This window comes from Nitratireductor arenosus, assembly GCF_009742725.1.
Lineage (GTDB): Bacteria > Pseudomonadota > Alphaproteobacteria > Rhizobiales > Rhizobiaceae > Mangrovimarina > Mangrovimarina arenosa.
In genome coordinates this window covers 1-42417 of sequence record NZ_WPHG01000011.1, presented here as the reverse complement: position 1 = coordinate 42417, position 42417 = coordinate 1, and the positions used below count along the sequence as shown (strand labels likewise).

Here is a 42417-nt window from a genome sequence, read left to right as displayed (position 1 = left end):
ATCTGCCACGGAATCTCCACCGGCTCTGAAAAAGTCCTGATATCGCTATGAAAAATGCTCGGAATCTGGTATTAACACCACTCCTCCCAAACCAGATGCGCTACCAGGCTGCGCTACGCTCCGCGACCCGACGGAGGCCGTGGGATACACAGGTCGCGCGCCGACCGCAACCGCTTTTGCAGCGGCGCGGCCTTGGGCTTGCCGGGCTCACAGGTCGAGCCCGCCCTGCCCGGCGTCCATGGCACCGATCACCTGGGCCGCCAGCGCCCGCGAAATCCGACATTTCTGCTCCATCGCAGCGCGGTCGAGCCGCTCGACGACCCGGTTCGCCGTCGACAGCGAACGCTCGATGCGGGCGATCAGATAATGCACGACATGACGCTCGATTTCGACCTGACGGTCGGCGAACAGTTTGGTGATCACCCCGGCGAGCAAAATATCGTCCGGTTCGCCGATTTCGACCAGGGTGGCCGCCTTCAGCCGCGAATTGAGATCGGCGAGCCCAATGCCCCAGGCCGCTGGGAAATGGCGCGAGGTCAACAGGAGGCTCGAACCGGCCGCGCGCACGGCGTTGATCAGGTGAAACAGCACCGTCTCGTCGAAGGCACCGGGCGCGATGCCGTCGACCAGGATAGGGCGTTCGGCGAGCACGGCCGGGTCGACCGCGGCGATGTCACCGACCGCGGGCGCGAGAGCGGCCGCCCGCGCCGTCCAGATATTGGCCAGATGCGTCTTGCCCGACCCGGTCGGCCCGGCCAGCACGACCACGGGCGACGACCAGTCCGGCCAACGGTCGATCATGGCGACAGCGGCCTCGTTGGCAGCCGAGACGATCAGGTGGTCGCGCGAGTATTCAGCGCGGTGGCCGAGATCGAGCGGCAATTGCCGGGGTGGAGGCGCATCGGACATCGTCAAAGCCGGCCGGTCACTCGCCGGTCGTTCCATGGCCCCGGTACATAGGCGAGGCGAGGTAGCGGGCGAGCGCGAAGCGAACCAGCACCGCCACGGCGGCTGCAGCCGGCACGGCGATCAGGAGACCGACGAAGCCAAACAGCGTGCCGAAGGCGAACAGGGCGAACATCAGCCAGACCGGATGCAGGCCGACGCTCTTGCCAACCAGCTTGGGCTGCAGGATGTTGCCTTCGATGAACTGGCCGCCGAAGAAGATCGCGGCGACGGCGGCCACCATCATCCAGTCCGGCCAGAACTGGACAAAGGCGACACCGACCGACAGCGTCAGCCCGACCAGCGACCCGATATAGGGGATGAAGCTGATCAGCCCGGCGACCAGGCCGATCAGAAGCCCGAAATTGAGCCCCACCACCGTCAGCCCGACGGCGTACATGACGCCGAGGATGAGACACAGCGTGCCCTGCCCGCGCAGGAAGCCGGCGGTGGCGGTGTTGATGTCGGTGGCGAGCCGGCGCACGGTCCCGACATGTTCGCGCGGCACCCAGCCGTCGATGGTCTCGACCATACGGTCCCAGTCGAGCAGCATGTAGAAGGCGACCACCGGAGTGACGACCAGAAGGCCGGCGATGTTGATGATCGCCAGTCCCGACGACCACAGCGACTGGAACAGTCCGGTCAAAAACCCGGCGCCGGAACTGATCAGCGAGCTCAGCGCCTCGCGCAGGCTGTCGGAGTTGACGCCGATCGTGCGTTCCAGCCAGGCCGGATCCATGTTCATCACCAGCGCCTGGAGACGCGAAAAATAGTCCGGCAGCTTGGCCCCGAAATCGGCGAGCTGGGTCGCCAGGATGGGGACGATCACCATCAGCGCCAGTACGAAGGCAAGCAGGAACCCGATCAGGATGACGATGGTGGCGGCGAGCCTCGACAGCCCGTAGCCTTCCAGCTTGTCGGCGACGGGATCGAGGAAATAGGCCAGCACCATGCCGGCCACGAAGGGCAGCAGGATGGAGCTGAAGATAAGCAGGAAAAGGATCAGCAGCGCCGCCGCGATCAGCCAGAATAGCACCTGACGACGCAGCGACGCGGCCGCGATGCGGTACGCCTCGTTCTGATTCTCACTCGCCTGGATTCGCGCTTTCGCCATAATCGTTCATGTGCCGGAGCCAAGCCACGAGATAGGCCGCGGCGGAAGCCAGGGTCAAGAGGCCCGAGACAATGACCAGTCCGCCGCGCAACCCGCCGGTATGATAGTCGAAGGCGAGTTCCGACAGAACCAGCGCCGCCAGCACGATCTGCACGGCGGTATTGGCCTTGGACACGAAAAGCGGTTTCACCTCGACCGGATTGCCCATGATCGTCGACAACAGCACCGCCGCGACGATCAGCGCGTCGCGCGAAACGGCCGCGATCACCAGCCATAGGGGCAGTTCCGCCATATAACCGAGCACGACGAAGACCGATACCAAAAGCAGCTTGTCGGCCATCGGGTCGAGATAGGCGCCGAGTTCGGAGCGCTGGTCGAATTGCCGGGCGATGAAACCGTCGACGCCGTCAGAAATGCCGGCGATCAGGAAGCAGGCCAGCGCCCAACCCATATTTTCCGTCAACAGCGCGAACACCACGGCCGGCACCAAAAAAAAGCGCAGGATGGTAATCACATTTGGTATGGTCACGATGGCTCTCCGAACCGGCCGCGATATCTCACGCGGATAGATGGACGGTTTCGGTCCGGCCTTCAAGCCGACAGGGCCAACGCAACCCGGCCGGGACAAAACGCCGGCTGGGACAAAACGGTTGACGGCGGTGTGCGCGGCCGTCGTGGCCTTGCAGCCCGGTCGTCTTCATGCGAAGAGCCGCCTGACTGGGTGCGCCAGGCAGCGACATGCTGGCGGCCGAACCGACGGGAAGCGCCATGAGCCAGGGCAAGAATGGTCTCACCTACGCCGAAGCGGGCGTGGACATCGACGCCGGCAACGCCCTGGTCGACAAGATCAAGCCGCTGGTCAGATCGACGCGGCGCCCTGGTGCCGACGGCGAGATCGGTGGTTTCGGCGGCCTGTTCGACCTCAAGGCGGCCGGTTTCAGCGATCCGGTCCTGGTGGCGGCCAATGACGGCGTCGGCACCAAGCTGAAAGTCGCGATCGAGGCCGGCATCCATGACACGGTCGGCATCGACCTGGTGGCCATGTGCGTCAACGACCTCGTGGTGCAGGGCGCCGAACCATTGTTTTTCCTCGACTATTTCGCCACTGGCCGGCTCGACCCGGACCAGGGCGCAGCAATCGTGTCGGGCATCGCGGCCGGCTGCCGCGAGGCCGGCTGCGCGCTGATCGGCGGCGAAAGCGCGGAAATGCCGGGCCTCTACCGCGACGACGACTACGATCTGGCCGGCTTCGCGGTCGGGGCGGCCGAACGCGGCCAGCTCCTGCCGACCGACGACATCGCCGAGGGCGACGTGATTTTGGGCCTGTCGTCGTCGGGGGTGCACTCCAACGGGTTTTCGCTGGTGCGCCGGATCGTCGAGAAGACCGGCCTCGCCTGGGACGCGCCGGCCCCGTTCGCGGCGGAGCGCACGCTAGCCGAAGCGCTGCTCGAACCGACCCGGATCTACGTCAAGCCCTTGCTGAACGCGGTGCGCGGCACACACGGCATCAAGGCGCTAGCCCACATCACCGGCGGCGGCTTTCCCGAAAACATACCGCGCGTGCTCACCGACGACTGGTCGGCCGAGATCGACCTGGAAGCAATCGACGCGCCGCCGGTCTTCGGTTGGCTGCAGCGCGAAGGCGGCGTGGCCGAGCGCGAAATGCTGCGTACCTTCAATTGCGGGATCGGCATGATCGCCGTGGTCGCGGCCGGTCAGGCCGCGCAGGTCGCCGCCGTGCTCAACCAGGCCGGCGAAACAGTGACCTCGATCGGGCGCATCGTGCCGCGACGCGACGCCGGCGTGATCTATCGCGGGACGATCGAGCTATGAGGGCGCGCCGGCGTATCGCCATCCTGATCTCCGGGCGCGGTTCCAACATGGAAGCGCTGATCACCGCAGCGGCAGGTGCAGACTTCCCGGCAGAGATCGTCACGGTGATCTCAAACCACCCAGACGCGGCCGGTCTCCAGATCGCGCGCGGGCACGGGATCGAGACCGTCGCGATCCCGCATCACGATCATGTCGACCGAGCCGCCCACGAGGTCGAAATCGGCCGCGTTCTGGCCGAATGCAGACCCGACATCGTCTGCCTGGCTGGTTACATGCGGCTTTTGACGCCCCGCTTCGTGGCGACATGGGAAGGCCGGATGATCAACATCCACCCATCCCTGCTGCCGGCCTTTCCGGGCCTCCACACACATCGCCGGGCGCTCTTACAAGGCGTGCGCGTCCACGGCTGCACCGTCCATTTCGTCACCGAGGCCATGGATGACGGCCCGATCATCGCCCAGGCGGCGGTACCGGTGCTGTCGGGCGACACCGAGAACTCTCTGGCAGTGCGCGTGCTTCTAGCCGAGCACAAACTCTATCCAATGGCGCTTTCCATGGTGGCCCGCGGCGAAGTGTCGATGCGGGACGGCCGGGCCGTGTTTTCAGGCACCGGCGACGGCGATCCCCAAACGCGGCTTTTTTCCCCCGCGCTCGCGGAGGCCGATCCCGCCGAGATCGCCGACCTTGAACATCTGGCGCGCTTCACGCCTTGAGCAGGCGGGGCAATGCCGCGCCAAGATCAGCGGATAGTTTGCGGCGTACGGGGTAAATTTCGATGGCCGACACGACAACGATACCGCCGATCGACAATGCCGCCATCCGTGCGGTCTTCGAGGCGTGGCCGCCCGGCTTGCGGAGCCGGCTCCTGCATCTCAGGCGACTTGTCTTCGAGACAGCCGCGGCCACCGAGGGCGTGGGAGAACTCGACGAGACGCTGAAATGGGGTCAACCGGCCTATCTCACCACCCGCTCGGGCAGCGGCAGCACGATTCGCCTCGGCGCACTGCGCGGCCAGGAAGGGTACGCGCTTTACTTCATCTGCCATACCGGCCTGGTGGAACGCTTTTCGGAGCTCTATCCGTCGACGCTACACTGCGTCGACAACCGCGCCCTCCATTTCGGGATGGACGACGCGCTGCCGGAGGCGGAACTGCGCCATTGCGTGCAACTGGCGCTGACCTACCACGTGCGCAAGCGCGGTGCCGGCTCCGGGCGAAGGGCGCCGTCAGCCGACTGACGGCGAAGTGAAGGTCAACCAGCCGGGCGGATCCACACGCGGTTGTCGTGGAACGCCGCCCCGCCATAGGGTGCGGGTGCATCGGCACCAGTCAGAACGTTGATGCCTTCACCACGCTCATGCGTGGCGTTGGGCCAGATTCCTTCCGCGACCGCCACGCCGCGCTTCACCCCATCGAAGATTTTCGCATGCAGCACGATCTCGCCACGTAAATTGCCGATCTCGACCCGGTCGCCGTCCTTGATGCCCATGTCGGCGGCGTCTTCGGGGTGAAGCATGATTTCCGGCCGCCCCTCGCGCTTTTTCGCGCTCGGCGTTTCGGAAAAACTCGAATTCAGGAACGAGCGCGCCGGCGATGTGGCGAGCCGGAAAGGATGGGCCTCGTCAGCCTCCTCGATCACGCCGACATGGTCGGGAAAATCCGGCAGCCGCTCGTGCGGCCCGAAGGCGCCCAGCGATTTCGGGGGTTTGGCGGGCGCCGCGGTGCCGGTCCAGTCGGGCCGGAAGCGGAACTTTCCGTCCGGGTGGCCAAACCCGTCCAAAAAATGAGCGGTGTCGAAATCCGGCTGCAGGTCGGCCCAGCGTTCGGCGCTGAAACTGTCGAAATCGCCCAGCCCGCGCTTGGCCAGCATGACGTCTATATGCTCGCGCGCGCTCATGCCGAAACCCGGACGATCGGCGACACCGAGGCGCTTGGCCAGCCCCTCGATGACATCGAGGTTGGGGCGCGGCCCAGCGGGCGGATCGATCAGCTTCGGGCCGAGGATGATGTGTTGATGGCCGCCGCCGCGATAGATGTCGTCATGCTCGAGGAACATGGTGGCAGGCAGGACAACATCGGCGAGGGCTGCCGTCTCGGTCATGAACTGCTCGTGCACGCAGGTAAACAGGTCCTCGCGCAGAAAGCCCTTTTTCACCAGCCGCTGCTCGGGGCAGACATTGGCCGGATTGGTGTTCTGGATCAGCATCGCGGTGATCGGTGGGCCATGGCGCAACGCCTCGGCGTCGCCGGTCAGGATACGGCCGACCTGCGACTGGTCGAGCATGCGGATACGCGGATCGGCGAGCTTCACCCCCTCCAACAGCGTCTTGTCGAGCCTGAAGATGCCGGAATTGGAGTGAAAGGCGCCGCCGCCCTCGTACTGCCAAGCGCCGGTGACGGCGGCGATCGACAGGGCGGCATGCATGTTGACGGCGCCGTTGCGCTGGCGCGCGAAACCGTAACCGAGGCGGAAAAAGCTGCGTTTGGTGGTGCCGACCAGCCGGGCGAAGGTCTCGATCTCGGCAACCGTGAGGCCGGTAATCGCGGCTGCCCATTCGGGCGTGCGCGAAGCCAGATGCGTCTCGAGCCCGGCCGGATCGTCGGTGTATTTTTCCAGATAGGCCCGGTCGGCATGACCGTCGCGAAACAGGACATGCATGACCGCGCAGGCGAGTGCGCCATCGGTGCCCGGCCTGAGCACGAGGCCAAGATCGGCCTGTTTCATGGTGGCGTTGTCGTAGACGTCGATCACCACGATCCTGGCGCCGCGTTCCTTGCGGGCGCGAACGGCATGGGTCATCACGTTGACCTGGGTGGCAACCGCGTTGGTGCCCCAGATGACGACGCAGTCCGATTTCGCCATTTCGCGCGGATCGGCGCCGCGCAGCGCGCCCGCGCCCATGACGAAACCCGTCCAGGCGAGATTGGTGCAGATCGATTCGAAAAAGCCGGAATATTTTTTGGCGTGGCGCAGCCGATGGATCGAATCGCGCTGCACCAGCCCCATCGTGCCGGCATATTGATAGGGCCAGACCGTCTCGCTGCCGAAACGCGCCTCGGCGGCGATGAATTTTTCCGCCACCAGATCGAGCGCGGCCTCCCAGCTCGCCTCCTTCCAAGCGCCCTCCCCCTTGGCGCCGGCGCGCACCAGCGGCTTCAGGAGCCGGTCGGGATGATGGACGCGTTCGGCATAACGCGCGACCTTGGCGCAGATCACGCCGGCGGTGTAGGTGTTGTCGCGCGCGCCGTGCACGCGGCCGATACGGCCGCCGTCGAGAAGCTCGACATCGAGCGCGCAGGTCGAGGGGCAGTCGTGCGGGCAGGCAGAGTGGCCGATCGCGATCTTGGCGTGCTGGTTCATGCCGGCGAAACTATCGGGTTTGGACGTTGGGCGACAGCCATCCCGGCGAAAAAGAACTGATCCACCCGATCGGCGATGCCGATGGCGGTGCGTCGTGAATACGGGTTGAGTACATGAACTATCGCCACGGCTATCACGCGGGAAACTTCGCCGACGTGGTCAAACACGCGGTGCTGACGCGCATCCTCGTCTATCTCAAGCGCAAGGACAAACCGTTCAGGGTGATCGATACCCATGCCGGCGCCGGTCTCTACGATCTTTCCTCCGAGGCGGCGCAGAAGACCGGTGAATGGCGCTCCGGCATCGTCAAAGTGTTGGAGGCGGATCTCGCCGAGCCGGCGAAAAGCCTGCTTGCGCCCTATCTGGAGGCCGTGGCGGCGCTCAACCCGGCCGAGCCGCTGCGGTTTTATCCGGGCTCGCCGGAGATCACCCGCCATCTGCTGCGCGCCCGCGACCGGCTGACGGCGATCGAACTGCAGCCGCAGGAGGCATTCGCGCTGAAAACGCGCTTCGACGGCGACTACCAGGTCCGGGTCCTCGAACTCGACGGCTGGCTGGCGCTCGGCGCGCATGTGCCGCCGAAGGAAAAGCGCGGGCTGGTTCTGGTCGATCCGCCGTTCGAGCGTGAGGGCGAGTTCGATCGTATCGTCGACGGTCTGGTCAAGGCGCATCGGCGCTGGCCGGGCGGCATCTATGCGTTTTGGTATCCGATCAAGGATCACGCCGCGGTGGCGCGCTTTCGCGACCGCCTGCGCAACGCCGGAATTGCGCGCATCCTCGACGTCTCCTTGTCGGTGCGCGGCCCCTCCCCCGAACCGAGGCTCGACGGGTCCGGCCTCGTCGTCGTCAACCCGCCTTTTCTGCTGGAGGAGGAGATGCAGACTATCCTGCCGACGCTGGCAGTACTGCTCGCCGAGGACGACACCGCGTCCTGGCGGATAGAGCATCTGGCCGGCGAGGACGCGGCGCAAACGGACTGAGTCGTCAGCCGAACAGCTTGCGCCGCAGGCGCTCGATGCCGAGAAAGATCCCGCCCAGACCGTTCGGCCCGTAAGGCTCATATGCTCGCAGGCGAGAGATCAGCCCGTTGCGGGTCTCGAACACGAAGACCTGCGGAAAACTGAGCGCCTGGCCGTTTTTCAGCACATGATTTGTGTCGATTTCTACGGCGCCGCTCACCGCGTCCCGTCCCTCGAACAGATGGATGGTCGTGAAGCCGAACCGCTGTATGACCGACAATCCCCAGTCGAGTCCGGCCTCGATTTCGGCGCGCCCATTCATCTGTGGACTGGGATAATGTGGATCGAACAGCCGGGCGTCCTCGCTGAAGCACGACAACGCGGTCTGTTTGTCCCGGGCCTCGAGCGCCCGAAACAGACGCTCCAGCACGGCCGATGCCGGTTCCGTCATCGCATCCCCCAGCCCTTCTTGAAAGTCTACCCGGTGCGAAGCCTATCACAACGGCCGAGGGCGACAACACGGGCCGCCGCAACTTGACCGGGCCACGGGTATTCATCAAAGTGCGCCTCCCTCCCCGCCCGACTCGGAGTAACGAGAATGGTCCGTCCCGTCCGCCTCGGTTTCGCGTTGTCGCTGCTTGCGGGAGCGTCGATGTTGGTTGCCTCTGCCAGCGCCCACGACCTGACACCACGCGCATGCCGCGACGACGCGATCTTGTCGCGCATCACCGCGAAATTCCGCCATCAGGTCCGTCACGTACCGCATCTGCCCGACGTCGAAATCGTCGACTTCCGGCGCGTGCACGAGCGACGTTACCTGCCCTGGCGCGAGAACCGGCCGATCGCGCGCCGCTATTGCGGGGCGACGGCGGTGTTGTCGGACGGGCGCCGGCGGACCATCTGGTACCTGATCGAGGACCGGATGGGATTTGCCGGCATCGGCGACGGCGTGGAGTTCTGCGTGTCGGGCTTCGACCGCTGGAAGGCCTATAACGGCCGCTGCCGGGTCGTGCGCTGACCCATCGGCGCGCAACGGATCGTCTCAAGGAATACACACAAGGCCGACACCATCATGATCCGCATCCTCTACGCCCCGCCTTCACCCTATTCGGCCAAGGTCCGCATGGCCGCCACGCTGGCGCAGGTGCCGTTCGAGGCCGTGCCGGTCGACACCGGCGCGGAACCCGAGATTCTGATCGACGCCAATCCGCTGGGCAAGATCCCGGTGCTTCTCACCGAGGAGGGTTTCGCGCTCTACGACAGCCGCGCGATCACCCAATATCTCAACCGGATCTCCAGGAATGCGGTCTTTCCGCGCAATGCGGTCAAACGCACGGAGGCTGAGTGCATGGAGGCGCTGGCCGACGGCATCACCGACTGCCTGCTGGCCCATGTCTACGAGCGGCGCTTCCATCCGCCGGACAAGGTGTACCAGCCTTGGCTCGACCGGCAATGGGCGAAGGTGGAGCGGGCGCTCGACCGGCTGAATGCCGAGCCGCCAAAGCTCGGACGGCGCATCCATTGCGGGCATGTCGCGCTCAGGGCGGTGTTTGGCTATCTAGAATTACGCTTCGGCACCGACTGGATGCGCGGGCGGACCAGGCTGAAAAACTGGATGAAACGGTTCGACGACAAACATCCCGACCTGGTGGCGCTGCTGCCGGCCGCATCGTAACGCGGGCCGTCCTGCCAAGGCACGCCCCCTCATTGCCGACAGCACCCCGGAAACCACGCATGCCGTCGGCTCTATGCCGGCCCGACGAAAAAAGGCCGGGCGCCAAACGCCCGGCCGATCTTTCTTGGTTTCGTGCTGCCGTCCGGCTCAGAACTTCATGCCGAGACCGAACAGGACCTTGTTTTCGCTGGCATCGACCGCGGTCGGGCCACCCGACAGCGAAAAGTCCTTGTCGCCATAGTCGACATAGCGGTATTCGCCGCGTGCGAAAATTCGCTCGGTCAGCCTGATGTCGGTGCCGACGCCGGCGGTCCAACCCAGCATGGTATTGGTGTCAGACGTGGTCGCGTCGGACACTTCCAGCCGACCCGCGGCACCGCCGGCGGTGCCGTAGACCAGCACACGGTCGCTCAAGGCGACGCCGAGGCGTGCCCGCAGCGTGCCGTCGACGCCCGATTGCGACGTCAGGCCGGCGTTGGTGCCCTCGTTGCCGTTATAGCCGATATCGGCTTCCGCACCGTAGACGAACATGCCGTCCTGGACGTTCCAGCCACCAAAGGCGCCACCCTGGAAACCATCGGTGTTGATGGAATTGCCCGGTGCACGGGTGCGGCTGCTGAAACCGTAGCCGCCATAGGCACCGACATAACCGCCGGACCAGGTGTAGACCGGCACTTCTTCGACCGGCAACGGCGCCACCGGCGTCTGGTCGATGACATCCGCGGCCTGGGCCGGGACTACGCCGAGAAGGGCGACGGCGCCGAACGCCGCGGCGATCGAACGTGCGTAGTTGGTTTTGATACTCATCATATTCTCTCCTTGGTCACTCGGCGGAAACGGAACCGCTTCCCCCGCATGAACGCGCGCCGGACCGTATGGGGAGGAACGGGGCGGGTCCGGCTGCGGCGAATGTCGGGTTTGAATTTGGCTGAAAGGCACCGAAAATCTGGTCATTGGCTGGCCGCTATGCGGCCGAAATTTGACGTGACGTTTCAGCAACAGACGGCCGGCAAGGTACAGAAAATGATTCAGAATTTGTCCTTATGTTTCTGAAATGATTATATAAATCTCTCGTGCGATCACGCCGCGTCGTCCTGGCAGAGCAAAATACCGAGAGACGGCCACGGCGAAAGAGCGCCTTTCAATCGTAATTTTGCCGCATATATTTCAGCGGTGTTAACGGGAGTGAACGGACCCATGGCCGAAAACGGGCCTACAGCCCTTGTCACCGGCGGCGCCCGGCGCATCGGCGCCGCGATCATCCAGGACCTCGCCGCCAACGGCTTTTCCGTCGCGATCCACTGCAACCGCTCCCGCGACGACGCCGACAGACTTGCCGACGAGGTCGCGCGAGCCGGCGCACGCGTTGCCGTGCTGCCCGCCGATCTGTGCGATCCTGACGCCGCCGCCGGGTTGATCGCCGTAGCCGCCGTCGCGCTCGGACCGGTGCGCCTGCTGGTCAACAACGCCTCGGCTTTCGACGACGACAGTCCGGCCGATCCCGACTGGCAAAAATGGGACCGGCACTTCGCCCTGCATCTGAAGGCGCCGGTGCTTCTGGCCTCGACCATGGCCAAGGCGCTGCCCGCCGGCGAAGACGGGCTCGTCGTCAACGTCGTCGACCAGCGGGTCTGGAAGCTCACGCCGCAATTCTTTTCCTATACGCTGTCGAAATCGGCCCTGTGGACGGCGACCCGCACCATGGCCCAGGGTCTGGCGCCGCGTATCAGGGTCAATGCGATCGGCCCCGGGCCGACACTGAAGAACGCGCGGCAGGCGGTGTCCGACTTTCGCGCCCAGACCGACGCCCTGCCGCTCGGACATGGCCCTCTGCTGACGGAATTCGGCGCCACCATACGTTATCTTTGGCAAACGCCGTCGATCACCGGCCAGATGATCGCGCTTGACGGTGGCCAGCACCTTGCCTGGCAGACACCTGATGTGACAGGCATGCGCGAATGACATCCGAACACGACCCCGATCCGGACAACCGGACCAATGAAAGCGGCGATGAGGCGACCGCCGTAGCGCGCACGATAGCCGCCGGCCCCATCGACTGGACCTCCGGCGCTGAGGACGCTGGCGATAAGAGCGGCCTCGAACTGATCGGCGAATTCGTCAAGCGGCTGCCCAACGCGCCTGGCGTCTACCGGATGATGAACGCGGCCGGCGACGTGCTTTACGTCGGCAAGGCGCGCAGCCTGAAGAAGCGGGTCAACAACTATGCGCAGGGGCGCGGCCATACCAATCGCATCGCCCGCATGGCGCGCGAGACGGCGGCGATGGAATTCGTCGTCACGCGCACCGAGATCGAGGCGTTGCTGCTCGAAGCCAATCTCATCAAGCGCCTGCGGCCGCGCTTCAACGTGCTGTTGCGCGACGACAAATCCTTTCCTTACATCCTGATCACCGGCGACCATCGCGCGCCCGGCATTTTCAAGCATCGCGGCGCACGCTCGCGCAAGGGCGAGTATTTCGGTCCCTTCGCCTCGGCGGGTGCGGTCGGGCGCACGATCAACGCGCTGGAGCGGGCCTTCCTGCTGAGAAGCTGCACCGATTCCGTGTTCGAAAGCCGCACCCGCCCCTGCCTGCTCCACCAGATCAAGCGCTGCTCGGCCCCGTGCACCGGCGAGATCAGCGACGAGGGTTACGCCGCGCTGGTGGACGAGGCCAAGGCCTTCTTGTCCGGCCGGAGCCAGAAGGTGAAAGCGGAGATTTCGACGGCGATGCAGGAGGCCGCCGAACGGCTCGATTTCGAACGCGCGGCGGTATTGCGTGACCGGCTGTCGGCGCTGAGCCATGTCCAGAGCCATCAGGGCATCAATCCGCAATCGGTCGAGGAGGCCGATGTCTTCGCCATCCATCAGGAAGGTGGGCAAAGCTGCATTGAGGTGTTTTTCTTCCGCACCGGCCAGAACTGGGGCAACCGCGCCTATTTTCCCAAGGCCGACTCCGCGCTCGGCCCCGCGGAGGTGCTCGGCGCCTTCCTGACGCAGTTTTATGACGACAAGCCCTGCCCGCGCGCGATCCTGCTCACCCACACGGTCGAGGACCAGGAATTGCTGGCCGCGGCTTTGTCGGCCAAGGCCGGACACAAGGTTGCTATCGGTGTCCCGCGCCGCGGCGAAAAGAAGGACCTGGTCGACCACGCGCTGCAAAACGCGCGCGAGGCACTTGGGCGCCGCCTGGCCGAGACCTCGTCGCAGGCCCGCCTGCTGGCGGGGCTGGCCGAGACCTTCGGGCTTGAAAGCCCGCCCCGGCGGATCGAGGTCTACGACAACTCGCACATCATGGGGACCAACGCCGTCGGCGCGATGATCGTCGCCGGGCCCGAGGGTTTCGCCAAGGCGCACTACCGAAAATTCAACATCCGTTCGACCGACATCGCGCCCGGCGACGATTTCGGCATGATGCGGGAGGTGATCGAGCGGCGCTTCACGCGCCTTTTGAAGGAACAGCCGGACGGGACCGATCCGGAAGTCGATACCCACGAACAGGCCGATAGCTTGCCCGCATGGCCCGACCTGGTGCTGATCGATGGCGGCCAAGGCCAGATGAACGCCGTGCGCGCCGTCTTCGCCGAACTGGGCATTACCGAGCGCGTCACCGCGATCGGCGTCGCCAAGGGCCTCGATCGCGAAGCGGGCCGCGAGCGGTTTTTCGTCCACGGGCGGGCGCCTTTCATGCTGCCGCCCCGCGATCCGGTGCTTTATTTCACCCAGCGGCTGCGCGACGAGGCGCACCGCTTCGCGATCGGCTCGCACAGGGCCCGGCGCAAGCAGGAAATGGTGAAAAACCCGCTGGACGAGATCGGTGGCATTGGGCCGGCCCGCAAACGCGCTTTGCTGCACCATTTCGGCACCGCCAAGGCCGTGAGCCGCGCCGGTGTCGAGGACCTGCTGACGGTGGACGGCATTTCCGAGGCGATGGCCAAGCAGATCTACGATCATTTCCACGACAGGGGCTGATCCGCGTCGCCTTGGCCCATTGTGTGTGCGCGCCCTTTCCGCGATGTTGACCGCGAGCGCCCGCTTCTGGTTTGAGTGGGCGGGTCCAACGGTGTTGTCATTTCATGTCCAACCGCGCTTTCAACCTGCCGAACATCCTGACCTACGGACGCATCCTCGCCGTGCCGCTGATCGTGTTGTGCTTTTTCCTGGAAGGCCGCCTGCGCTCAAGTGACTTCGCGCGCTGGAGCGCGCTCGGCCTGTTCATCGCCGCCAGCTTGACCGACTATCTGGACGGTTATCTGGCGCGCATCTGGCAACAGACCTCCAATATCGGCAGGATGCTCGACCCGATCGCCGACAAGCTTCTGGTCTCGACCTGCCTGCTTCTGCTCGCCGCCGATCCCGCGCGCACCATCCATGGCTGGTCGCTGTGGGCGGCGATCATCATCCTGTGCCGTGAAATCCTGGTCTCGGGGCTGCGCGAATATCTCGCCGAACTGAAGGTCAGCGTCCCGGTGACGCGGCTAGCAAAGTGGAAGACCACCATCCAGATGGTCGCGATCGGCTTCCTGCTGGCCGGGCCGGCGGGGGCGAAAGTGCTGCCCTATACGGTCGAGATCGGCATCACGCTGTTGTGGATTTCGGCCCTGGTCACGCTCTATACGGGCTATGATTATTTCCGCGCCGGTTTGAAACACATCATCGATTGAGGCCCGCGCCATGAAACTGGTCTATTTCGCCTGGGTGCGCGAGCGAATCGGACACGCCGAGGAAGAGATCGACCTGCCCGATGAAATCGTCACCGTGGCCGATCTGCTCGCTTGGCTCGCCGGCCGCGGCGAGGGATACGAAATCGCCCTCAAACACGCCTCGGCGATCCGCGTCGCCATCAATCAGGAACATGTCGCCCACGACGCGCGCATCGAGGGTGCGCGCGAGATCGCGCTGTTTCCGCCGATGACGGGCGGGTAAGGCGATGAGCGCCCCGATCGACCCGGCCGTGCGCATCCAGCGCGAGGATTTCGACCTCGCAAAAGAGAGCACGGCGCTGTGCGCGGGCCGCAGCGATGTCGGCGCGCTGGTCACCTTTAGCGGCCTGTGCCGTGACGAGGCGGGCACGCTGGCCGCGCTCGAACTGGAGCATTATCCCGGCATGGCCGAAGCCGAAATCCGCCGCATCGCCCGCCAGGCGGCCGAACGCTGGCCGCTGAACGCGCTCACCGTCATTCACCGTTACGGAAAAATCCGCCCCGGCGAGAACATCGTCTTGGTGCTTGCCGCTTCCCGGCACCGCCAAGCCGCCTTCGACGCGGCCGCCTTCATCATGGACTTTCTGAAGACACGCGCCCCGTTCTGGAAAAAGGAGCACCATGCCGACGGATCCGAGGGCGGATGGGTGGAGGCCCGTGACGTGGACGACGAGGCTACACAGCGATGGCATAAATCGCCCCCTCCCGACCGCTAAGCGGGGCTTAATCATAAGCCCGAAGTTTTTTTCGCGATTAGACTTTTCGCAACTCTCGCTTACTACGCTGCGTCCCAACAACAATGACGAGCACGGGACGGGGATTTGCGGCTTTGCTGGACAGTTTCGGCGCCATAGACGGCTTCATGCTTCCGATCGCGGCCGCTGCCGGGTTAGCATGCACAGCCGGCCTGACCGCAGCCGTGATTCACTATCGCGGGCTCTGCCGCCAATGGCGCGACGAACATCGCAACCTCTCAAGTCTGGTGGAAAATCTTTCCGAAGGTATTTACCGTTCCAGCCTCGACGGGCGCCAATTGAGTGCCAACCGGGCTCTGGTCAAGCTCAACGGCTACGAGACGGAGGCAGAGTTGCTGGCCGCCGTGAAGAACATCGGCTCGGAATGGTATGTCGACCCGAAACGGCGCGACGAGTTCCGCGAGATCCTGCAGCGCGACGGCTATGTCGAGGATTTCGTATCGGAAATCTACCGGCACAAGACACGCGAACGAATCTGGATCACCGAGTCGGCACGGATCGTCCACCACCGGCGCAACGGCCGGGCGCTCTATTATGAGGGGTCGGTGCGCGAAATTACCGAAACGGTCACGCGGCTGCGGCTCGAGGAGCAGTTCCAAAAACTGACAAGCAACCTGCCGGGGGGGTTATTCCAGATCGTGCGGGGCCGCAGCTTCGATATCGCGGTCAATTATTTGAGCGAAGGCTTTCAAAACCTGCTCGAGGTTCCGATCGAAGAGCATATTGCCGGACGGGAACTGTTTTCCCGCTTCGTGAAGCCGGAAGACCGAAAGGCTTATTTCAGCGCGTTCCGCGCCTCCTACGACACAATGGAGCCGCTCGATCACGAGTTTCGCATCACCACCGCGACCGGGAAGGAAAAGTGGCTGCGCATCAGTGCCAAACCGGAACGGTTGGACGACGGTCAGGTGAGTTGGTACGGCTATGTATCGGACATTTCGCTGCGCAAGCGCCAGGCGCTCGAAATCGAGGAACTGGCGTTCTACGACCCGCTGACCAAGCTGCCGAACAGGCGCCTACTCACCGAACGCATCGCGCGCTCGGCGAAGATCTGCAGGCGCACCCGAATGCCAAGTGCGCTGTTTTTCATCGATCTCGACAATTTCAAATCGCTCAACGACACCCAGGGGCACGGTATCGGCGATGAATATCTCGTCGAGATATCCAGCCGACTGCGCCATTGCGTGCGCGATAGCGACACCGTGGCCCGCATGGGGGGCGACGAATTCGTCGTCATCCTGGACGGGCTGGGCGACAGCGACGCCGAGGCGGCGTCAAAGGCGATCATGGCCGGCAACAAGATGCTGGCAGCGCTGAGGCGGCCGTTCGAGCGTGGAGAACTGCGTCACAGTTCGTCGGCGAGCATGGGCGTCGTCGTGTTCGGCGGACACGAGAGGGATGGCGACGATCTGCTCAAGCGCGCGGATATCGCCATGTACCAAGCCAAGGGAGCCGGACGCGACGGTTTGGCACTGTTCGACGAAAACTGGATGGACGGCGAAAAGGAGCGCTTCACGCTTCTGGAGGACTTTCGCCGGGCACTCGAGGACGAGACGCTGGAGCTCCAGTTCCAACCTCAGGTCGATCGCGAAGGTCGCGTCGCCGGCGCCGAGGGATTGCTACGCTGGCGCCATCCGCGGCTCGGCATGGTGCCGCCAGACCGCTTCATCGCGTTGGCCGAACAGGCCGGGCTGATGCACCAACTTTGCCGTTTCGTTCTGGCAAGCGGGGTGCGAACGCTTGCCCGCTGGCAGCGGCACCCTGAAACGGCCGATCTCGGATTGTCGCTCAATGTCAGCGTGCAATCGTTCTCCGGCCCGCAATTCATGCCGTTCCTGGAAAGCCTGCTCGCCGACCATGCCATCGACGCCTCGCGGCTGACGATCGAATTCACCGAACATGTCATGGCGACCGACCAGGCGCTCGTCGCCAGCCGTATGAAAACGCTGAAGAGCGCCGGGCTGCGCTTTTCGCTCGACGATTTCGGCACCGGATATTCGTCGTTGGCCCGGCTGAAATCACTACCCTTCGACGAAGTCAAGATCGACGGCAGTTTCGTGCGCGATATCGAAACCTCGGACGGCGACCGGGCGCTGGTGCGAACGATCCTAGCGATGGCCAACACGCTCGGCCTGGACGCCGTGGCCGAACACGTCGAAACCCGCAGCCAGGAGGCGTTTTTGTATGCGTTCGGCTGCGACCTGTTCCAGGGCTACCTATACGCCCCCGCCTGCCGCGAGGAGGTCTTTCTGGAGGCGGCGCGCGCCCGCGCGACGGCCGGCAATGCCGTCGAACCGCTGCGTCTTGAGGCATGAGGACGACGAACGAGCGCCGGACAGGATCGTAAAAGACCGGCTCGCGGCCGGCCTTTTTGCGTTTTCGGGAAAGCCCCGGCGTCAGCCGACGACTTCGATGTCGGAAAACCAATATTTGATCTCCTGCGCGGCGGTAGCCGGTGCGTCGGAACCGTGCACGGAGTTTTCGCCGATCGAACGGGCGTGAACCTTGCGGATTGTGCCGTCGGCGGCGTCGGCGGGATTGGTCGCGCCCATCACTTCGCGGTTTTTGGCGATCGCGTTTTCGCCTTCCAGGACCTGGACCACGGTCGGGCCGGAGGACATGAATTCGCACAACTCGTCGAAGAACGGCCGTTCCTTGTGCACGGCGTAAAAGCCTTCGGCCTCGCGGCGGCTCATCCACACGCGCTTGGAGGCGACGACGCGCAGACCGGCTTCCTCGAGCATGGCGGTGATGGCGCCGGTCAGGTTGCGACGTGTCGCGTCGGGCTTGATCATGGAAAAAGTGCGTTCGATCGCCATCGAATGTTCCTTTGAAAGATGCGGGGAAGGTCGCGGCTCTATACAAGCCGCCCCGCGCCTTGCCAAGAGCGGTTCAGGCGGCCGCGGCTACGCGCCCGGCAAGGCCGTCATGAAGCGCCAGGCAACGTTCGAGCCACGCAGCGACGGGATCGTCGGCATCAAGCAGCCGGAACGACGAAACGACGCGCGCCCATTGAAAGGCACCGAACACGATATAGTCGCAGAACAGAGGCCCCTGCCCGCCGATGAAGGGTTGGACGGCGAGCGTGGCGCGCAAGGGCTCCAACTGCCTGCGAAAACCATCCAAACCCTCATGTCTGCCGGCGCCGGCCTCTTCCAGCGTCTTGCCGAACCGGGCCTCGCGCGAGCGGCGGAAATAGGCTTGGTCGGGGGCCGCCAGACAGGCATTGATATCGGCAAGCAGCGCGCCGCCGATGAAGCCATGCACAACCGCCTGGGTCCAGCGCTCGACAAACCGCGCCATCGCCTGGCCGCCGGGTCCGCCGAACAGCGTCGGGCGGTCCGGATAGGTTTTTTCCAGATAAAGGGCGATATCGAAGGAATCGCCGACGACGCGGTCACCGTCGCGGATCAGCGGCACCGTCCGGCCGGAGCCGTTTTCGATCGTGGCGACCCTCGTAAACGGCGTCGGGACACGTTCGAACGGGACATTCTTGTGGGCGAGCGCCATCGCCGCCTTCCAGCAATGCGGGCTGAAGGGACGTTGCAAATCGGCACCGACGAGTTCGTAGAGCAGAATTGTCATGGAGCGTTTCCCAAACCAGTGTTAGGAGGGATTTTCGATCATTCGTCACCGGAAAGAAACCGATGAAACGGCATTTTCGCATGATGGCGGCCTATAATTGTTGGGCGAACGCCACGCTCTACGATGCGGCCGCCGATTTGACCGACGCCGAATTCGGCCATGATACCGGCGTGTTCTTCAAATCGATGCTGGGCACACTGAACCACATCCTGGTCGCCGACCGCATCTGGATGAAGCGCTTCACCGCCGAAGGCGACGCGCCGAAATCGCTCGACGCCATCATCCATCCGAACCTGACGCCGTTGCGGCTCGCACGCGAGGCCGAGGACACCCGTATCGCAGCCTGGGTGGATAGCCTTTCCGACGCCGCGCTCGCCGGACGCTTTACCTATGTCACCGTCACCGACATGAAGACGGTCAGCCAGAGGCTGGCGCCGGCGATGGCGCATTTCTTCAACCACCAGACCCATCACCGCGGCCACGCCCACGCGATCCTGTCGCTCTTGGGAAAAACGCCGCCATCGCTCGACATGGTCTATTTCCAGCGCACCGAGGACGGGCGGGAATTTGCCTGACGGCAGGGCCGTACTGCTACGCATGATCGCGTACCCCTTGCATCCGGGCGCGCGCTCGGCCACAACCCCGCGGCCATGATTACCATCAACGACCTTTCGCTGCGCATCGCCGGGCGCCTTCTGATCGACCACGCCTCGCTGTCGCTGCCGGGCGGGGCCAAGGCCGGCCTGGTGGGACGAAACGGCACCGGCAAGACCAGCCTGTTTCGCGCCATCACCGGCGAGGCGCAGATAGAGAGCGGCTCGATCTCACTGCCGAAAAACGCCCGTATCGGCCAGGTCGCCCAGGAAGCGCCGGGAACCGAAGAACCGCTGATCGACATCGTTCTGGCGGCCGACAAGGAACGCACCGCGCTCTTGGCCGAGGAGCGCACCACGACCGACCCGCACCGGATCGGCGAAATCCACATGCGGCTGGCCGATATCGACGCCCATTCGGCCGAAGCGCGCGCGGCAACCATCCTGGCCGGGCTCGGTTTCGACGAGGCGGCGCAGAAAAGGCCGGCCTCGTCTTTTTCCGGCGGCTGGCGCATGCGTGTCGCGCTCGCCGCGGTGCTGTTCGCCGAGCCGGATCTTTTGCTTCTCGACGAGCCGACCAACTATCTCGACCTGGAAGGCACGTTGTGGCTGGAAAGCTATCTGACGCGTTACCCGCACACCGTGCTGTTGATTAGCCATGACCGCGACCTGCTCAACCGGGCGGTCAGTTCGATCGTGCATCTCGATCAGCACAAGCTGACCTTTTGGCGCGGAGGCTATGACCAGTTCGAACGCCAGCTCGCCGAAAAGCAGGCGCTGCAGGAAAAGGCGCGCACCAAGCAGGTCGCGCAGCGCAAGCACATGGAGGCCTTCGTCGAGCGCTTTCGCTACAAGGCTTCAAAGGCGCGCCAGGCCCAGTCGCGCCTCAAGGCGCTGGAGCGCATGGGCACGATCGCCACCGTGGTCAACCAGACCGTGCGGCCGTTCTCCTTTCCGGCGCCAGAGCGCAAGGTCGCCTCGCCGATCGTGGCCATCGAAAACGGTTCCGTTGGCTACCAGCCGGGGAAGCCGGTTCTGAAAAACCTGTCGCTGCGCATCGACGAGGACGACCGCATCGCGCTTTTGGGCGCCAACGGCAACGGCAAGTCGACCTTTGCCAAGCTGATCGCCGGCCGGCTCACGCTGGACGGCGGTAAGATCACGCTCGCCCCGCAGCTCAACGTGTCGATGTTCGCCCAGCACCAGCTCGACGATCTGCGCCCCGACGAAAACGCGATCGAACATGTGCGCCGCATGCTGCCCACCCTGCCGGAGGCCAAAGTGCGCTCCAGGGTCGCGCAGATGGGGCTGGCGACGGAAAAGATGAATACGCCGGCCAAGGATCTGTCCGGCGGCGAGAAGGCGCGGCTTTTGATGGGACTGGCCACGATCGAGGGGCCGAACCTGTTCATCCTCGACGAACCGACCAATCATCTCGACATCGATTCGCGCCATTCGCTGATCGAAGCGCTGAACGATTTCGAGGGCGCGGTGATCCTGATCTCGCACGATCGCCATTTGATCGAGGCCACCGCCGAAAGGCTGTGGCTGGTCAATGACGGCACCGTCGCGCCCTATGAGGGCGACATTGGCGACTATCGCAGCCTGGTGACCGGCGGGGCGAGCGACCGGCGCGAAAAGCGCGAGGTCGACAAGGCGTCCAAGGCCGAAAAGCGGCGCGAGGCGGCCGAACGCCGACGGGTGCTGGAACCGGTCGCCAAGCAGATCAAGGCGACCGAGGGATTGATGGAACGCACGCGCAAACGCATCGGCCTGATCGAGAAGGAGCTTGCCAACCCCGCGCTTTACGAGCGAGATTCAGCCAAGGTAGCGAAACTCGGCAAGGAGCGCTCCGAGCTCGCGGACCAGCTCGCCCGCCACGAGGAACTGTGGCTGACGCTCTCGGCGGAATATGAGGAAGGCATGGCGCAATGACCATCAGGACCGAACGCAACGGCGCAATCACGGTCGTGACCATCGACCGGCCCGAGGCGCGCAACGCGGTCAACCCGGCCATGGCGGAGGCGTTGTTTACCGCCTTCATCGCGTTCGATCGAGACGAAAGCCAGAAGGTCGCCGTTCTGGCGGGCGCGGGTGGAAGCTTCTGTGCCGGTTTCGACCTCAAGCAGGCGGCCGGCGGCATGGACGAGGAATGGTTCGCCGCCCACGATCTCGACCCGTCCTTCGACGGGCATGACGACCAGCCGCGAAAGGGCCCGATGGGTCCGACGCGGCTTTCCCTGTCGAAACCGGTGATAGCGGCGATTTCCGGTCCCGCGGTGGCCGGCGGCATGGAGCTCGCGCTGTGGTGCGACCTGCGGGTTATGGAGGACACCGCCTATATGGGCGTTTATTGCCGGCGCTGGGGCGTGCCGCTGATCGACGGCGGCACGGTGCGCCTGCCGCGGATCGTCGGCCATGGCCGGGCCATGGACCTGATCCTGACCGGCCGAAAGGTGGACGCAGGCGAATGCGCGGCGATCGGCCTCGCCAACCGGTTGTGCAAGCAAGGCGAGGCCCTTACAACCGCTCTCGAGTTGGCTGCCGAGATCGCGCGGTTTCCGCAGGCCTGCATGCGCGCCGACCGCAAATCCGCGCACGAGCAATGGTCGCTCGATCAGGCGCCCGCGCTTGCCAATGAATGGAAGAGTGCGGCCACTTTCCGCTCTGAAGGAGCCGACGGGGCGGCGCGGTTTTCGGCCGGCAAAGGCCGCTCAGGCGATTTCAACGAAATCTGAGCCAAGCGCATCACCGGACGGTTCAGTCGTCCTTGCCCCGCCCCCAGCGGCGGGTCTTGCTCTCATCCCTGGACGATTTCTTGCGGCCGCGCAGGCGAAATGCCGCCACCAGACCGACGAAACCGACGGCCATCAAGATATAACCGGCCGGAACGGCGCGCGGATCGAGATCGAAGGCGCCGGCGCGCAGAACCAGTTCGACGCGCGCCATCGCGATGCCTTCGGCGTCGCCCGGCCCGACGGTGAAGACATAGCGCTCGTCGCCGCTCACCGGGTCAATGATGCCGACCTCGTCGCGATAGACATAACCCGCAACCTGCGGGCTGTCGGGGCGCGGCGGCACGCCGATGAAGGTCACGGTCTCGGCGAAAACGGTCGCGCCGCCGGTCGATGCGGTGACGGTGAGCACGGCAAGCCTGTCGCTCGGCCTGAACTCGCCCGCGGCGGTCAGGTCGACGAGGACCCTGACCGGGGCTTCCGAAGGGGCAAGCGCGACTTCGGCCGGCTGAAAGCCAGCTTCGCGGTCGTAGACCTTGTAGCGGCCGATCTCATAGCCGGAGACATTGTCGACCGCCCAGGGATAGCCGATCCCGAGCGCGATACCGGCCACCAGAATGATCAGGAAGAAAAAACGCATCGCAATATCCCCTGCCCCGCGGCCGTTTGGCACGCCGGAAAATCAATGTCCACAACGGTATAGCCGCGCCCGATCCGCACTGCATGTCAGGGTTTTCGCCACGTGGCGAACAGATGCGGGATGGTGCGGCCGGGCCGGCTGATCTCGAAACGATGCTCGTGCGCAAGCTCAAGGCCGAAATCGGCAACCCCCCGCGCCTCGCCGGCCGCCGGCGGCCAGGGCGGCCCCTCCGCCACGCTGTCGGACGGGCGCAGGCGCGTATAGACCAAAAGAATGCCGCCCGGGGCGACCAGGGCCGCGATCGCGCCCATGACGTCACGCTGCATCGCCGGCGCAACGGATCGAATCGTGTAGCATTCATTCACGAGGTCGAAGCCGGCCCGCCACTCGGGCGGCGGATCGAGCAGATCAGCCGCCCTATAGTCGACACGCGAGGCCGGAAAGCGCTTTTTCGCCCATTCTATCGCCGTCCTGGACGTATCGAACGCGGCCGTGCGATATCCGGCCGCCGCGATCGCCTCGGCATTGTCGCCCAGCCCGCAGGCGACATCGATCGCCCGGCGCCCGTTGCCCGGATTGTCGGCGAGCCAGTCGACGAGTTCGGGCTTCGGCGTAAGATCGGCCCAGGGAACGCCGGCGGCGTCTCCGCCCGCCTCGTCATAAACTGCCTCGAAAAAGCCCTGGCGGTCGGACCGCGTCGCCCGCGCCGCGCCGTCGAGCCGGTTCACCCGGGCCCTAGCTGTCTGGCGGCGGCGATCGAAATCGCCGGTCACGCCTTGCGTTCCCAGCCGCGTTCCGGCGTCTGCTGCCAATAGGTCGCCTGATGGCCGGCCGCCTTGACGGTTTTCCAATGGCGGCGGGCGGCCTCGACATGCGCCTGATCGTGACCGTCGAACATGATCACCGCGCGCTCGTAACCGTCGAGCGCGGGCGGTTCGGCGCCATCGACCAGAAACCGGATCGCGGCAGCGTTGGGGTTGTCGGTGCCGGTGGTCAGGAGCACCGGCTGGTCGGCCGCGTGCGGATCGCGATCGGTTCCGTGGCCGATGAAGGCGTCGTCGCGCCAGGTCCACAGATGCAGGTCGAGCGCGTCACGACGCTCCTCGCTTCCGGTCTGGACCACCACCGACCAACCACGGGCCAGCGACCGCTCGACAAGGCCAGGCAAGGCATCATCAAGGGTCGAATCGGTCAGGTGGTAGAACAGAACTTCCGTCACGCCTCGTAATTGTCCCTGACCAGGCGATCGAGCAGCCTGACGCCGAAACCCGACCCCCAGGATTGGTTGATGTCGTTCGACGGCGAGCCCATGGCGGTACCGGCGATGTCGAGATGGGCCCAGGGCGTTTCCTTGACGAAACGCTGCAGGAACTGCGCCGCGGTGATCGCTCCACCAAAGCGGCCGCCAATATTCTTCATGTCGGCGTTCTTGGAATCGATCAGCTTGTCGTATTCGGGTCCGAGCGGCATGCGCCACAGTTTTTCGCCGGTTGCCGAGCCTGCCGTCACCAGATGGTCGGCGAGCGCGTCGTCGTTGGAAAACAGGCCGGCATGCTCCTGGCCGAGTGCAATCATGATGGCGCCGGTCAGCGTGGCGAGATTGACCATGAATTTCGGCGTAAAGCGTTCGTTGCAGTACCACAGCGCGTCGGCCAGCACGAGCCGACCCTCGGCGTCGGTATTGAGCACCTCGATGGTCTGGCCCGACATGGAGGTGACGATGTCGCCGGGGCGCTGAGCGTTGCCGTCGAGCATGTTTTCAACCAGCCCGATAATGCCGACGACATTCACCTTGGCCTTGCGCGCTGCAAGCGTATGCATAAGCCCGGCAACCGCGGCCGCGCCGCCCATGTCGCCCTTCATGTCCTCCATTCCGGAGGCCGGCTTGATGGAGATGCCGCCCGAATCGAACACCACTCCCTTGCCGATGAAGGCGACCGGCTTGTCCTTCAGCTTGCCGCCGTTCCACTGCATGACGGCGAGACGCGGCGGCCGGGCCGAGCCTTGGGCGACACCCAGAAGGGCGCCCATGCCGAGTTTCCTCATCTCCTTTTCGGTCAGGATCTCGACCTTGACCCCAAGCGCCTCCAGTGCCTTGGCGTGGCCGGCGAACTCGACCGGCCCGAGCACGTTGGCGGGCTCGTTGACCAGGTCGCGCGCCAGGTTGACACCGCCGGCGACCGCTTCGGCCGTTGCGAACGCCTTGCGCGCCTTGGAGGGGTTGGCGCACTGGACGGTCACGCGCACCGGTTTGTCCTTGGCGACGTCGTCCTTGTCCTTGCGGGTCTTGTATTTGTCGAAGCCGTAGGCGCGCAGGGTCAAGCCGAGCGCCAAGGCCGCGGCCGCCTCAGCGTCCGGCTCATCGTCCTTCATGTCCAGGATCACGGCGACGTCGGCCGATCTTTTCGCCAACGGCCAGGCTGCGCCGCCGATGCGCATCCAGGCCTTTTCGTCGCGCTTGTCGAGCGGGCCCGCGCCGACGACGGCGAACCGATCGAACGGCGTGCCTTCGGGGGTCAGGACATCCAGGGCCGAGGCCAGCTTGCCCTTGAATTCGGCGACATTGGCGGCTTTCGGCACTATGCCGGCCGTATCCAGGGCGCGCGCCTGGTCGCCGAGGGCGTTGTCGTCATTGACGAAAACCACCACGGTGCCCTTCTTGGGCGCGGAAAACTTGGCAAAGCTGATTTTTGGTGCGTGAGGCATGGATGTTCCCGAATGGCCGGAGGGGCGCTAAGCGCGCGCGACGATTTAGCGGCCCGACCCTAAAAAGTCCGGCTTTCGCTGGCAAGCGCGTCACGGAAAACAAGCCGTTTTACCAATCGTTAACTGCGCTCCTTCGCTATTTTTTAGCCCTGATTGGGCACCATCGTGCATGGGACCGGGACAAACAGCCCGTGGCACGCGCTTGTGTGAAGGTCGCCGGGCGCGTAATTTGCCCGACGGGGTTGAAGCGTGACGCGCGCGAATCATAGGGACGCACCGCTTTCGCGATGAAACTCGTCGAGAGATACATCTTTTACCGCGCGCTGAAGATTTCGGGCGCGGCATTGCTGGTTGCGCTTGCCATGGCGTGGACCACGCAGATTCTCGCGCGGGTTAACATCGTCACCGACAGCGGCCAGACGGCCGGTACTTTTCTGGAACTCGCCACGCTGCTTTTGCCCACGGTGATCCCCGTCGTGATGCCATTCGCCATCATCATCGGGATCTCGCAGACCCTTTCGGCAATGAACCAGGATTCCGAGCTCGCCGTGATAGCGGCGTCCGGCAGTTCACGCGGCACGATCCTGAAGCCGATGCTGCTGCTGGCCGCGCTCGCAAGCGTGCTCTCCTTCACGGTCGACAACTGGGTCGAGCCGATGGCCCGGCAACGCACGCGCGTGCTGGTGGCGAACGCCCATGCCGATCTTTTGTCCTCCGTCATCCAGGAAGGCACGTTTCGCAAGGTGCAGGAAGGGCTCTTCGTTCAGGTCGCCGAACGTCTGCCGGACGGACGTTTGGGTGGGATATTTGTCGCCGATTCCCGCAAGAAGGATGTCGACCTTTATTATTACGCCAAGCAGGGCGAGGTACAGCAACGCGGCGACCAGCAATTTCTGTTCATGATCGACGGGGAAGTACACCGCAAGACGCCGGGCGGCGACGTCTCGGTGGTCCGGTTCGCCTCCTACGCCTTCGATCTTTCCGAATTCGTGCCTAAGGGCAAGACGGTGCAGATATGGCCGAAGGACCGCACGCTCGGCTATCTGCTCGATCCCGACCCGAACGATGCCTATCTGCAATGGAGCCCGCCCTTCTTCTACGCCGAGCTTCACCGCCGGTTTTCGGAATGGAGCTATTCGCTGGTGTTCGCGCTGCTCGCGCTGGCCGCGGCCGGCGACGCCCGGTCCCATCGCCAGGCGCGGATCCATCCGATGGTGACGGCAATCGCGGTCGCGCTTCTGGTGCGCTGGGAGGGATATTTCGTCGCCAACAAGGCCGAAACGGTCACCGCCTTCGTTCCCTTCATCTACGCGGTGCCGTTTTTGAACGCGCTGTTTGCGTGCTATCTGATCACCACGGGCAAACTCCTCGAGTTGCCGGCTTCCTGGTCGGACCGCCTCGCGCGCTTTCTCGAGGCATTCCGCGGGCGAGTACGAGCATTGCGCTGGCGCGGGACCCGAGATCCCCTCGAAAGGGGGAGCGGATGATCGGCTGGACGCTGGGGCAGTATTTTTTCCGCCGCTATCTCGTCATCACCGGCTGGTTCCTTGCCGGCATTTTCGCGTTGGTCTTCATCATCGACTTCACCGAGCAATCGAGCCGCTTCAGCGGACTGCCGGGCTACTCACTGCAATTGGGCATGACGATGAGTGCGCTGCGGGTGCCGATGGTACTGCAGCAGACGATCCCCTTCGTGGCGCTGTTTTCGGCAATGGCCACGCTGATCTCGCTCAACAGGAAATACGAACTGGTCGTCACACGCGCCGCCGGCGTTTCGGCCTGGCAGTTCCTGTTTCCGATCTGCATCGGCGCGTTGCTATTCGGCCTGTCGACGATCATCGTGCTCAACCCGATCGCAGCCAACGGGCTGGAGAAGGTCGAGGAGATCGAAACGACGCTGCGCTCCGGCGAATCGAACGTGGTGTCGGCGGCCTCCGCGCCCTGGCTGCGGCAGCGTACCGATGAGGGCCAGACGATCGTCGGCGCGCGTGCGGTTCTCAACAGCGGTCTCACCCTTTCCGACGCGGTGTTCATCCGCATTGGGGAGGATGGCAACATCGTCGAGCGGCAGGACGCGGCACGCGCCAATCTGCGCGACGGCTATTGGGAGCTGGAGACGGTTCGCCGGTTCAAATCCGGCGCCAAGCCGGAAAGCGTCGAAAGCACGCGGGTGGCCACCAATCTACGGCCGGAATTCGTGGAGCAGCGTCTGGCACGGCCCGAAGCCACGCCGTTCTACGAACTCGGCAGGAAAATCGAAACCGCCAAGGCGTACGGCTATTCCGTTAATGCTTTTTCGATGCATTATCATTCACTTGTGGCACTTCCGCCACTGTTGGTCGCGATGACGCTGATCGCGGCAACGGTTTCAATGAGATTTGTCCGGCTCGGCCAATCCGGCACCCTGATTCTGGGTGGCATCCTGGCCGGCTTTCTGCTTTATGTCGTCTCGACTTTGGTCAAAGCGTTCGGCAGCGCGGGGATCGTTCCGCCGATCGTCGCGGCGTGGCTGCCAGTGATGATTGCAGCATTGTTCGGGGTAACATTCTTGCTGCACAAGGAGGATGGTTAGTGGGGTTCAGGAGGGGCAGCGGTGACAGACACCCGCGCATCCGCCTTGGCAAAAGCGCCACGGCGCTTGCCCTGCTGTGTCTTGCCGGCGTCGTCGATATTCCGCGCGCCGAGGCCCAGTCGCTGGACGGCCTCAATGTCAGCGTAGGTCCCGCGGACCAGCTTCTGCTGGAGGCCGACACACTCGTCTACGACAATGTGAACCAGACCGTGACAGCGCAGGGCTCGGTGCGGATCGACTATGGCGGCAACCGCATGGTCGCGCACCGCGTGATCTACAACCAGGCCACGGGCCGCCTGGTCGCCGACGGAGAGGTCGAGATCGTCGACCGCGAAGGCAACCGGATATTCTCCGACCATATCGACGTCACCGACGATTTCCGGGACGGATTCGTCAACGCATTGAGCGTGGAAACAGCCGAAAAGACCTATTTCGCGGCCGAAAGCGCCGAGCGCAAGGCCGGCACCGTCACCACATTCGTCAACGGCGTCTACACGGCCTGCGAACCCTGCGAGGATAAGCCGGACAAGGCCCCGATCTGGCGGATCAAGTCGCGCAAGATCATCTGGAATAAGGACGCCAAGACGATCCGCTTCCAAAGGCCGCGCTTCGAGTTTTTCGGCCTGCCGATCGCGCAATTGCCAGCGTTCGAGATGGCCGATTCGAGCGTGAAGCGCAAAAGCGGTTTCCTGTTTCCGGGCATCGGCTTCAAGAGCGAGCTGGGCGCCAGCGTCACCCTGCCCTATTTCTTCGCGTTTTCGCCGACCTATGACCTGACGGTCAAAAGCACCTATTACTCGCGGCAGGGTTTTCTCGCGGAAGCCGACTGGCGCCAGAAATTCAACTCCGGCGAATACTCGCTGAAGATCGCCGGCATCAGCCAGAACCAGCCAACGGCGTTCAAGCCGGGCTATGTCGACAGAACGGTCAAGACCCGTCTCATGGCCGGGACCAAGGGCAAGTTCACCATCAACCCCCGCTGGACTTTCGGCTGGGACATTCTGGTGCAATCCGATCCGAATTTCGCCAACACCTATCTGTTGGACGGCTATTCCCAGGCGATCCGCCGGAACCAGATCCATCTGACCGGCCTCAACGACCGGAATTATTTCGACCTCAGGTTCTACAAGTTCCAGGTCCAGGAAGTGCTCCCGGCATCACATCCGTCTGCACGGGACCCGCGCCAGCCCTGGGTGCTGCCGTCCTTCGACTATGCCTATACTGTGGACGAGCCGGTGGCGGGCGGCGAGCTGAGTTTCGACGTCAACACGCAGGTCGTCGGACGCACGCGGCTGGATTCCATCACCACCAGACCGGCGCTGCCTGGCGTGCGCGGCTGGTCCGGCCGCGTGACGGCCGAAGCCGAGTGGAAGAAGACCATCGTGACCTCGGGCGGCCTCCTCGTGACACCGCTCCTGCACGCGCGCGCCGACGGTATCGGCGTTAACGCCAGCGCAGGCTCCAACGCCGCGATCGCCGCCATGGCCGGGGGACTGACGGGTGCGGCCTACACGCATGACGGGACCGCCTACGGCGCGGTTGCGGCCGATATCCGCTCGTCCTATTTCCGGGCAATGGCGACGGCTGGCCTGGAAGCGCGCTGGCCAATCCTGTTTTCGACGTCGAGCGCCACCCACGTGCTCGAACCCATGGCGCAGCTTTTCGTCCGGCCGGACGTCGCCTATGGCTCCACGCTCGGCATCCCCAACGAGGACGCGCAGAGCATGGTCTTCGACGCCTCTACCCTGTTCGAGCGCGACAAATTCTCGGGCTACGATCTGATCGAAAGCGGCACCCGCGCCAATCTCGGCCTGCGTTATTCGGGCAGCTTCGCCAATGGCTGGACGGCCAACGCGGTCGTCGGCCAGTCCTATCACCTGGCAGGTCGCAACCCGTTCGCCGCGCCCGAACTGGTCAATGTCGGCGCCTATTCGGGCCTGGAAACGGACGTATCCGACTTCGTCGCCATGGCTGGGTTCGCCTCGCCGGGCGGCATCGTGTTCAGCGCCGGCGGCCGCTTCGACGAGCAGACGCTGGAAGTGCGCCGTGCCGAAACGAGCGTGTCCGTCCCGATCGACCGCCACCGGATCAATGCGAGCTACACATTCATCCAGGCGCAACCGCTTTACGGCTTCCCGCAGGATCGCCAGGAGGTGACACTGGGTGGGCGGGCGCGTCTGCACGACTATTGGAGCGTCTACGCTTCTGGAACCTACGACCTCGCCTCTTCGACGCTTGCCAATAGCTCGTTCGGCTTTATCTATGACGACGAGTGTTTCACTTACGGAATGACGTTTTCGCGCACCCAAAACACCATTTCCAAGGACGTTTCCTACGGGTTCGGCTTCAATATCTCGTTCCGCACGCTCGGCGATTTCGGAACGACCACGTCGACGAACGCGTTTGGCACGAACTGATGCGGGCCGATTCGTCATGCTTTCGCCGTATAGGCCGAGCACGACACTTCCGGGGTAGAATACCGAAGGCCCGCCAAGAGGGACCGCGAAAGAATGAGGCACGGAGCTCAGCCATGCAACCTGGTTTGAATCGGATCGCCGGAACCGGCATTTTCCTGCTTTTCGGGTTCATGACCTGTCTGGCGAGCGTCGCCACGATGCCGGCGCAAGCGAGTGAGATTCGCTACATCATCAACAATGTTCCGGTGACCAGTTACGATATCGCCCGACGCAAGGCTTTCCTGCGGCTGCAACGCCGCTCGGCCAGCGCCTCGGACGAGATGATCGAGCAGACGCTGAAAAACATCGAAATCCAGCGGCTCAACATCCGGGTTCCCGACGCGGACGTCGACGCGGCCTACGGGCGTTTCGCATCCGGCAACAAGCTGTCGACGAGCCAGCTCGACCAGGTTATGGCGCAGGCGGGCGTGACGAAGAGCCACTTCAAGGAGTTCATTCGTAGCCAGATCGGCTGGAACCGCGCGCTGGGAGCTCGTTTCCGCGCGACGGAACGGCTCACGGAACAGGACGCGGCTCACCGCATGCTGCAGGATGGCGGCAACAAGCCGACAGCAACCGAATACATGCTGCAGCAGGTGATTTTCGTCATTCCATCGGGTGAACGCAAATCGCTCATGGGGCGGCGCAAGAAGGAAGCCAACGCCATGCGCGGACGCTTCAACAACTGCCAGAATACGCGTGAATTCGCCAAAGGCCTGATCGACGTCACGGTACGCGATCTGGGCCGGGTCATCGCGCCGGAACTGCCGCCGGACTGGAAAGGCCTGATCCTGGAAACCAAGCCGGGCCAGGCTACCAAGATCCGCGAAACCGAGCGCGGCGTGGAGTTCATCGGCATTTGCAGCACGCGTGAGATTTCAGATGACCGCGTCGCCCAGATGGTTTTCGAAAACGAAGGCGAACTCGACAAGAAAGCGGCGGAGCTGTCCAAGAAATATCTGGAAGAACTGCGCGAGAAAGCCCGCATCGTTGAGCGTTGAGCCGCAGCGTCCGCTTGCGCTGACATCTGGCGACCCGTCCGGCATCGGCCCCGATATCGCGCTTGCGGCCTGGGCCTCGCGGACGCGCCACGCGCTGCCGCCCTTCTATGTTCTGGGTGATGTCGACCAGCTTTCATCGCGGGCGCGGACGCTGGGTCTGCCAATCGAGCTCAAACTGTCCGACCCGGGCTCTGCGGTGCGCGATTTCGAGGCCACGCTGCCGGTCGTACCCCTACGAAACCGGTTGATCGACAGAGCGGGCGATCCTTCGCCCGCCAACGCCGCCGGCATCATCGAGGCTATCGAGCGCGGTGTCGCCGACGCCATGTCCGGCGCGGCCGGTGCGATCGTCACCGGCCCGATCGCCAAAAAACCGCTCTACGACGCGGGCTTCGCCTTTCCCGGCCATACCGAGTTTCTGGCCCATCTGGCGGGGCAGGCCATCGGCAAACCGGTAAAACCTGTAATGATGCTGGCCGGGCCGAGTCTGCGCGCCGTACCGGTCACCATCCACATTCCGCTCGCCGCGGTGCCGTCGGCGCTGACGACGGAACTGATCGTGGAAACCGGCCGGATCACCGCAGCCGACCTGGCGCGTCGGTTCGGCATAGCCCGGCCACGCATCGCAGTTGCCGGGCTCAACCCGCATGCGGGGGAAGACGGTGCAATGGGCCGCGAGGACATCGACATCGTGCACCCCGCCGTTGCCGCGCTGCAGGCCGAAGGCATCGACGCGCGCGGCCCGTTGCCGGCCGACACGCTGTTTCACGCCGAGGCGCGGCAAGCTTACGACGCCGCGCTTTGCATGTATCACGATCAGGCTTTGATACCGGCCAAGGCACTGGCCTTCGACGAGACGGTCAACGTCACGCTCGGCCTGCCCTTCGTACGCACCTCGCCCGACCATGGCACCGCCTTCGCGGTCGCGGGTACGGGTGCGGCGCGCGCCAACAGCCTCGTCGCCGCGCTGCGCTTGGCGGCAAGGCTGGCCGAAGCGGAAGCCGGATACCGGGACGCATGACGAGCGACGGCCTGCCTCCCTTGCGCGAGGTTATCCGGCAGCATGGGCTTGCCGCGAAAAAGTCCCTCGGCCAGAATTTTCTGCTCGACCTCAACCTGACCGCGAAGATCGCACGCACGGCGGGCGAGCTTGCCGGCGCGACGGTGATCGAGGTCGGTCCCGGTCCAGGCGGCTTGACGCGGGCGCTTCTGGCGAACGGTGCTGCGCGGGTCATCGCCATCGAACGCGACGAACGTTGCCTCGCCGCCCTTGAGGAGATATCGAACCTTTATCCAGGCCGGCTCGACATCGTCGCCGGCGACGCGCTGAAGACCGATCTCGCAACACTCGCGGCAGAGGCCGAGCGCGTGTTGATCATCGCCAACCTGCCCTACAATATCGGCACCGAGCTTCTGGTGCGCTGGCTCACCGTGGAACCCTGGCCGCCGTTTTATGCCTCGATGACGTTGATGTTCCAGCGCGAGGTCGCCGAGCGGATCGTGGCCGCCCCTGGCGACGACGCCTACGGGCGGCTCGGCGTGCTTGCCGGCTGGCGCACATCGGCCCGGATCGCCTTCACCGTGCCGCGCGAGGCCTTTACCCCGCCGCCTAAAATCACCTCGGCGGTCGTCCACCTGACGCCACGACCCGTCCCGCTGGCCAGCGATGCCAGCCGACTCGCGCGCGTCACACAGGCCGCCTTCGGCCAGCGCCGCAAGATGCTGCGCCAGAGCCTGAAGGCGCTCGGCGGGGACACGCTGCTGGAGCAGGTGGGGATCGACGGCACACGGCGCGCCGAAACGCTTTCGATCGCCGAATTCGTCGCGCTTGCAGAAGCGTTCGAGGGCTGACGCGGCTCTATTCGGTCCGCTCGGCAAGCAGCCCGCTGACAAAATCGAACAAGCCGGGCCTGCGGTCGCGTTTCAGCCGCTCGGCAATGACGATCGCGCGCACGGCGGCATAGGCGCGATCGAGATCATCATTGACGACGACATAATCGTAGTCGCGCCAGTGTTCGATTTCGGAGCGGGCGTTTTCAAGCCGGGTCTGGATGGTGGCATCGGAATCCTCCGCCCGCCGGCGCAGCCGCGACTTCAGTTCCGTCATCGACGGCGGCAGAATAAAGATCGACACGATATCGGCGGGCATCGTCGCCTTGAGCTGTTCGGCGCCCTGCCAGTCAATGTCGAACAGCATGTCGCGCCCTTCGTCCATGGCGATCTCGACCGGCTCGCGCGGCGTGCCGTAGAAATTGCCATGCACTTCGGCGGCTTCCAGCAGCGCCTCGGTGTCGCGCATGCGTTCGAAGTCGCGCATCGACAGGAAATGATAATGCACGCCGTCGATCTCGCTGCCGCGGCGCGGACGGGTCGTCACGCTCACCGACAATTCGAGCCCGCCGTCATTTTCCAGCAGGGTGCGCGCGATCGTCGATTTGCCGGCGCCGGACGGCGACGACAAAACCAGCATCAGGCCCCGGCGGCGAATGGACGAGGACGGCGGCGTGGCGCCCATGGGCTACTCCAGATTCTGAACCTGTTCGCGAAACTGATCAACCACGGCCTTCAGTTCGAGCCCGATGGCGGTAACCGATGTCGCATTGGATTTGGAGCACAGCGTATTCGATTCGCGGTTGAACTCCTGCGCCAAAAAATCGAGCTTGCGCCCGACAGCACCGCCCTTTTCCAGCAATTGCCGCGCCGTTGCGACATGGGACTTCAACCGATCGATCTCTTCACGGATGTCAGCGCGCGTCGCCAGGATCGCGGCCTCGGTATGAAGGCGCTGGTCGTCGAACCCCTTGGCCGAATCGATCAGCAGTGCGACTTGCATGGCGATGCGCTCGCGAATGGCCGCCGGCTCGCGCGAGGGATCGGCTTCGGCGTTGCGGGTGAACTTCTCGATCGTGGCGACATGGTCTTCGAGCAAGCCGGCAAGCTGCCTGCCCTCCGCCAGGCGGGCCGCTTCAAGATCGGCCAGCACGTTGTCGAACGCGGTCATGATCACCGCGTCAAGAGCTTCGCGCCCTTCCTCGTCCTCGACTGTGTCAGGGATATCGAGCACCCCACGTAGGGAAAGCAGACCGTCGGCGGAGGCGGGCGTGCAGCCGAACTGTTCCTGCAGCCGCTTGGCGAGGCCGGCGACGTCGCGCAGGAACGCCTCGTTGACGACGGGCTGGGCGAGACCTTGCTGCCTGTTGACGACCAGCGTGGCCTGGACGTTTCCTCGCGAAAATTTTCGCTGCACCGCCTGCTTGGCCGGCAGTTCGAGCCGCTCGAAGCCCGGCGGAAAGCGCAGACGCACGTCGAGGCCGCGGCCATTGACCGAGCGTACCTCCCAGGAAATCGCGGTGCCGTCCCGATCGGCCGCCGCACGGGCAAAGCCCGTCATGCTTTGTAGCGCCATCGTGCCCCCCTGGAGCCGGATCAGTTCGAACCGTTTTCGTCCTGACCGGCTTCGCCCGCCTCGTCCCTCTTCTTCTTCTCGATCGCGCGCCAGCGCGCGACGTTTTCGTTGTGCTCGTCCAGCGTCTTGGCGAACACATGACCTCCTGTACCATCGGCCACGAAATAAAGCTCGTCGGTCGTGGACGGGTTGGCGACCGCCTCCAGCGCGGCGCGGCCGGGCGTGGCGATTGGCGTCGGCGGCAGGCCGTCGATCAGATAGGTGTTGTAAGGTGTCGGCTTGTCGATGTCGGAACGGTAGATCGGTCGGTCGGCCGGTTTGCCCTCGCCACCGAACAGGCCGTAGATGATCGTCGGGTCCGACTGGAGCCGCATCCCGCGCTTCAACCGATTGATGAAGACGGCTGCGACGCGCGAACGTTCGTCGGCGCGGCCTGTCTCCTTTTCGACGATCGAGGCAAGCGTCACGAATTCGTCGATATTCTTCAGCGGCAGGCCCTCGACGCGGCGTTGCCAGGTCTCTTCGACGAGGCTTTGCTGGTCGGCGGTCATCTTTTCGATCAGTTCGGCGCGCGTGGTTCCGCGCGTGAAGCGCTGCGTGTCGGCGATCAGCGCCCCTTCCGGTGACAGTTCGGCCGGCATCTCGCCGGTCAGCGCCTCGTGCTTGGCGATCCGGTCAAAGGCCTGGCTGACTGTCAACCCCTCGGGAATGGTCAGCGAATAGAGCACTGAACGCCCGCTGACCAGAAGATCCATGATGTCGCGCATGGAGGCTCCGGCCTTGATCTCGTATTCACCCGCCTTGAGGGCGTTGTCGGCGCCAGCCGCCCTGACGCCAAGCCGGAACACATGGCGGTCGCTGACCAGGTTTCGCCGCTCCAGCATCAGGGCGATCTCGGAGACGCCCGTGGCGGGCTTGACCAGCACCATCTCGGTGCTTTGCGCCGGACCGGGACTGTCGAATTCCCGTTTTCCCAGATAAACGGCGAGGCCGGCGACCAGCACCACGAAGATCACCGTCGACATAACGAAATTCATGAAAACGACGAACTGGTTGCGTGACCCCTGCGAACGCCGCGGCGGTGGCGTGCCCTCTTCGGGACGCAGCGCCTCGCTGGCGGATTTCGGCACGATCGGCTTCGGCGCCTCGCCCCTGTTGCCGAAAGTGGTTTCGTTTGCCGGTTCCGTACTCATCGGCCGTCACGCTTCTCCATTGTGCCAAGGCTCGCCACCGCCCGCCGGGACGTTGCAAGAACTAGCGATGAATATGGCAAAATTGACGACCGGAGCGACCGTTCAGCCATCATGGCGACGGAAAACGAGCGAAGCATTGGTGCCCCCGAAGCCGAATGAGTTCGACAGCGCCACATCGATCGTCCGATCCTTGGGCCGATTGGGCACCAGGTCGAGCGCGGTTTCGACGGACGGGTTTTCCAGATTGATGGTCGCTGGGGCCTTGTTGTCGCGGATGGCCAGAATGGAAAAGATCGCCTCGGCCGCCCCGGCCGCGCCCAGGAGATGGCCGATGGAGGACTTTGTCGAGGACATGGCGATCCGCGAGGCCGCCTCGCCCACCAACCGCTCGACCGCGCCCAACTCAATGGTGTCGGCCATCGTCGAGGTGCCGTGCGCATTGATGTAGTCGACGTCAGCGGGTGTCAGGCCGGCGCGCTTGAGGGCCGCGCTCATGCAGCGATAGGCGCCGTCGCCGTCTTCGGAGGGAGCGGTGATGTGGAAGGCGTCGCCGCTGAGACCGTAGCCGATCACCTCGGCGTAGATCCTCGCGCCGCGCGCCTTGGCGTGCTCCAGCTCCTCGAGTACGACCACGCCGGCGCCTTCGCCCATTACGAAGCCGTCGCGATCGCGGTCATAGGGACGCGAGGCCTTTTGCGGCGTGTCGTTGTAGGCGGTGGATAGGGCCCGGCAAGCCGCGAAGCCGGCAAGCGACAATCGGTTGATCGGCGCTTCCGCGCCGCCGGCCAGCATCACCTCGGCATCACCGAAAGCGATCAAGCGCGCGGCATCGCCGATCGCATGCGCGCCGGTCGAACAGGCCGTGACCACGGCGTGGTTCGGCCCTTTCAGGCCGTGCCGGATCGAAACCTGGCCGGAGACCAGGTTGATGATGTTGCCGGGAATGAAGAACGGGCTGATACGGCGCGGGCCGCGGTCGCGCAAAATGAGCGCGTTTTCGGCTATGCCCTCGACGCCGCCGATGCCGGAACCGATCATCACGCCGGTCGTGTTCTGCTCGTCCGGCGTTTTCGGTGTCCAGCCCGAATCCCTCAATGCCTCATCGGCGGCGGCGATCCCGTAGATGATGAAATCACCGACCTTGCGCTGTTCCTTGGGCTCAAGCACGTGGTCGGGATTGAACGTGCCATCGCCGCCATCGCCGCGCGGGACGACATGGGCGATCTTGCACGGCAGGTCGTCAGTCTCGAAATGCTCGACCCGCCGTGCCGCGCTTTCACCCGACAAAAGACGGCGCCAGGAATGCTCAACGCCTACCCCGAAAGGGGAAACGAGGCCCATTCCCGTGACGACGACACGTCTCATCACTCAACCACCACGGATATTTTGCGGAATTGCCCGAAAGCTGCGTGTCAGGCGGAGGCTTTGTCGATATACTTGACCGCATCGCCCACGGTCAGGATCGTCTCGGCCGCGTCGTCGGGGATCTCGACCCCGAACTCTTCCTCGAAGGCCATGACCAGTTCGACGGTGTCCAGGCTGTCCGCGCCAAGGTCGTCGATAAAGCTCGCGCCCTCGGTGACCTTGTCGGCTTCAACGCCAAGATGCTCTACAACGATTTTTTTGACGCGCTCTGCGGTGTCGCTCATTTGGAAACCCTCGACTTCGGTTCAAGTTGGTCTTCGTTAGCGGCAGGATGCCCGCTAATCAAGTTGAAAGATCGCGCCACGCCGGCATGACCGGCCACGGCTTCTCCGGACGAAAAACCGGCGCAAAACGCACGGCGGACTGTGCCCGGATCGCCAGTTTGCCGGGCCGCATACCATGAAAACCCGGACCGGCAAAGGCGAAAACACGCCGGAAGAAGGCGCAACGCCGCCATTTCGGCACCCGTCGGACGGCCGCGACCGAATCAGCGACGCGGCGGCTCAAATCATCGCCATGCCGCCGTTCACGTGCAGGGTCTGTCCCGTCATATAGGCCGCCTCCGTGGAGGCGAGGAAGGCCACGGCTGCGGCTACCTCGGCGCCGGTTCCCATGCGCTTCATCGGGATCGCCCCCATGATCGCGTCACGCTGCTTGTCGTTGAGCTTGCCGGTCATCGCCGATTCGATGAAGCCGGGCGCCACGCAATTGACGGTGATGTTGCGGCTCGCCACTTCCTGCGCCAGCGATTTCGAGAAGCCGATCATGCCGGCTTTGGAGGCGCAGTAATTGGCCTGGCCGGGATTGCCGGTGACGCCGACGACGGAGGTGATGTTGACGATGCGGCCGAAGCGGCGGCGCATCATCGGATGGGTGAGTTCGCGCGTCAGGCGGAAGACGGCGGTCAGATTGACCTCCAAAACCGCGTCCCAGTCATCGTCCGACATGCGCACGAACAGGCCATCGCGGGTGATGCCGGCATTGTTGACGAGGATGTCGACGCCTTCGAGCTCAGTCTCCGCCTTCTGGCCCAGTGCCTTGACGGCGGCACGGTCGGACAGATCGGCCGGAAAGATCGTCACACGCTCGCCGAGTTCGCCGGCAAGGGCCTCGAGCTTTTCGACACGGGTTCCATGTAGGCCGACGCGCGCGCCCTGGGCGTGCAGCAGGCGGGCGACCGCCTCGCCGATACCACCGGAAGCGCCGGTGATCAGGGCCTTGCGGCCGGTAAGGTCAATCATGGTTCATCTCCTGCTGGGGCTAGAGCCGTTCGTCACAAGGCGGCGAGCGCCGCGTCGATATCGGCCGGGCCCCCGACGCTGGTGGCCGCGAGGGTGCGGTCGATGCGACGGGCGAGCCCCGACAGCACCTTGCCGGCGCCGATCTCGTAAAGCCCGGTCACGCCATTTCCGGCGAAGAACTCCACCGTCTCACGCCAGCGCACGCGGCCGGTGACCTGCTCGACCAGCCGCCGGGCGATCTCGACCGGGTCCGTGAGCGGGGTGACGGTGACGTTGGCCACCACCGGAACCGTAGGCGTCTTCATCGTCACATCGGTCAGCGCCGCACGCATCGCCTCGGCCGCCGGCGCCATCAGCGCGGAATGGAAGGGCGCGGAGACCGGCAGCATGATGGCGCGTTTGGCGCCTTTGTCGGTGCACCTTGCGGCCGCGGCCTCGACGGCCGCCCTGGCGCCGGAGATGACGATCTGACCGCCGCCATTGTCGTTGGCGATCTGGCAAATGCCGTTGCCGGCTGCCTGGCAGGCGGCTTCGACCTCAGCATCGTCTAGGCCCAGGATGGCCGCCATCGCCCCCTCGCCCGGGGGCACGGCCGCCTGCATGGCGTTGCCGCGAATGCGCAGCAGGCGCGCCGTGTCGGCGAGCGAGAAAACGCCGGCCGCGCACAGGGCCGAATATTCGCCGAGCGAATGGCCGGCGAGATAGTCGACCTTGCCCTCCAGCACCAGTCCGCGTGCCTGCATGGCACGCAAAGCGGCCATGGAGACCGCCATCAGCGCCGGCTGCGCGTTCGCAGTCAGGGTCAGCTTTTCCTCCGGCCCTTCCCAGATCAGCGTCGACAGCTTCTCGCCCAGCGCCTCGTCGACCTCGTCGAAGACGGCGCGGGCCTCGGAGAAAGCCTCGGCCAGCTCGTGGCCCATGCCGACCACCTGGCTGCCCTGTCCGGGAAAGGTGAATGCGATCGCCATCGGGCGGTTTCTCCCCTTCGTTTGTCTCACGCTGCCTGTGCGGCAGGACGGGCCGCGAAGTCAAGGCCGGGCCGACAATGACCGGGAGTATCGGGCGACCAGTCCTCAGCCGGCCGGCAGCGCGGTCTCGACCAGCCTTGCCCAGTAGGAGCAGCCGATCGGGATGATCTCGTCGTCGAAATCATATTCGGGGTGATGGAGATATTGCGTGTCGCCCTGGCCGAGATAGATGAAGGCGCCGGGCCGGGCCTCCAGCATGAAGGCGAAATCCTCGCCGCCCATGACCTGCGGCGTTTCGGTGTCGACCCTGTCGCCAGCCACCTGACGCGCCACCTCGGCCGCAAACCCGGCTTCCCGGGCATGGTTCGACAAGACCGGATAATGGCGCTGGTAATCGAGCGTGGCCGTCGCGCCGAAGGCGGCGGCGGTGTTTTCGACCACCCGCGCCATGCGCTCCTCCAAAAGGTCGCGGATTTCCGGCGACAGGGTGCGCGCCGTGCCGGTGAGCCGCGCGGTCTGGGGAATGACGTTGAAGGCGTCGCCTGCCTTGAAGGTCGTGACCGAGATCACCGCCGCCTCGACCGGGTCGACGCTGCGCGCCACCACCGACTGCAAGGCGGTCATGATGTGTGCCCCGACAAGCGTCGTGTCGATGCAGCGCTGCGGACGCGCGGCGTGCCCGCCGACGCCTTCGATGTCGATGACGAACATGTCGGCGGCGGCCATCATCGAGCCGCTCCTGAGCGCAAACTGGCCGAACGGAATCCCCGGCGCGTTGTGCATGCCGTAGACCTCGTCGATCGCGAACCGATCCATCATGCCCTCCTCGACCATGACGCGACCGCCGCCGCCGCCCTCCTCGGCCGGCTGGAAGATAACCACCGCCGTGCCGTCGAAATTGCGCGTTTCGGTAAGGTAGCGCGCGGCGCCCAAGAGCATGGCGGTGTGGCCATCATGACCGCAGGCATGCATGACGCCCGGCGTCGTGGATTTGTGCGGGCGCTCGACTGCTTCCTGGATCGGCAAGGCGTCCATGTCGGCACGCAGGCCGATCGTCTTGCCTGAGTTGGTCTTGCGGCCGCGAATGACGCCGACCACGCCCGTGCGTCCGATCCCGGTGACCACCTCGTCGACGCCGAATCCCCTGAGTTTGTCGGCGACGAGCGCCGCCGTGCGATGGACGTCGAACTGCAGTTCGGGATGCGCGTGAATGTCGCGGCGCCACGCGGTGACGTCCTGATGGAACTCGGCAATCCGGTTGACAATCGGCATGCGGTTTTCTCCTCCGGCTCGTTTATACGTTCCCGTGCCGCCGTTTTGCACGATAGGCGGCGGCGCGCAAAAGGAAATCGGATGATCCAGGCGCGCAACCCGGACGACTGCGCGCAACAGGCCAGACTTGCATGGCCGGATAGCCCTCCCCATCTTAGCGCGACCGCGCAAGGGGGCTTGGCGGCAACCAGGGGAAATGCTCGTCCGTGCGCGATATCGTCTTCGTCATCGTCGGTTTCATTTTGTTGTTCGGCGGCGGCGAACTCCTCGTTCGCGGCGCGGTGTCCGCGGCCCGCAGGTTCGGCGTCGCGGAACTGGTGATCGGCCTCACGGTCGTCGGGTTCGGCACGTCGATGCCCGAATTGCTGGTGTCCGTCGAGGCCGCCCTGAAAGGCCGCCCCGAGATCGCGATCGGCAATGTCGTCGGTTCGAACATGGCCAACGTCCTTTTGATCGGCGGCGTGACTGCGATGCTCGCTCCGTCGGGAGGATGGGGCGGGGATGTGCGGCGCGACGTGATCCTGATGCTTTTTGCCACGGCCCTGCTATTGCTGGCCGCCGCCTGCGGCGTGCTGCCCGCCTGGGGCGGCCTGCTGCTGACCCTGCTGCTGGGAGCTTATCTCTACGCGCATTACCGCGCCAGCCGGACCGGCGGCGAAGCGGACGGCGGCACCGTGGTGGTCGCGCCGAAAAAGCCGGCATGGCTCGCCGCGGCACTGCTTGCGGCGGGGCTGGCGCTGTTGTTCGTCGGAGCCGACCTCCTGGTGGAAGGCGCAAGCAGGATCGCACTGGCGCTCGGGGTGTCCGAGGCCGTCGTCGGTCTGTCGATCGTGGCCATCGGAACCAGCCTGCCCGAACTTGCGACCTCGGTCGTGGCGGCATGGCGCGGCCGGGCGGGCGTCGCCATCGGCAACATCGTTGGATCGAACATCTTCAATATACTCGGCATATTGGGCGTGACGGCGCTCGTTGCGCCATTGCCGATCTCGGAACGGTTCTGGCGGATCGACGTCCCGCTGGTGCTGGCGGTCAGCCTTGCGTTCGCAGCGATGCTTGTCCTGCGCGACCGCCTGGGCCGGAAGACGGGCTTCGTCATGCTGGCGGCCTATATTGCCTACACGATCGGCCTGTATACCGTCAGCGGTTAGATGCTCCCGCGCTGGTAGTGTCTCAGTTTGAAATCTGACGCCGCGAACGCGGTTGTCGCGCCGGGGCTCGAACTCCTATATGCTTAACGGAAAGCATGGGAGGCAAGAATGGAGAGTGCAATCGGCTTTCTGCCGT

The 42417-nt window shown here is 64.6% G+C and carries 42 protein-coding genes; 22 read left to right on the top strand and 20 right to left on the bottom strand.

All coding sequences use genetic code 11. The features are described 5' to 3' along the window. Positions 1-207: 207 nt before the first annotated feature. Genes hdaA through GN330_RS23170 form a run of 3 tightly spaced genes read right to left on the bottom strand, consistent with a single transcriptional unit; the run spans position 208 to position 2588 of the window. Positions 208-915, bottom strand: coding sequence for a DnaA regulatory inactivator HdaA (hdaA, locus tag GN330_RS23180; RefSeq protein ID WP_425487199.1), 708 nt, complete (start codon positions 913-915; stop codon positions 208-210). Positions 916-925: 10 nt separating this feature from the next. Next, positions 926-2059 (bottom strand): AI-2E family transporter, encoded by a 1134-nt coding sequence (locus GN330_RS23175; protein WP_156716090.1) that lies wholly within the window; start codon positions 2057-2059, stop codon positions 926-928. After that, positions 2031-2588 carry a CDP-alcohol phosphatidyltransferase family protein gene (locus tag GN330_RS23170; RefSeq protein WP_343041089.1) on the bottom strand — a complete coding sequence of 186 codons (558 nt, stop codon included), beginning with the start codon at positions 2586-2588 and terminating at the stop codon, positions 2031-2033. The genes GN330_RS23175 and GN330_RS23170 overlap by 29 nt, the downstream gene beginning before the upstream one ends. 239 nt (positions 2589-2827) lie before the next feature. Between GN330_RS23170 and purM the strand changes: the two genes are divergently transcribed. From purM to GN330_RS23155, 3 genes are all read left to right on the top strand, one after another. After that, positions 2828-3892 (top strand): phosphoribosylformylglycinamidine cyclo-ligase, encoded by a 1065-nt coding sequence (gene purM / locus GN330_RS23165; protein ID WP_156716085.1) that lies wholly within the window; start codon positions 2828-2830, stop codon positions 3890-3892. After that, positions 3889-4605, top strand: a complete 717-nt coding sequence (purN, locus tag GN330_RS23160) for a phosphoribosylglycinamide formyltransferase (protein ID WP_156716083.1) — start codon at positions 3889-3891, stop codon at positions 4603-4605. The genes purM and purN overlap by 4 nt, the downstream gene beginning before the upstream one ends. Positions 4606-4667: 62 nt before the next feature. After that, positions 4668-5129, top strand: a complete 462-nt coding sequence (locus GN330_RS23155) for a DUF1801 domain-containing protein (protein ID WP_156716081.1) — start codon at positions 4668-4670, stop codon at positions 5127-5129. Positions 5130-5143: 14 nt separating this feature from the next. On the opposite strand, the gene GN330_RS23150 is transcribed toward GN330_RS23155, so the two are convergent. Further along, positions 5144-7252, bottom strand: coding sequence for a molybdopterin-containing oxidoreductase family protein (locus GN330_RS23150; protein WP_156716079.1), 2109 nt, complete (start codon positions 7250-7252; stop codon positions 5144-5146). 113 nt (positions 7253-7365) lie between these two features. On the opposite strand from GN330_RS23150, the gene GN330_RS23145 reads away from it, so the two are divergent. Next, positions 7366-8232, top strand: a complete 867-nt coding sequence (locus GN330_RS23145; RefSeq protein ID WP_156716076.1) for a 23S rRNA (adenine(2030)-N(6))-methyltransferase RlmJ — start codon at positions 7366-7368, stop codon at positions 8230-8232. A gap of 4 nt (positions 8233-8236) precedes the next feature. On the opposite strand, the gene GN330_RS23140 is transcribed toward GN330_RS23145, so the two are convergent. After that, positions 8237-8662 carry a nuclear transport factor 2 family protein gene (locus tag GN330_RS23140; protein WP_156716074.1) on the bottom strand — a complete coding sequence of 142 codons (426 nt, stop codon included), beginning with the start codon at positions 8660-8662 and terminating at the stop codon, positions 8237-8239. A gap of 147 nt (positions 8663-8809) precedes the next feature. On the opposite strand from GN330_RS23140, the gene GN330_RS23135 reads away from it, so the two are divergent. After that, positions 8810-9229 (top strand): hypothetical protein, encoded by a 420-nt coding sequence (locus tag GN330_RS23135; protein WP_156716072.1) that lies wholly within the window; start codon positions 8810-8812, stop codon positions 9227-9229. A 54-nt stretch (positions 9230-9283) separates the two neighbouring features. Continuing rightward, positions 9284-9886, top strand: a complete 603-nt coding sequence (locus tag GN330_RS23130; protein ID WP_156716070.1) for a glutathione S-transferase family protein — start codon at positions 9284-9286, stop codon at positions 9884-9886. Between the two features lie 147 nt (positions 9887-10033). Here the strand turns inward: GN330_RS23130 and GN330_RS23125 are convergent, their stop codons facing one another. After that, positions 10034-10693, bottom strand: coding sequence for an outer membrane protein (locus GN330_RS23125; RefSeq protein WP_156716068.1), 660 nt, complete (start codon positions 10691-10693; stop codon positions 10034-10036). Between the two features lie 390 nt (positions 10694-11083). Between GN330_RS23125 and GN330_RS23120 the strand changes: the two genes are divergently transcribed. The 6 genes from GN330_RS23120 to GN330_RS23095 all read left to right on the top strand — a co-directional run bounded on the left by GN330_RS23120 (position 11084) and on the right by GN330_RS23095 (position 17655). After that, positions 11084-11848, top strand: a complete 765-nt coding sequence (locus GN330_RS23120; RefSeq protein ID WP_156716066.1) for an SDR family oxidoreductase — start codon at positions 11084-11086, stop codon at positions 11846-11848. Continuing rightward, positions 11845-13854: an excinuclease ABC subunit UvrC gene (uvrC, locus tag GN330_RS23115; protein ID WP_156716064.1), complete on the top strand. Its 2010-nt coding sequence runs from the start codon at positions 11845-11847 to the stop codon at positions 13852-13854. Before GN330_RS23120 ends, uvrC begins: the two co-directional genes overlap by 4 nt. Before the next feature lie 104 nt (positions 13855-13958). Next, a complete protein-coding gene (gene pgsA / locus GN330_RS23110) occupies positions 13959-14546 on the top strand; it encodes a CDP-diacylglycerol--glycerol-3-phosphate 3-phosphatidyltransferase (protein ID WP_156716062.1) in 588 nt (195 codons plus the stop codon). A gap of 10 nt (positions 14547-14556) precedes the next feature. Further along, positions 14557-14808, top strand: a complete 252-nt coding sequence (moaD, locus tag GN330_RS23105) for a molybdopterin converting factor subunit 1 (RefSeq protein ID WP_156716060.1) — start codon at positions 14557-14559, stop codon at positions 14806-14808. 4 nt (positions 14809-14812) lie between these two features. Beyond that, positions 14813-15301 (top strand): molybdenum cofactor biosynthesis protein MoaE, encoded by a 489-nt coding sequence (locus GN330_RS23100; protein WP_156716058.1) that lies wholly within the window; start codon positions 14813-14815, stop codon positions 15299-15301. Between the two features lie 113 nt (positions 15302-15414). Continuing rightward, entirely contained in the window at positions 15415-17655 is a 2241-nt protein-coding gene (locus GN330_RS23095) for a sensor domain-containing protein (RefSeq protein ID WP_197435287.1), read from the top strand. An 81-nt stretch (positions 17656-17736) separates the two neighbouring features. Here the strand turns inward: GN330_RS23095 and ndk are convergent, their stop codons facing one another. Together ndk and GN330_RS23085 are read right to left on the bottom strand one after the other, a co-directional pair. Further along, a complete protein-coding gene (gene ndk, locus GN330_RS23090; protein ID WP_156716054.1) occupies positions 17737-18159 on the bottom strand; it encodes a nucleoside-diphosphate kinase in 423 nt (140 codons plus the stop codon). A 73-nt stretch (positions 18160-18232) separates the two neighbouring features. Next, entirely contained in the window at positions 18233-18925 is a 693-nt protein-coding gene (locus GN330_RS23085) for a glutathione S-transferase family protein (RefSeq protein ID WP_156716052.1), read from the bottom strand. Between the two features lie 62 nt (positions 18926-18987). On the opposite strand from GN330_RS23085, the gene GN330_RS23080 reads away from it, so the two are divergent. The 3 genes from GN330_RS23080 (at position 18988) to GN330_RS23070 (ending at position 22256) form a co-directional block, all read left to right on the top strand. Further along, positions 18988-19500, top strand: coding sequence for a DinB family protein (locus GN330_RS23080; RefSeq protein ID WP_156716049.1), 513 nt, complete (start codon positions 18988-18990; stop codon positions 19498-19500). Positions 19501-19575: 75 nt separating this feature from the next. Then, positions 19576-21453: an ABC-F family ATP-binding cassette domain-containing protein gene (locus tag GN330_RS23075; RefSeq protein WP_156716047.1), complete on the top strand. Its 1878-nt coding sequence runs from the start codon at positions 19576-19578 to the stop codon at positions 21451-21453. Beyond that, positions 21450-22256: a crotonase/enoyl-CoA hydratase family protein gene (locus GN330_RS23070; RefSeq protein WP_156716045.1), complete on the top strand. Its 807-nt coding sequence runs from the start codon at positions 21450-21452 to the stop codon at positions 22254-22256. Before GN330_RS23075 ends, GN330_RS23070 begins: the two co-directional genes overlap by 4 nt. 22 nt (positions 22257-22278) lie before the next feature. Here GN330_RS23070 and GN330_RS23065 read toward each other — a convergent pair whose 3' ends face one another. The 4 genes from GN330_RS23065 to GN330_RS23050 form a co-directional block, all read right to left on the bottom strand. Then, complete coding sequence (locus GN330_RS23065) at positions 22279-22893, bottom strand: hypothetical protein (protein WP_156716042.1); 615 nt, start codon at positions 22891-22893, stop codon at positions 22279-22281. Between the two features lie 86 nt (positions 22894-22979). Next, positions 22980-23666 carry a methyltransferase domain-containing protein gene (locus GN330_RS23060; protein ID WP_197435286.1) on the bottom strand — a complete coding sequence of 229 codons (687 nt, stop codon included), beginning with the start codon at positions 23664-23666 and terminating at the stop codon, positions 22980-22982. Next, positions 23663-24112 carry a DNA polymerase III subunit chi gene (locus GN330_RS23055; protein WP_343041085.1) on the bottom strand — a complete coding sequence of 150 codons (450 nt, stop codon included), beginning with the start codon at positions 24110-24112 and terminating at the stop codon, positions 23663-23665. The genes GN330_RS23060 and GN330_RS23055 overlap by 4 nt, the downstream gene beginning before the upstream one ends. Further along, the gene (locus tag GN330_RS23050; protein WP_156716040.1) at positions 24109-25599 is read right to left on the bottom strand and encodes a leucyl aminopeptidase; all 1491 of its coding nucleotides are present in this window, start codon (positions 25597-25599) and stop codon (positions 24109-24111) included. Before GN330_RS23050 ends, GN330_RS23055 begins: the two co-directional genes overlap by 4 nt. A gap of 287 nt (positions 25600-25886) precedes the next feature. On the opposite strand from GN330_RS23050, the gene lptF reads away from it, so the two are divergent. The 6 genes from lptF (at position 25887) to rsmA (ending at position 33479) form a co-directional block, all read left to right on the top strand. After that, a complete protein-coding gene (lptF, locus tag GN330_RS23045; protein WP_156716037.1) occupies positions 25887-27086 on the top strand; it encodes an LPS export ABC transporter permease LptF in 1200 nt (399 codons plus the stop codon). Then, positions 27083-28171 carry an LPS export ABC transporter permease LptG gene (gene lptG / locus GN330_RS23040; RefSeq protein ID WP_156716035.1) on the top strand — a complete coding sequence of 363 codons (1089 nt, stop codon included), beginning with the start codon at positions 27083-27085 and terminating at the stop codon, positions 28169-28171. The genes lptF and lptG overlap by 4 nt, the downstream gene beginning before the upstream one ends. Further along, the gene (locus GN330_RS23035; protein WP_425487198.1) at positions 28171-30588 is read left to right on the top strand and encodes an LPS-assembly protein LptD; all 2418 of its coding nucleotides are present in this window, start codon (positions 28171-28173) and stop codon (positions 30586-30588) included. Before lptG ends, GN330_RS23035 begins: the two co-directional genes overlap by 1 nt. Before the next feature lie 113 nt (positions 30589-30701). Further along, complete coding sequence (locus GN330_RS23030; protein ID WP_425487197.1) at positions 30702-31628, top strand: peptidylprolyl isomerase; 927 nt, start codon at positions 30702-30704, stop codon at positions 31626-31628. Continuing rightward, a complete protein-coding gene (pdxA, locus tag GN330_RS23025; RefSeq protein ID WP_343041082.1) occupies positions 31618-32649 on the top strand; it encodes a 4-hydroxythreonine-4-phosphate dehydrogenase PdxA in 1032 nt (343 codons plus the stop codon). The genes GN330_RS23030 and pdxA overlap by 11 nt, the downstream gene beginning before the upstream one ends. Continuing rightward, on the top strand, positions 32646-33479 hold the full coding sequence (gene rsmA / locus GN330_RS23020) for a 16S rRNA (adenine(1518)-N(6)/adenine(1519)-N(6))-dimethyltransferase RsmA (protein WP_156716031.1): 834 nt from the start codon (positions 32646-32648) through the stop codon (positions 33477-33479). Before pdxA ends, rsmA begins: the two co-directional genes overlap by 4 nt. Before the next feature lie 7 nt (positions 33480-33486). On the opposite strand, the gene gmk is transcribed toward rsmA, so the two are convergent. The 8 genes from gmk to GN330_RS22980 all read right to left on the bottom strand — a co-directional run bounded on the left by gmk (position 33487) and on the right by GN330_RS22980 (position 41133). After that, a complete protein-coding gene (gene gmk, locus GN330_RS23015; protein ID WP_246188843.1) occupies positions 33487-34143 on the bottom strand; it encodes a guanylate kinase in 657 nt (218 codons plus the stop codon). A gap of 3 nt (positions 34144-34146) precedes the next feature. Continuing rightward, entirely contained in the window at positions 34147-35034 is an 888-nt protein-coding gene (locus GN330_RS23010) for a YicC/YloC family endoribonuclease (RefSeq protein ID WP_156716029.1), read from the bottom strand. A 20-nt stretch (positions 35035-35054) separates the two neighbouring features. Then, entirely contained in the window at positions 35055-36227 is a 1173-nt protein-coding gene (gene mltG / locus GN330_RS23005) for an endolytic transglycosylase MltG (protein WP_156716026.1), read from the bottom strand. 102 nt (positions 36228-36329) lie between these two features. Beyond that, positions 36330-37592: a beta-ketoacyl-ACP synthase II gene (gene fabF / locus GN330_RS23000; RefSeq protein ID WP_156716024.1), complete on the bottom strand. Its 1263-nt coding sequence runs from the start codon at positions 37590-37592 to the stop codon at positions 36330-36332. A gap of 47 nt (positions 37593-37639) precedes the next feature. Further along, entirely contained in the window at positions 37640-37876 is a 237-nt protein-coding gene (locus tag GN330_RS22995; protein WP_106572369.1) for an acyl carrier protein, read from the bottom strand. Between the two features lie 279 nt (positions 37877-38155). Next, positions 38156-38893, bottom strand: a complete 738-nt coding sequence (gene fabG / locus GN330_RS22990) for a 3-oxoacyl-[acyl-carrier-protein] reductase (protein WP_156716021.1) — start codon at positions 38891-38893, stop codon at positions 38156-38158. Positions 38894-38925: 32 nt separating this feature from the next. Beyond that, positions 38926-39861, bottom strand: a complete 936-nt coding sequence (fabD, locus tag GN330_RS22985) for an ACP S-malonyltransferase (protein ID WP_156716019.1) — start codon at positions 39859-39861, stop codon at positions 38926-38928. Positions 39862-39966: 105 nt separating this feature from the next. Beyond that, complete coding sequence (locus GN330_RS22980; protein WP_156716017.1) at positions 39967-41133, bottom strand: M20 aminoacylase family protein; 1167 nt, start codon at positions 41131-41133, stop codon at positions 39967-39969. Positions 41134-41339: 206 nt separating this feature from the next. On the opposite strand from GN330_RS22980, the gene GN330_RS22975 reads away from it, so the two are divergent. Next, the gene (locus GN330_RS22975) at positions 41340-42281 is read left to right on the top strand and encodes a calcium/sodium antiporter (RefSeq protein WP_343041081.1); all 942 of its coding nucleotides are present in this window, start codon (positions 41340-41342) and stop codon (positions 42279-42281) included. The last annotated feature ends 136 nt before the right edge of the window (positions 42282-42417 follow it).

Excerpts from the sequence above, each read along its gene's own strand:
- GN330_RS23135 (WP_156716072.1), top strand. The coding sequence starts at position 8,810 with ATGGTCCGTCCCGTCCGCCTCGGTTTCGCGTTGTCGCTGCTTGCGGGA.
- purN (WP_156716083.1), top strand. The coding sequence starts at position 3,889 with ATGAGGGCGCGCCGGCGTATCGCCATCCTGATCTCCGGGCGCGGTTCC.
- mltG (WP_156716026.1), bottom strand. The coding sequence starts at position 36,227 with ATGAGTACGGAACCGGCAAACGAAACCACTTTCGGCAACAGGGGCGAG.
- moaD (WP_156716060.1), top strand. The coding sequence starts at position 14,557 with ATGAAACTGGTCTATTTCGCCTGGGTGCGCGAGCGAATCGGACACGCC.
- lptG (WP_156716035.1), top strand. The coding sequence starts at position 27,083 with ATGATCGGCTGGACGCTGGGGCAGTATTTTTTCCGCCGCTATCTCGTC.
- GN330_RS23175 (WP_156716090.1), bottom strand. The coding sequence starts at position 2,059 with ATGGCGAAAGCGCGAATCCAGGCGAGTGAGAATCAGAACGAGGCGTAC.
- ndk (WP_156716054.1), bottom strand. The coding sequence starts at position 18,159 with ATGGCGATCGAACGCACTTTTTCCATGATCAAGCCCGACGCGACACGT.
- GN330_RS23085 (WP_156716052.1), bottom strand. The coding sequence starts at position 18,925 with ATGACAATTCTGCTCTACGAACTCGTCGGTGCCGATTTGCAACGTCCC.
- GN330_RS23140 (WP_156716074.1), bottom strand. The coding sequence starts at position 8,662 with ATGACGGAACCGGCATCGGCCGTGCTGGAGCGTCTGTTTCGGGCGCTC.
- GN330_RS22995 (WP_106572369.1), bottom strand. The coding sequence starts at position 37,876 with ATGAGCGACACCGCAGAGCGCGTCAAAAAAATCGTTGTAGAGCATCTT.
- uvrC (WP_156716064.1), top strand. The coding sequence starts at position 11,845 with ATGACATCCGAACACGACCCCGATCCGGACAACCGGACCAATGAAAGC.
- GN330_RS23145 (WP_156716076.1), top strand. The coding sequence starts at position 7,366 with ATGAACTATCGCCACGGCTATCACGCGGGAAACTTCGCCGACGTGGTC.
- GN330_RS23075 (WP_156716047.1), top strand. The coding sequence starts at position 19,576 with ATGATTACCATCAACGACCTTTCGCTGCGCATCGCCGGGCGCCTTCTG.
- GN330_RS23125 (WP_156716068.1), bottom strand. The coding sequence starts at position 10,693 with ATGAGTATCAAAACCAACTACGCACGTTCGATCGCCGCGGCGTTCGGC.
- lptF (WP_156716037.1), top strand. The coding sequence starts at position 25,887 with ATGAAACTCGTCGAGAGATACATCTTTTACCGCGCGCTGAAGATTTCG.
- GN330_RS23155 (WP_156716081.1), top strand. The coding sequence starts at position 4,668 with ATGGCCGACACGACAACGATACCGCCGATCGACAATGCCGCCATCCGT.
- fabD (WP_156716019.1), bottom strand. The coding sequence starts at position 39,861 with ATGGCGATCGCATTCACCTTTCCCGGACAGGGCAGCCAGGTGGTCGGC.
- GN330_RS23065 (WP_156716042.1), bottom strand. The coding sequence starts at position 22,893 with ATGCGTTTTTTCTTCCTGATCATTCTGGTGGCCGGTATCGCGCTCGGG.
- GN330_RS23070 (WP_156716045.1), top strand. The coding sequence starts at position 21,450 with ATGACCATCAGGACCGAACGCAACGGCGCAATCACGGTCGTGACCATC.
- rsmA (WP_156716031.1), top strand. The coding sequence starts at position 32,646 with ATGACGAGCGACGGCCTGCCTCCCTTGCGCGAGGTTATCCGGCAGCAT.
- fabG (WP_156716021.1), bottom strand. The coding sequence starts at position 38,893 with ATGATTGACCTTACCGGCCGCAAGGCCCTGATCACCGGCGCTTCCGGT.
- GN330_RS23010 (WP_156716029.1), bottom strand. The coding sequence starts at position 35,034 with ATGGCGCTACAAAGCATGACGGGCTTTGCCCGTGCGGCGGCCGATCGG.
- GN330_RS23130 (WP_156716070.1), top strand. The coding sequence starts at position 9,284 with ATGATCCGCATCCTCTACGCCCCGCCTTCACCCTATTCGGCCAAGGTC.
- GN330_RS23150 (WP_156716079.1), bottom strand. The coding sequence starts at position 7,252 with ATGAACCAGCACGCCAAGATCGCGATCGGCCACTCTGCCTGCCCGCAC.
- GN330_RS23080 (WP_156716049.1), top strand. The coding sequence starts at position 18,988 with ATGAAACGGCATTTTCGCATGATGGCGGCCTATAATTGTTGGGCGAAC.
- GN330_RS23120 (WP_156716066.1), top strand. The coding sequence starts at position 11,084 with ATGGCCGAAAACGGGCCTACAGCCCTTGTCACCGGCGGCGCCCGGCGC.
- purM (WP_156716085.1), top strand. The coding sequence starts at position 2,828 with ATGAGCCAGGGCAAGAATGGTCTCACCTACGCCGAAGCGGGCGTGGAC.
- GN330_RS23030 (WP_425487197.1), top strand. The coding sequence starts at position 30,702 with ATGCAACCTGGTTTGAATCGGATCGCCGGAACCGGCATTTTCCTGCTT.
- GN330_RS22980 (WP_156716017.1), bottom strand. The coding sequence starts at position 41,133 with ATGCCGATTGTCAACCGGATTGCCGAGTTCCATCAGGACGTCACCGCG.
- gmk (WP_246188843.1), bottom strand. The coding sequence starts at position 34,143 with ATGGGCGCCACGCCGCCGTCCTCGTCCATTCGCCGCCGGGGCCTGATG.
- pgsA (WP_156716062.1), top strand. The coding sequence starts at position 13,959 with ATGTCCAACCGCGCTTTCAACCTGCCGAACATCCTGACCTACGGACGC.
- GN330_RS23100 (WP_156716058.1), top strand. The coding sequence starts at position 14,813 with ATGAGCGCCCCGATCGACCCGGCCGTGCGCATCCAGCGCGAGGATTTC.
- fabF (WP_156716024.1), bottom strand. The coding sequence starts at position 37,592 with ATGAGACGTGTCGTCGTCACGGGAATGGGCCTCGTTTCCCCTTTCGGG.
- GN330_RS23050 (WP_156716040.1), bottom strand. The coding sequence starts at position 25,599 with ATGCCTCACGCACCAAAAATCAGCTTTGCCAAGTTTTCCGCGCCCAAG.